Source organism: Micromonospora sp. HB375 (assembly GCF_017872985.1).
GTDB classification, from domain to species: domain Bacteria; phylum Actinomycetota; class Actinomycetes; order Mycobacteriales; family Micromonosporaceae; genus Micromonospora; species Micromonospora chalcea.
In genome coordinates this window covers 3,918,194-3,973,501 of sequence record NZ_JAGGJO010000001.1, presented here as the reverse complement: position 1 = coordinate 3,973,501, position 55,308 = coordinate 3,918,194, and the positions used below count along the sequence as shown (strand labels likewise).

Genomic DNA, 55,308 nt, shown 5'->3' with positions numbered 1-55,308 from the left:
CGGAACCGGCGCAGCACCTCGGGGGAGTCCAGGAACCACCAGGGCGCGCCGAGGCGCAGCGCCGCGTAGCCGCCGGCCAGGGGGGCGAGTTCCCTGGTGAACGTGTCCTCGTCGAGCGTGTAGAGCACCACTGTGAGCCGCGGGTCGTTGCCGTGCGCGTCCAGCAGCGGCGCGAGAGCGTGCACGTACTCGGTGGCCTGCGGCACGTCCCCGCCCACGTCGCGGCCGTGCCGGGCGTGCAGCCACCGGTTGTGGTTGCGCACCGCACCGGGGTGCAGCTGCATGACCAGGCCGTCGTCGAGCGACATCCGGGCGAACTCCAGCAGCATGTGCGCCCGGAACGCCTCCGCGTCGCCCGTGTCGGCCAGGCCGCGCCGGCCCCTGTCGAACAGGGCCGCGGCCTGCGCCGGACTGAGATCGAGGGTACGGGCGGTCGGGTGCCCGTGGTCGGTGGAGGTGGCCCCGGCGGCGGCGAACGCCTCCCGCCGGGCCCGCAGCGCGGCCAGGTATCCGGCGTACGTGCCGGTGTCCTCGCCGGAGACCTCGGCGAGCCGGTCCACGTTTGCCGCCCAGTTCCCGAACTCCATGTCCACCACGTCGTCGGGGCGGAACGTGGTGACCACCCGCCCGCCCGGCCCGCCCCAGCCGTCGGCGGCGAGCTTGGCGTGCCGGCCCAGGTCGTCCAGCGGCGACTCGGTGGTGGCGAGCACCTCGATGCCGAAGCGCTCGAACAGCGCCCGGGGCCGGAACCCCGGTTCGGCCAGGCGCGCCGCGAGCGCGTCGTAGACGGTGTCGGCGGTGGCCGGGCTCAGCGGCGTGTCGACGTCGAACACGTTGCGGAACGTCTGCTCCAGCCACAGGCGGGACGGGGTGCCGCGGAACAGGTGCCAGTGCGCGGCGAAGCGCCGCCAGATGGTCCGCCCGTCGGTCTCCACCGGGCTGCCGTCGACGCTGGGCACGCCCAGGTCGGCCGGGGGTACGCCCTGGCTGAGCAGCATCCGGGTCAGGTAGTGGTCGGGTACGACGAGCAGCCGGGCCGGGTCGGGGAACGGCTGGTCGTCGGCCAGCAGCCCGGGGTCGACGTGCCCGTGCGGGGAGATGATCGGTTGCTGCGCGGCGAGCGCGTACAGCTCGCGGGCCAGGGCACGCAGGCCGGGCTCGGCGGGCAGCAGCAGATCGCTGGGGGAGATGATCGGCACGGGGGCGGGCTCCTCGGTCAGGGCAGGGTGAGCAGGTCGGCGACGCGGGTGGGCGCGCCGGTCTCCAGCGAGCGGTTGGCGGCCAGGCCGGTGAGCAGCGCGAGCGCGCCGTCGCGGGCGGTGGCGGCCCGGCCGAGCGGGTCGGGTTCGCCGCCGAGCAGCACCCGGGTCATCCGGGTGTCCGCGCCGCCGTGCCCGCGCCGGGTCCAGCCCTCGACCGGGATCTGGACCGGTGGCGCCCAGAACGGGCGCAGCGTGAGCCGGGCCGCGCCCCGCTCGACGGCGGCCTCGTCGCCGTGCAGCGCCGCGCCTTTCAGTGCACCGGCGACGGACGGGCTGACGTGGTCGCTCTCGGTCACCTCCAGCTCCAGGCGGCCCCGGCTGCCGTTGACCATCACCCGGTAGCCCTCCCAGGGGGCGTACGCGGTCAGGTGGTAGGTCATGGTCGCGCCGGTGTCGTAGCGGGCGAGCACCGCGAGGTCGTCCTCGATGGTCACGCCGGGGGCGAAGACGTTGCGGTCGCGGTGGTAGCCGTCCTCGGCCTCGGCGTCGAGGTACAGCTCGCGCAGTCGCGGGTGGTCGGCCAGGCGCAGCGCGAACGGGTCGCCGTCGGCGGCGGGGGAGCCGTGCGCCCGGTCGTAGTCGCGGGCGTAGCCGTGCCGGCGGCCGTGGGCGCCGTAGAAGAACAACCTGCCGTACGCGTGCACCTCGACCGGGCGCGCGTCCAGCCACCAGTTGACCAGGTCGAAGTGGTGGCCGGACTTGTGCACCAGCAGCCCGCCGGAGACGGACTTGTCGCGGTGCCAGCGGCGGAAGTAGTCGGCGCCGTGGCGCACGTCGAGCAGCCACTCGAAGTGCACCGACCCGATCTCGCCCACCGCGCCGTCGGCGAGCAGCCGCCGGACCTGCTCGTGCAGCGGGTTGTAGCGGTAGTTGAACGCGACTGTGACGCGGCGGCCGGTCTCGGCGACCGCGTCCAGGATGCGCCGGCACCGTTCCGCGTCGACCGTCATGGGCTTCTCGACGATCACGTCGCAGCCGGCGCGCAGCGCCGCCGTCACGTACTCGTCGTGGGTGGCGTCCACGCTGGTCACCAGCGCCACGTCGACGCGCTCCTTGGCGAGCATCGCTGTGAAGTCGCCGGCCGTGTACGTGGGCACCGGCGACCGGCCCAGCTCGGCCAGCCAGCGGTTGTGCGCGTCCATCCTCGTCTGGTTGACGTCGGCGAACGCGACCAGCTCGGCGGTGTCGGCGTGGTCGAGCGCCAGGGCGCGGACGAACATCTCGGCGCGCGCCCCGGCGCCGACCAGGGCGTGGCGGACCCGTTCCCGGGCCGGTGGTGACATGACGTCGGCCTCCCCGGCAGTCGGCTGCAAAGGTTTGCAGCCGAAGAAACCACGACGATGGATACGTCGTCAACGGATGGCGGTCAAGCCGCCCTGTCCATCCGCATTGATGAGGTTTCGCGCGCCCACCGGCACCGTCGCCGCAATCGAGCCGCAACAATGGACCGTTGACACGGGCGCAACCGTTTGCATTAATGGGCGACACCCGTGACCCCCACCACATCGGACGAGGGAGCCCGCCGTGCCAGCCACCATCCGGGACGTCGCCCGCGCCTCCGGTGTGCACATCTCCACCGTGTCCCGGACGTTCTCGGCCCCGCACCTGGTCAACCCGGAGACCCGGGTCCGGGTGCTGGCCTGCGCGGAGGACCTCGGCTACCGGCCCAACCGGGCCGCCCGGGCCCTCATCACCGGCCGTACGCACAACATCGGCCTGATCGTGGCCGACATCGCCAACCCGTTCTTCCCGCCGCTGATCAAGGCGGCGGAGGGGCAGGCCCGGCACCGCGACTACCACGTGTTCGTCGCCGACACCAACGAGGACCCGGTCGCCGAGGAGGACCTGGTCCACGCGCTGGCCAAGCAGGTCGACGGCGTGCTGCTGTGCAGCCCCCGGATGAGCAACAGCCTGATCGAGCAGGTCAGCCGCGAGGTCCCGGTGGTGGTGATAAACCGCCAGGTCGCCGGCCTGCCCTGCGTGATGATGGACGTCGGGCAGGGCGCCCGGGCCGCGATCGAGCACCTGCTCGGGCTCGGCCACCGCCGGATCGCGCTGCTCGGCGGCCCACGCGGCTCGTGGACCGCCCGGGAGATGCGCCGCGCCGCTACCGCCGCCGCCCGCAGCGGCTCAGCGGAGCTGACCGTCCTCGGACCCAACCAGCCCACCGAGACCGGCGGCGGCGCCCTGGCCGAACAGGTACGCCGCAGCGGCGTCACCGCCGTGCTCGCCTACAACGACCTGATGGCGATCGGCCTGATCGAAGGGCTGGACGCGCTCGGGACGCGGGTGCCGCACGACGTGAGCGTGGTCGGCGTCGACGACATCGCGCTGAGCCGGCTCACCCGCCCCAAGTTGACGACGGTGGCCACGCCGACCGCGGCCGCCGGCCGGACGGCCGTCGACATGCTGCTGCAACTCGACTCCGACGCGCCACGCGGCGCCCGGGGCCGGGGCGCGGCGGCCGGCGACCGTCGCACCACCGCACAGGTAATGCTCCAGACCGAACTGGTCGTCCGCGACTCGACCGGGCCCGTCCCCGCGCCCGGCCGGGACGGCACCGGGGCCTGAGCAGGTGGCCCGGGCCCGCACAGCACTGCGGACCCGGGCGGCCCGTGGACGGCCGCCGGTGACGTCGTCGCCTCCCACAGCCGAGGAGTGAGCGCAGATGCACCCCGCAACGTCCCCCACCGCCGGCGCACCCGCCGGGCGGCATCACCGTACCCCTGTGACCCGACGCCGACTCGTGCGCGGCCTGGCCGCCGTCGCGCTCGCCGTGCCCCTCGCCCTGGGCGCGGCCGGCTGCGGCGACGACGACGCCGGCGGCGACGGCGGCCCGGTCAAACTCTCCGTCTTCTGGTGGGGCGGTGAGGCCCGGGCCAAGCTCACCGAGGACGCCCTGGCCCTCTACACCAAGAAGCACCCCGACGTGACGTTCGAGAAGACCTGGCAGGCCAACCAGGGCTACTTCGACAAGCTCGCCACGCTCACCGCCGGCGGCAACCCGCCGGACCTGTTCCAGATCGACGACAACTACCTGGCCGAGTACGCCGGCCGCAGCACCACGCTCGACCTGGGCAGCTACCAGGACTCCGGCAAGCTCGACGTGTCGAAGTTCCCCAAGAGCCTGCTGGAGTACGGCGTGGTCGACGGCAAGCTCGCCGGGGTGGCCGCCGGGGAGAACACCCAGGGCCTGGTCTACAACAAGACGCTGCTGCAAAAGAACGGGCTGCCCGAGCCGACCACCGGGATGAGCTGGGAGGAGCACATCGCCTGGGCCGAGCAGGTGGCGAAGAAGACGAAGGTGCCCGGCACTCAGGACCCGAGCGCCGACTACAAGGCGCTCTGGGTGTGGCTGCGCCAGCAGGGCAAGGACCTGTACAACGGCAAGGAGCTCGGCTTCACCGCCGAGGACGTGACGAAGTGGTTCGAGCTGTGGAAGGGCGCGCGGGACCGGGGCGCCACCCCGAAGCCTGACGTCATCCACGAGGGCAACTCCAGCGACATCACCAAGCAGCTGGTGGTCACCGGCAAGTCGGCCACCTCCTGGGTCTGGGTCAACCAGATGCCGGACCTGAAGAAGAACACCAAGGACGAGCTGGGCGTGGTCGCGTACCCGGGTGACCCGAGCGGGCAGTGGGCGCGCGCCTCGATGTACTGGTCGGTGTTCAAGGGCAGCAAGCACAAGGACGTCGCCGTCGACGTGATCAACTTCCTGAACAACGACCCGGAGGCGGTGGCGCTGCTCGGCACCGACCGCGGTCTGCCGTCGAACATGGATCTGCGCGCCAAGGTCAGCGAGACCGCCACCGACCCGGCCATGAAGCAGTCCATCCAGGTCGAGTCCGACCTGGCGCAGAAGTTCGGCGCCTCGCCCCAGGTGCCGATCAAGGGGCACAGCAAGGTCAAGTCCGAGCTGGTCAAGGCCGCCGAGAACGCCCAGTACGGCCGCGCCACCCCGGCTCAGGCGGCCGAGCAGTTCGTCACCGCCTGCAAGTCCGCGATCGCCTGACCCCACGAAAGGACCGGTCCCGTGGCTGTCACCACGGCGCCCGGCCGGACCCCGCGCACCGGACCGGCCGGCCCTCGCCCCACGCGGCGTCGGGCCGGCCGGGCCCGGCTCGGCGAGGGCCTGGCGGGGTACGTCTTCCTCTCGCCCTGGCTCATCGGACTGATGGGCGTCACGGCGATCCCCATGCTGCTGTCGCTCTGGCTGAGCTTCACCGACTACGACATCCTCACGCCGCTGTCCGAGGTGCGGTGGGTGGGGCTGGCCAACTACGAGCGGATGTTCACCGCCGACCCGTCGTACTGGCACGCGGTGCGGGTCACGCTGACGTTCGCGCTGATCGCGGTGCCGCTGAAGCTGGCCGCCGCGCTCGGCGTGGCGCTGCTGCTCAACCGGGCCTGGCGCGGCGTCGGGCTGTTCCGCAGCCTGTTCTACCTGCCGTCGCTGCTCGGCGGCAGCGTCGCGCTGGCCATCGTCTGGGTCAACATGTTCAACCGGGACGGCGCGTTCAACTCGTTCCTCGCCCTGTTCGGCGTCGAGGGGCTGCCCTGGGTCAGCGACCCGGACTGGGCGCTGGAGACGCTGATGGTGCTGGCGATCTGGCAGTTCGGCGCGCCCATGGTGATCTTCCTGGCCGGGCTCAAGCAGGTGCCCACCGAGCTGTACGAGGCGGCGGCGGTGGACGGCGCCGGGGCGTGGCGGCGCTTCCGCGCGGTCACCCTGCCCATGCTCTCCCCGGTGATCTTCTTCAACCTGGTGCTGGAGACCATCAACGGCTTCCAGGGCTTCACCGCCGCGTTCGTGCTCAGCAACGGCACCGGCGGCCCGGTCGACTCCACCCTGATGTACACGCTGAAGCTCTACATCTCCGGCTTCACCGACCTGGAGATGGGCTACGCGTCGGCGATGGCGTGGGTGTTCCTGGTGGCGATCGGCGTGGTCACCGCCGTCTTCTTCAGCACCGGCCGGTTCTGGGTGCACTACTCGGACGGAGACGACTCATGACGGCGCTTCCTGTCGCCCGCCGCCGGCCGGGCGGCGGCCGCAACGTCCTGCGGCTGGTCGTGCTCGTGGCGATCGTCGCGGTGGTGCTCTACCCGCTGTTCTGGATGCTCGGCACGTCGGTCAAGTCGCAGGCCGAGATCGTCAACAACGTCGGCCTGCTGCCGGAGGTGTTCACCCCCGGCAACTACGTCGACGGCTGGACCAACTTCGACATCAGCTTCGGCCGGTTCTTCCTCAACAGTGTGCTGGTCAGCGGCCTCACCGTCGTCGGCAACGCGCTGTCCTGCCTGCTCGCCGCGTACGCCCTGGGCCGGCTGCGGTTCCGGCTGCGCAAGCTGTGGTTCACCGTCATGATCGGAACGCTGCTGCTGCCCGGGCACGTGCTGATCGTGCCGCAGTACATCCTGTTCCGCAGCCTCGGCCTCGTCGGCGGCGACTGGCCGTACCTGCCGCTGCTGGTGCCGCAGTTCCTGGCCACCGAGGCGTTCTTCGTCTTCCTCATGGTGCAGTTCATGCGCGGCATCCCGCGCGAGCTGGACGAGGCGGCCACCATCGACGGCGCGTCCCCGTACGGCGTGTTCCGGCACGTCATCCTGCCGCTGAGCCGCCCGGCGCTGGTCACCACCGCGATCTTCTCGTTCATCTGGACCTGGAACGACTTCTTCCGGCAACTGGTGTTCCTGTCCAGCCTGGAGGACTACACCGTCCCGGTGGCGCTGACGCTGTTCATCGACTCGACGAGCCAGAGCGCCGTCGGCCCGATGTTCGCCATGTCGGTGCTGTCGCTGCTGCCGGTGTTCCTGTTCTTCCTGGCCTTCCAGCGGATGCTCGTCGAGGGCATCAACACCAGCGGGCTGAAGGGATGACCGCCGTGCCTGCCCGTGCCGCCTGGCGGGACACGCTGCGCGAGGCGACCGACCTGGCGCTGCTCGGCTTCGCCGTGGCGCTCGCCGCGCTGCCGGTGCTCACGCTCGCCCCGGCGCTCGCCACCGCCAGTGCCGCGCTGCACGACAGGTCGGTCACCGGTTCCTGGCCCGACGCGCGGACCGGCCTGGCCCGGTTCGGCCGCGCGCTGCCTGCCGGGCTGGCGGTCAGCGCCGTCGCCCTGGCCGCCGTCGCGCTGCTCGCCGCCGACCTGGTCGCGCTCGCCACCGGCCGGGTTCCCGGCGGCGGGCCCGCGCTCGCGCTCACCGCCGTCGTGGTCGCGGTCCTGCTCGGGTACGCGGGCCTGGTCACCGTCGCGGTCGGGCGCAGCGGCGGCCGGGGCTGGCGGTCCGCCGCCCGTAAGGTGGCCCGCACCTGCCCGCAGCGCCCCGGCGTGTGGGCCGCCGCCTCCGGCATCTGCGCCCTCGCGGTGCTGCTGGGCGTGCTGGTCACGCCGGTCGCGGTGCCGATCCTCGGCGGGTACGCCCTCGCGGCGCTGCACGCGCTCGACGCCCGCCGCCCGGTCCCCGCCCCGGACCCGACGTGACCGCCGAACCCCGGCTGGTGGTGGACGGCGCCGAGGTGGCCCGGTACCTGGTCCGGCCGGAGCTGGACCCGCGCCACGGGCCCCGGCCTTACCTGCATCCGGTGCGGACCCTTTCCGGCACGCCGGTCACCGACGCGCTTCCGGCCGACCACGTCTGGCACCTCGGCGCGTCACTGGCCGTGCAGGACGTGGACGGCGTCAACCTGTGGGGCGGCCGGACGTACGTGCGCGGCACCGGCTACGCCTGGCGCGACGACCACGGCGTCATCGCGCACACCGGCTGGCGGGAGCGGACCGCCGACCGGCTCGACCACGACCTGGAATGGCGGGACCGGCACGGCCGGGTGCTGCTGCACGAACACCGGCGGATCACCGCCACCCCGGCCGGGGAGGACGCCTGGTGGCTGGACCTGTCCGCCACGCTCACCTCCGCCACCGGCGCCGACGTGCGCCTGGGCAGCCCGGCCACGAACGGCCGCCCGGGCGGCGCCGGCTACGGCGGATTCTTCTGGCGTGCCGTGGCCGACGGGGAAGCGCGGGTGCGCACCGCCGAGGCGGCGGGCGAGGAGGCGGTGAACGGCTCGGCCGCGCCCTGGCTGGCGTTGTCCGCCTCCGCGCCCGGCGGTGGCGCGTACACGCTGGTGTTCACCGGTCTGGGGCCGGGTGACAGGTGGTTCGTGCGCACCGCCATGTACCCGGGCGTCTGCGTCGCGTACGCGTTCGACACCCCGGCGGTGGTCGCGGCCAGCCGGCCCCGGCACAACCGGCACCGGGTGCTGGTCGCCGACGGCCACCTCGACCCGGACGACGTGTCGGCCCGCCTGGGGGTGACGCCGTGAGCCCGGCGGGCGGGCCGGAGGTGGTCTGCGTGGGCGAGACGATGGTGGTGCTCGCCCCTGACGACGGCGGGTCGCTGGAGCGCGCGGCGCGGCTGACCGTCGGCGTGGGCGGCGCGGAGTCGAACGTGGCGGCCGGGCTGGCCCGGCTCGGGCACCGTGCGGCGTGGGTGAGCCGGGTCGGCGACGACCCGTTCGGGCGGCGGGTGGTGGCCGAGGTCGCCGCCGCGGGCGTGGACGTCAGCCTGGTCATCGTGGATCCGGACGCGCCGACCGGGCTCTACCTGAAGGATCCGACCCCGGTCGGCACCCGCGTGCACTACCACCGTGCCGGGTCGGCCGCGAGCCGCCTCGGTGCCGCCGACCTCACGCGTTCCGGGCTGGCCGGGGCACGCCTGCTGCACCTGTCCGGCATCACCGCGGCGCTCTCCGGCACCTGCCGTGACCTGCTCGTATCAGCGCTGGACGGGCGCGCGCTACCGGGTGCCCGGGTGAGCTTCGACGTGAACCACCGCCCGGCGCTCTGGCCCGCCGACCGGGCCGCCCCGGTCCTGCACGGCCTGGCCGACCGCGCCGACGTGGTGCTGGTCGGGCTGGACGAGGCGGCCGGACTGTGGGCTGCGGACGATCCGGCCGACGTTCGTGCCCTGCTGCCCGGCCCGGAACTGGTGGTGGTCAAGGACGGGCCGGTCGGCGCGACGGCGCTGCCGCGTACCGGGCCGGCGGTGTTCGTGCCGGCGCTGCCGGTGGACGTGGTGGAGCCGGTCGGCGCGGGTGACGCGTTCGCCGCCGGGTTCCTGTCCGGGCTGCTGCGCGGCCTGGACCTGCGCGCCTGTCTGCGGCTGGGGCACCTGACCGCCGCGCCGGTGCTGGTCGTGCCGGGCGACACCGCGCCGCCGCCTGATCCGGAGACGATCGCGCGGGCGCTGGCGCTGCCGGAGACGATGTGGACCGCGCAGGTCAAGGGAGGGAGTGGGAGATGAGCGGGCACGACTTCGAGGCACTGTTCGGCGACGCGCGGGTGATGGTGATCCTGCGCGACCTGCCTGTCGACGAGACGGTCCGGCTGGCGGAACTGGCCTGGGATCTCGGCATCGCCGTGGTGGAGGTGCCCATCCGTACCCCGGAAGCGGTGCCGGCGCTGCGCGCCGCGGTGACGGCCGGGCGGCGGCGGGACCGGATCGTCGGCGCGGGCACCGTGCGTACCCCGGCGCAGGTCCACGACGCGGTGGCCGCCGGGGCGGCGTTCACAGTGGCGCCCGGCCTGGACCTGGCGGTGGCCGACGCGGCGGCCGGTCTCGGCGTGCCGCACCTGCCCGGCGTGGCCACCCCGACCGAGGCGCAGCGGGCGCTCGACCACGGCCTGGTGTGGCTCAAGGCGTTCCCGGCGGTCAGCCTCGGCCCGGCCTGGTTCCGGGCGGTGGCCGGGCCGCTGCCGGAGGCCCGGTTCGTGGCCACCGGCGGTGTCGACGCCGGCAACGCGGGTGACTTCCTCGCCGCCGGGGCGCGCGTGGTGGCGGTCGGGTCGGCGCTCACCGACCCGCAGCAGCTGCCGCGCCTGGCCACGCTCGCGGCCGGCGGCGCGGTCAGGTGACGGTACGGCCGGACGTGGTGGCGGTGGTCCGGATCGCCTTCACGATCGCCGGGATCGACCCGATCAGCAGCACCAGCGCCCAGATCAGCGCCACCACCGCGAACACCACGGCGCCCAGGTCGTCCAGGATGCTGACCAGGATCACCGGCACCAGGCCGTGCAGGAACTGCAGCACCACTGTGCACAGCAGCGTGGTCAGCATCAGCGCGACGAGGCCCTTGTTGCGCAGGAACCGGGGCTGGGCGGCGAGCAGCAGCCCGGCCCAGACCAGTTTGAGCAGCAGCGCCAGCCCGAGCAGCACCGCCGCGTCGCCGACCGGGAAGAACCCCCACACCGCGAGGTACGCCAGCGTGCCGAACGGCGGCGCCAGGACCAGCGACACCATCACCGTCAGCTCGACGAACGCGACGATCAGCAGGACCAGCGACACCAGCAGCAGCACGATCGAGAAGACGAGCGTGGCCACGCCCTGCACCCGGCCCTGCACCCGGTCCGGCAGCACCAGGCTCAGGCAGAACAGCCCGGTCGTCCAGAGCGCCACCACGTCGATCAGCGCGAGGTAGCCGATGCCCCGCCCGGACGGCTCGGACACCGCGCCGACGTCGCCCAGCTCGACGCCGAGCTGCCCGGCGCGCTCCCGCAGCGCGCCGCTCGCGTCGCCGCCGCCGGTCAGCGCCGCCGCGCCCAGCTCCACGCCGACCACGAGCGCCACCGCGAGCAACGCCAGCAGCAGGAACGGCTTGCGCAACTCACCCATGCCGCGTCTCCGTCCCGGTCAGGACCGGGCCAGCGTGACCGAACATCCACCACCTCCCGGACACCGCAGGAGCACCTCGGTCTCCCGGTCAACAGCCACCTTCGCCACCGCCGGGCCGTCCGCGTCGGGCGCGACCTCGTCGGTGACCGTCACGTCCGCGTCGCCCGGCGCGCGGGCTGTCACCTCGAACGGCGTCGTGCCGCGCAGCACCAGCGTGCGCAGCGCGCCCGGGTCGGCCACCCGCAGCCGGCACACCGTGCCGAAGGTGAGCGTCACCCCGTCGGCGGTGGTGGCCGGTTCCGCGGCCGGCGGCAGGCAGCTCACCGCCACCGTCGCCGGGTCGACCGTCCCGGACCCGCGTCCCAGCCGGGCCAGCGCGCCCGGCCCGGCCGCCGGGTCGCCCCTGTCGTCGCGGCGTCCGGCCACCGCCACCACGTACAGCGCCACCAGCAGCACTGCCACCGCCACCAGCAGCACCTTCTGCCTGGTGGTCATGGCCGGACGACGGGCGTGAAGCGGATCTCGTCCACGCCCGCGAAGTACCTGTCGGTGCCCTGCGTCTTGCTCACCGCCACGAGCGTCAGCTTGTGCGGGCCGCGGGTCAGCTCCAGGGTCCCCACGTCCACCTCGTCGGTGCGGACCACCGTCGGGGTGAACCCGAAGAACGTGTCGCCGACCTGCCGGCCGTCGACCAGCCAGATCGTGTTCGCGTAGTCGAACGACGTGGTCCGCACGGTGGAGAACCGCCAGGTGCCGTCGGACGGCAGGTCCACCTGCACGGTGACCCGGTCGCCGACGCCCCGGCCCAGGAAGAACAGCTGGGCGTCGCCGGACCACACCACGTCGCAGCAGTTCTTTTGCGCCACCACGTCCGCCTTCGCGCCGGTGGTGGACTGCACCGTCGCGCCGGAGACCAGCGTCTCCGCCTCCACGGTCACCGCGTCGGCCTGCGGCGGCGCGGGGGTGTCCGGTCCGCGGGTCACCAGCCAGGCCACCACCCCGGCCACGACCAGCACCAGCGCCGCGGCGGCCGCGATCCACGGCCACGGCGCGCGCTTCGGGGGTACGACGGCCCGCACGTCGTACGTGACCCGGCCGCTGGAGCGGGAACTCTCCTCCGGCGCGGTGTTCGCCGAGTACGCGAACCCGGTCATGTCGTAGCGCCGGGGCGGCGTGCCGGGCGGCACGGCCAGGCGTACCAGGAACGACACCGAGCCCTGCCCGGGCACCACCCGCTGCGGCTCGGCCACGGTGAACCAGGCCCGCTGGCTGCCCTCGCCGGGCGCGACGTCGAAGACGACGGTGTCCGGCGCGGTGCCCGGGTTCGACACGGTGAACGTCAGCTCACCGCTGTTGCGGGCGTCCAGGGTGAACTGTTCGGCGGCGGCGACGACTGTCCATTCGGTGGTCATGACGGCTCCTCGGGCGGATCGTGGGGTGCGGGTACGTGCGCCCGGCCGACCGCGCGCACCGTCGCCACCCCGGCGGCGGGCTCGGCGTCGTCCGGCTCAGGCGTGGGCGGCGGGCCCGGGTCGGGCGGCGTCGGGTCGGAGGGCGGGTCGGGCGGGTCCCCGGTGACGACCTCGACGGTGACCGCCGCCGGTTTCTCCGCCTCGACGATGCGGGTGACCAGCGCGAGCCGGTCGGCGGCGGCCGGTGGCACCCGCACCACCAGGTGGAACGGCCGGTCCGGCGGTTCGTCCAGCACGAACCCGGTCACGCCGGTGGCCAGCTCCAGCGCGGTCCGCATGCCGTACGGGGTGCCGCGCCACCGGGCCAGCAGCGCGCCGTGCGCCACCAGGTCCCGCAGCCGGCCCGCCGGCAACGGCAGCGGCGCGTCGGCGCGGGGCGCGGCGACCACGTGGTCCATCGCCACCCAGCGGGTCAGGTACGCCACGAACCCGTCCGGCGTCCGGTACGCCCCGAACAGCGCGTCGACGTCGGCGAGCACCGCCTCGTCCGGGGCGTGCAGCGCCTCCATCACGTCCAGCAGCGCGCCCAGCACGCTGCCCGGGCCGGCGGCCCGCTGGTACGCGGCCGGCAGCAGCCGCTCAATCGCCGCTCGGCGCATCCTGCCGCACCACCTCGATGTCGTGCTCGCCGGAGCAGAGCAGCCAGGTGCCGGGGACGGTGACCACGTCGGCGGTGGCCTGGTTGGCGCTCGCCGTCCAGTCCTCGCCGTCGCCGCTGCGGAACACGCCGCGCTCGCCGCCGGCGAGCACCAGCCGCCCGGCGCCGGAGGTGCCGGTGGGCGCGGTGGCGGCGATGGCGTCGACCGGGACGAACCGGGTCCGGTCCCGCAGCGGCAGGCCGCAGTTGACCATCACGGGCGACCACTGCGGCTGCCCGGCGAGCGTGTCGAGGCGGACCACGCCGCCGCTCTGCGTCGCGGCGAGCGCGAGCGGGCCGCTGAACGCCAGGTCGCGGCAGGTGCCGCCGATCCAGCCGGACGCCATCGACTGCCACTTCACGTCCGACTCGAACAGCCGGGTGCGGTGGCAGCCCTGGCCGGGCTTCTTCGGGTCCGGCTCGCCCGCGCCGCACCACAGCAGCGTGGCCGGGCCGTCGTACTGGACGGCGAGGATCCGGTTGTCGACGTTGGCGAGGCCGACGTGGGCGAACGTGCCGGGCCGCCCGGCCGCGGTGGACAGGTAGACGCCGAATCCGGCCTGCGCGGCGACAGCCACCCCCGGCGCGCCGCGCTCGGAGACGAACGCGCGCACCGCGTAGAAGCCCCGGTCGGCGTCGGCCGGGTCGACCAGGATCTGCAACGGCACCGCGCCGGGTAGCAGCGGCACCTCGTACAGGCCCGCGTCGGTGGCCAGCAGCAGCGCGCCGGTGCCGTCCCGGTCGATCCAGGCCAGATCGCGGACGCCGGAGTCGAGGTCGGTCAGCAGCGTCCACGTCTCACCCAGGTCGGTGCTCAGCCGGACCCGGGAGCCGCCGGCGGCGCGGGTGGTCACCACCGCCACCGAACCGGCCCGGGGGACCACGCCGGGGCGTACCGGGGCGGGCGCGGGCACCACCCGCACCACTGTCTCGTCGTCGAACCGGCCGGCCGGTTCCCAGCCCGCCCCGGCGTTGGTGGAGCGGAACAGCACCGGGCCGCCGCCGGCGTACCAGGTGTCGGCCTGGTACTGGTCCACCGCCACGGTCCGTACCTGCGCGTCCGGCGCCTCGTCGACCACGAACCGCACCGACTCGACGTAGCGCACGCCCGGCTCGGCGTGCTCCAGCATCCGGTACACGTTGGAGGCGCGCAGCGGCTCGCCGAACGCCCAGCCGGCCGGGTTCAGCGGCGTGGGCAGCGGGCTGAGCGTCTGGTGCAGCCGCTCGTGGATGCGGCGGCGCACCGCGTCCACGTCCTCCTCGCGGCGCACCACCACCCGCGCCTGGATGGACACCGCCTTGTAGCGCGCCCAGCCGGCCCGCACCGCCGTACCCAGGGCACGGCGGCGTTCCAGGTCGGCCTCGACCCGGCGGCGGGCCTCCTCCACCTCGTGCTCGCGCAGCACTGCCACCGGCAGCCGGCCGCCGGGACGGGCCGCGTCCGGCACGTACGGCACCAGCACCACCTCGACCTCGCCGGGCCGGGCGAAGCTGTAGACGGCGGCCCGGGTGAACGCCCGCGCCCGCGCCACCGCCCCGGAGCCGGTGGCCAGGATCTCGAAGTCCCGGGCGGTCACCGCGCGCTGCTGGGCGAAGAACTCGTACGGCCCGCGCGCCAGCACCGACTCCAGCGACTCCAGTTCCCGCCCACCGGTGGCCGGCTCCGGGTTGTCCACCCGCACCCCCGGCAGCGGGTCGCGCAGGCTGGTCAGCACGCCCGCCGCGACGTTCCCGGCCGGTCCGCCGCCGCAGCGGTACCAGAGCCGCACCTGCCGTCCGGCCGGCGGCACCGCCGCCACAGTGGTCGCCCCGGCCGCCCCCTCGACGGCCGGGGCGCCACCGTCCGGGCGCAGGTCCAGCGCCGGGGCGAACGTGACCACCCCGGAGGCCCGGTCCACCAGGTAGACCTTCGCCTGCGGGCCGACACCGGCGAAGCTGTCCACCGGCCGCCAGATCTCGTACGTGCGCCCCTCGTGCTCGCGGGCGGCCGCGCCCAGCTCCACCGAACCGGCCGGCACCTCCACGCCGAGCAGCAGATCAAGCGCCTCGGTGGTACGGGTCAGCGGCGCACGGCCGGCCCGCAACACCTGACCGGGCTGCCCGGTGCCGGTGCCCAGCAGCTCCGCCTCGACCGGCTCGCAGTGGTGCACACGTACCGTCGTCGTGGTCTCCCCGGCGGGCAGCACCGCCGGTTCGGTGGTCACGAAGACGACCGGCCGGGGGTCCGCGCCGCGGGCCGCGGCGACCCGGGTGCCGGCCGGCACCCGCACCGGGCCGCGGTCCGGGCCGGTACGGGTCAGGCGCACGTCCGCCCAGGCCGCCGCCGGTGGATGCCGGGTGACGCCGAGCAGGTTCAGGAACGCCACGTACGCCTTCTCCGGCAACTGGTTCAGCCGGTAGATCATCACCTCGGTCAGGTACGCGAACGCCTCCACCAGCGCCATGCCCGGGTCGTGCGCGGACAGGTCCGTCCAGTCCGGGCAGGACCGGGCGATGCGTTCCCGCGCCTCGGTGACCAGGTCGAGGAAGGCGCGGTCGTCCAGGTGCGGCACCGGCAGCGTCATGACGTGCCCTCCTCGTCTCCGGTTTCCTCGTCGGCGGGCAGCAGGTCGACGGAGAACACCAGGTGGCCGGGGGAGAGGCTGGCCCGCACCCGGTAGTCGAGCCGGATCACCAGGCGCCACGGGTCGTCCGGGTCGGGGCCGGCGTCCACGTCGAGCACCTCGACCCGGGGCTCCCAGCGCCGGATCGCCTGCCGCACGTAGTGGATCGCCAGCCCGGCGGTGGTGTCGTCGTTCGGCGCGAAGACGAGCCGGTGCAGCCGCGACCCGTACCCGGGACGCATCAGCCGCTCCCCGGGCGTGGTGGACAGCAGCAGGTACAGCGCCTGGCGTACCGTCTCGTCGCCGTCGGTCATGGCGAGCGAGCCTGCGGCGGTGAGCGCGAGACCACCGGCGCGGCCGGCGTCGAAGCCGGCGCCGACGAAGCGGAAGGCCCTCATGCGTCCGCCCCCAGGAAGCTCTGCCGCACGTCGCGGACCTGGTGGTGCACGGTGCCCGGCGGGGTGCCGTCGGTCAGGCCGTCCAGGTGCGACAGCACCACCGGCTGCCGGTCCACCCGCACCCACGTGCTGTAACCCACTGTCACGGTCAGCGTGTGCAGGCACGGTTTGATCGTCGGGCCGTAGTTGGGGCAGGCGGTGATGTCGCGCCCCTCCGGGTCGGGGCGGATCAGCACCGGCACGGCCTGGACCGTCACCCACTGCTGGGACGGGCGGTTGCTCACCCGCCCGTCGTGTCCGCAGGTGATCAGCGAGTCGCGGTGGATCCAGCGCATCAGCCACCTCCGGCGGAACGGGCGAGCGTACGGGCCTGCGCGGCGGCGGTCTCGGCGTCCTCGGCCGCCGGGGCGTGCAGGAAGTCGACGGTGCGGCCGCGTACCACGACGGCCCGGCCGGGCGCGGAGAGCACCAAATCCCCGGCGGCGTGCACGGTGGTCAGCTCGGGACGCAGCTCGACGAAGCTGCCCGCGTCGGTGGCCAGCCGCAGCGTGCGCCCGTCGTCGTCGATCACGATGGACTGCCCGGTGCCGGTCCGCATCGACCAGCGCCGCGAGCGGCCGGACACGATCCCGGTGTCGTACGGCTCGACCGCGCCGAACAGCGAACCGAGCACCACGCCCGAGGCCGGCTCGCCGCCGGGCAGCGCCACCAGCACGGTGTCGTCGGGGTCGGGCAGCGCGACGATGCCCTTGCCCCGGCCCGCGCCCGGGCAGAGCACCGCGAGCCAGCCCGCGTCCAGATCGCCGTACGCGGGCAGCGTCACCCGGGCCCGGCCCAGCCCGTCCGGGTCGTCGACGTCGGTGACGGTGCCGAGCGTGACAGTCGCCGCCGGGGGCGCGGCCGACGGCGGCGGGCCGGGCGGCGCGGTGGAGAACCGGGTCAGGTGCCCGTCGGCGTCCACCGTGTGCACCACCTCGGTGAGCACGTACACCCCGGCCAGCGGCTCCGGGACGCCGGCCAGCGCGATCCGCCGGCCCGGCCGCAGCGCCGGGTCGCCCTCCGCGGTGCCCTCGGCGGTGACCAGCGCCGCCACCCGGGCGTCCAGCCCGGCCTGGGCCAGCGCGGCCAGCTCGTCGTCGCTGCGGCCCGGCTGGTCCACAGCGGTACGCACGCCGTCCGCGCCCACGTCGCCCGGGTCCGGGCGCAGCGGGATGCGCCGCCCGCTGCGCGCCTCGTCCGCGCGCTGGCTCAGCGGCTCGGCGCGCTGCGGGTGCCAGCCGAGCACTGCGCACTCCGCGCCCGCCCGGTCCAGGTTCTCGGTGATCCGCAGCGCGTGCACCGTCTCGCCGAGCCTCAACGGCAGCGGCTCCCCGTAGCCGTCCAGCGTGCACAGCCGCAACCGGTCACCGTCCACGCCCAGGTGCAGCCCGGCCCGGCCGGCCACCTCGCACAGCAGATCCAGGTCGGTGTGCCGGTGCTGGAGCAGCCGGTCCAGGCGCGGCCCGTCGTCCTCGGCCGCCACGCTCAACCCCAGCCCGGCGCACAGGTCGGCGGCCAGCTCGGCGGCGGTCACCGACTCGAACACGCGCAGCTCCTGCCGCTTGCGCAGCCGGTGCAGCGGGTCGTACGCCCGGATCCGGGCCAGCGCGGCGCCGTCACCGGCGTACTCCCGCTCGACTGCTGTCACCTCGCCGGTGAACAGCGCCTCCGCCTGCCCGTCGAGGCGGACGTCGAGGGCGGCGCCGGGGCGTACCGGAGGGTCGAGCGGACCCGCGCCGGGGGCGGCGGCGAGGGTCAGCTCGCACTGTGCCGGGCGGTCGAGGCGGGCGGCGACGCGGATGCCGCGCAGCCGGGCTGGATCGGCCAGCGGTCGCCCGTCGACTGTGACCAGGGCGGCCCGGCTCACGGCGCACCCCCGGCGGCCGCTCGCCGCGCCGGGCTGGCCGCGTGGCGGGTCACGGCGTGCCTCCCGCGGTGACGGCGTCCGGCGCGACGGTGGCGGCGCCGGCCGGCGGGACGGCGAGCGCGGTGCCAGCGGGCACGGTGAGCGGGTCGGTGATCCGGTTGTGCTCGGCGAGCAGACGCCAGCGCAGCGGCGAGCCCAGCGCGTCGTGGGCGAGCAGGTCGAAGCGCACCCCGGACCAGCCCGGCTCGGCCGCGCCGTCGGCGGCGGCGACCACCGCCGACCCGGGCGCGACAGCGGGTGTGCTCGCCGCGGCCAGTTCCTCCTCGAACCCGGCGCGCGCCGCCTCCGCGCCCTCCGCGACGCGGACCAGCTTCAGCCGCAGCCAGGAGCGCCGGGGCGTACCGGTGAGGGTGAACGCGTCGAAGCGTTCCGCGATCGCCGTGATCACGCCCGGGACGTTCCAGGTCTTGCCCCAGACCAGGCGGACCAGCGGCGGGCGCAGCCAGCCGTGCTCGACCGCCGAGTTCTCCGCCAGCATCCACAACGGCCGGGTCAGCGCGCGGACGTCCTCGGGCCGGGCCGGCGACTCCACGAAGTCGACGTCGAAGAGCAGGTCCAGGACCAGTTCGGTACGCCCGCCGCCGGTGAAGACCAGCGGGTCGTCGGCCAGCCCGGCGCCGGTCAGCGGCCCGTCCGGTCCGCCGCGCGGGCGTACCCCGGCCAGCCGGGTCACCTGCACGGTCTCCGGGTTGAGCAGGCAGTCGACCCGGGTGCCGGACTCGTCCACGAGGAAGGCCACGCGCTCCATCAGTCACCCGCCTGTTCCCGGTCCAGCCGGGCCGTGTCGCTCCACCGCGTGGGCTGCGGGGCGGGCCAGGCCGGTTCGGCCGGGAGCGCCGGCCACGGATCCGCGTGCGTCCCGCCGCCCTCGGCCATCCCGGTCGCCACGTGGCCCGTCGTGCGGGTCGGGTCGGAACCGTCCGGCAGGGCCGGCCACGGGTTGCTGTACGTGGGACGCGCGGGCCACCGCCCCTGCCTCTCCCCGGACGCCGGGTCGTGTCCGCCCGGATACGGCAGGCCGGCGGCGCGCCCCGGGTACTGGGCGACGGATCCGTCCCTTGTCCCGTCGCGACCGTTCGTTGATCCGGTTCGACCGCCCTTGATGCGTGCGGCCGGTCCGCGCGGCAACGACGGTGGCGCAGCCGCGAAGGTGAGCGGGGGCATGTCCCCTCGACCGGACGGCACGTCCGCTCCGGCGATGTCGTCCCTGCGCGTCGGCCGGCCCCGGTCGACCTGTGGGAGGTTCCGGAGCGGGTCCACCCGGTCGGGGCCGGGCCTGCGCTCGGACGGTGACGGCCGGTCCGATTCGCCGGATCCCACGCGACCCGGCGATCCGATCGTGTCCCGGCTGCCGGCGGGGTGTACGGGCCCGGCGGTGCCAGCGGGCACGCCCGGGTCGGTGGGCCGACCGGTGCCGTCGCCGCTCGCGCCCCTCGTGCCGGTGAGGGCCGGCCTGAGGGCGCGAGTCACCACCGGCCGGCGTGCCGGGGGCGCGCCACCGATGGCTTCCGTGGTGCTTGCGGTACCGGTCGGGCCGACGGCGCCCGGTGATCCGGTCCGGTCCGGCATACGCGCCGCTCTCGTCCTCTCCGGTGCCCCGGCCAAGCCGATCGGCTCCGTCACGAACCGGTTCGCGGGTTCACCCGCAGACGCCCCGTCCGAGCGGTACCGGGCGCCCGGCGTCGGCGTGGAGGGCGCCGCCCCGCTCACTTCCCACCCGGCACTCGTCGCTCCCGGCGACCGCGCACCGCGCCCCGGCTCCGAGTTCCCGCTTCCCGAGATCCCCGTCCCACTTCTCAGGAGCTCCGGGAGATCTTGGTAGGAAACGGCCCCTATAGGGGCCCTTTCGTACCAAGATCTCGGCGGGCTGTTGCGGAAAGCGGCGAGTCCGTTGATCAAACGTGCCATCCAGCGCCACCGGCCCCTCTGGCGCCGCTCGTCGGAGAGCGGGGGAGGAGCGGAAACCGGCGGAAGGTCGCGCAGCAGGCCGGGGGCGTGCGCCGCCACCAGCCGCCGCCAGTGCTCGGGCGGCTGACCGGGGGCGGGCTGCTGGCCGGGCAAGGACGGCGCGTCCTCGGCCGGGGCCGGACCGGACAGGCGATCCGCGGTGACCCGCAGCGCGCGGGCCAGCCGGTCACGCGCCCGCCGGGGCGGCGGCACCGCCGGCCTCCAGTTCCAGGCCCTCGTACGCCAGGGTCAGCGCCTCGATGGCGATCTCCTGCGACAGGGTGTTCAGGTGCGCGCCCCGCCACCGGGTCGGCCAGGCATTGATCATGTTCCAGCGCAGCACCTCGGCTGTGCCGGCCGGGTCGAGCAGCACCACCGACACGTTGCGCCGGTTGACGGTGCCCTTCGCCGCCGCGCTCACCCAGTCCCACAGCTCACGCGAGCTGGTCAGGCCGAAGTGGAGCGTGACCGGGGCGTACTCGACCTGTCCCGGCACGGCCCGGATGCGCTCGTTGCCCGCCTCCCGGTACGACAGCGCGGGAATCGCCACCTCGAAGCCGCTGACCTCGGTGAAGTGCCCGTTGGTGATGCCGTTGATCAGCAGCTTGAAGTGGTAGGCGCGGTACGGGTCGACGGGCGCCCCCGGCTGCGGCGTCGCGGTGGTGGGCATGTCAGCCTCCGATCGTCTCGGTCTCGGTGCCGCCGGCCCACTGGCTCAGCTTGAACACCACGAACTCCGCGGGCTTGACCACGGCGATGCCGATGTGCGCCACCACCATCCCGGCGTCGCGGACGTCGGCCGGGTTGGTCTCCTCGTCGCACTTGACGAAGAACGCCTCCTCGGGCGTACGGCCGAGCAGCGCGCCGTCGCGCCACACCCGGGTGAGGAACGCCCCGATGTCGCGGCGGATCGAGCGCCACAGCGTGAAGTCGTTCGGCTCGAACACCATCCAGCGGGTGCCGCCCGCGATGGCCTGCTCGATCGAGATGGACAGCCGCCGCACGTTCAGGTAGCGCCACTCGCTGGCCTCGGCGGCGAGCGTACGGGCGCCCCACAGCCGGATGCCCTCCCCGGCGAAGAAGCGGATCACGTTGACGCCCTTGGGGTTGAGCACGTCGTGCTCCGGCCGGGTCACCCGGTACGCGAGGTCGACGGCGCCGCGTACCGGCTCGTTGGCGGGCGCCTTGTGCACGCCGCGCAGCGCGTCGGTGCGGGCCCAGATGCCGGCGACGTGCCCGCTCGGCGGGGTGAGCACCAGGTCGCCGCTGAGCGGGTCGCGGACCCGGATCCACGGGAAGTAGAAGGTGGCGTAGTCCGACTGCCGGGGCCGGTCGCCGCCGGTGCCGGGCGGTTCGTCGTCGGCGTCGCCCGGCGTACCCTCGGCGGGTTTGTCGGCCGACGCGGGCTTGGGCGGCTTGCCCGGCGTGGCGACGCGGGTGAGCCGGGAGACGTCGGTGACCTCCGGCGGCGGGTCGCAGATCGCCACCATGGTGCGCAGCCGCTCGGCCATGCTGATCAGGGCCTCGTGCGAGACCGGGTCGTGGTAGCCGGGCGCGGCCACTATGGAGACCTCGTCGATCGCCTCCAGCAGTTCCAGGCCGCCGCGCCGCCCGCCGGTGCCGGTGAGGCGGCCGCCCTCGCCGACGTTCACCACCCAGCAGCGGGTGCCGCCGTTGTCCAGGAAGCCGAACACGGCGCGGGCCAGCGGGGTGCTCTCCAGGTGCTCGCCGTCGGCGTACAGCCGCAGGAACTCGGTCCAGCTGTTCACCGCCAGCGCCTCGCCGACGTGGGCGCCCCGGTCGGGCGCGACCCCGACGAAGGCGGCGGTGCTCATGCCGACCGGTCCGATCGGGCGGGCCCCGCTCGGTACCTCCTCGACGTAGATGCCGGGGGAGAAGTAGGTGGGCATCGGTCCTCCTCGGACGTCAGTCGGGCGCGCGGACGACGATCAGGTGGTCGCCGTCCGGATCGAGTTCGGCGGTGTGGACGCGTCCCGCGCCGACCAGCCGGATCCGCACCGGGGCGTCCGGCGCGTCGGGGTCGTGCGGCACGCCGGTCAGCCGGAACCGGCCGGCGGTGTCGGTCTCGGTGGCCTGGGCGGTGCCCACCAGCTCCACCCGGACGGCGGCGAGCGGCTGGTCCTGCGGGCCGACCACCCGGCCGTCGAGCGTGCGCATGCCGAGCTGCCGCAGTCGCAGCGGGTGCCGCACCGGCGGCGCGATCGGGACCGGCCGGTCGATGCGGGCCGGCACGTCCAGCAGCAGCGCCGGCCGGGGCGCCACGCCGAGCGCCCGCCACAACGCCGGGTCGCCGGTGGCGAGCACCAGTTCCGGCCGGCCCGCCGTGGTGGCGGCGGCGAGCACCCGGTCCAGCGCCGCGAGGGCGGCCGGCCCGCCGCCGGAGACCAGCAGGCGGACCACGAACCGGTACGGCTCGCGCGCCGCGCCGCCGGTGGCGGTCTGCCGGGCCGGCCGCAGCTCCAGCGGCCAGACCGTGAGGCCGCCGTCGGGGTCGTCGCGCGGCGGACCGACCGGTACGGGCTCACCCGCGGCTCCGGTGAGCCAGCTCGCGACGTCCGCGACGGCCGCCTCGATCGCGCCGGTCATCGCGGTGGCGTCCCCTGGATCCGGTACGCGATGGCCTCGTTCCACACGTGCGGGTAGACGCCGATCTCGAAGTAGCGGGTGAACCGGTTGATCGGCGCGTTGGTGTGGTCGTGCCAGAGCAGCCACACCGGGGCGATGGTGAACAGCACGTAGTTGAGAGCCACGAGCGGCAGGTAGAACGGGCCGAGCAGCCGGGCCTGGAACACGTGCACGTCCTCGTGGCGCTGGATGCCCGGGCTGGAGCCGGCGCACACGGTGCCGATCGTGGTCGCGTACCGGGGTGAGACGCCCTCGATCACGTTGACCCGGCCGCTGCCAGCCGAGACGATCCGGTCGAGCTGGTGGCCGAAGACCAGGTGCAGGGCCAGGAAGAGCGCCCCGGCGAACGTGTTGAGCAGGCTCCAGGTGTGGTCGACCACGAACAGGAAGATCCCCTTCGGGTCGGCGCCGTACGTGCCAGCGGACGCGGACGCCCAGCCGAACGGCGCGCCGACGAGTAGGCCGACGACCGCGCCGGCCAGCAGGCCGACGGTGCCGGCGGCGAGTTGCCCGAGTACGGCGCCGAAGACGACCTGGACGGCCGCGCTGAGGATGCCGAAGATCATGGGGTCACCTCTCTCAGACCCAGGAGCGGACGTAGCGGGGCTCGCGGCCCTGGGCGAGCTGGGTCGGCGACGCCTGCGTCGCCTGCCGGTTACCAGGGGGGAGCTGGTTGACGCCGAGCGCGGCGGAGAAGATCACCAGCCCGTTGAAGAACGCGATGATCCACTTCTCCGGGCCGGCGTCGGCGGCGAACGCGGCGGTCAGGTAGGACAGCAGGAGCGCGAAGCCCAGCGCGATCCACTTGCGCGCCTTGTCGCCGCTCGGGCCGATCAGCCCGCCGACGACGTTCGCGGCGAGCAGGGTGGCGGCGCTGGCGCCGGTCAGGCTGCCCAGGGCGGCCCAGGTGAAGAGATCGTTCACGGCGATCCCCCTCTTTTCGATGGTGCGGTGGTGCAGATCGGGGTGGGATGGTGCGGCGGCGTTCCGGGTCACGTGACCCAGCCTCCGCCCGGTGTGCTGGTGGGCCGCCGGCGCGGACGCCGTCGGTGGTCGGTGGGCTCAGGCCGGCGGACCGGCGGGTCGAGTCGGTGCGTCGGGCGCGGCCGGGGCGCCGGTGGAGGCCGGGGCGGGGCCGGCCGGCACGCCCGGGCCGGTGGTCGCCGTCGCGTCCGGGCCGCCGCGGGAGCGCCGCCGCCGCATCAGCAGCACGAGCACGACGGCGGCGACCAGCAGCAGGACGACCACGGCGGCCACCACCGGCAGCCACGGGAAGGAACCGTCACCGGTCACCACGGCGGCCGGGCTGGTGGCCGGCGGCGGGGGCGCCTGGGCGACGGCGCGCAGCTCGGACGGCTTGGGCTGGTTGGCGACCACCTTCCAGGTGACCGAGCGCCCGGTGACAGTGCCGTTGGTGTCGAGCACCCGGCCGGGGAACGTCACCGAGATCTCGAACGCCATCAGCGTCATGAACGCCTGCTGCTGGCGCGGATCCTGCTGCCCGAACTTGCCGCCGTATTTCTTCGGGTCCAGCGGGAGCGAGAAGCGATACAGATCATCGTCCCGGACAAGATTCACGCTTTCGCTCGTGAATTGTGCCAGCGGTGTTTTCCGGTACGTGATCTGAATGCCGTACGAGGTGGCGTCCTCGTACCGGGTCTCCGCTCCGGGCGGAAGTGAGGGAATGTTCGGCCGCAGTTCCGCGAAGGCCACCGCCGGGTCCGGGTTGCGCTGCTTGAGCACGGACTTCGGCGCGGTGAGCAGGAGCTGACCGGAGACCGTGTCGTCGTCGTTCACGGTCAGCCCGAGGTTGAGCTGCATGCAGCCGCTCAATATCGCCACGAGGGCGAGACACACCGCGAGGCGGAATGCCCGGCTGCGGCGGAGTCTCGTATTCATGCGCTCAGTGTGAGCCGGTGCAGCCCGCCGGGCAGTCCGTGATCGGTCGCCGTTCTGTCGCCGATCTTACCGGCGTCCTCTCCCATTCGGACGACGTCGAAAACGTGAGCGATCGATATTCTGAAGGATTGTCGTGTCGCCGTTCCGCCGGGGTTCCCGGTGACGACCCGGGCGGCGGGTCACCGCGCCGGGGACTCCGCCGCGACGATCCGCAAGACCGGGATGCCGGGGGCGACCCGGGCGAAGTCGGCGAGCGGGGCGTGCCGGTCCACCGGCGCGTGCGGGCGCGCGCCGGGAGCGAGCGCGAGATGCCGGCGCAGGATCGGTGGCCGCTGCGCCACCGGCACCTCGACCAGCCGGACCGGCTCGCGGCGGCGACGGCGCAGCACCACCCGGCCGCCCCGGTACATCCACGTCATGACACCGCCCACCGGAGGCCCTCCTTCGCCGTACCCGTCGACCGTCAGGCGCTCTCGCGGGCCACCAGCGTCGACGGGAACGCGGTGCTCGGGGCGACCGGCGCGCGCGTCAGCACGGCCGTGGCCGCGGCGGCGGCGATCCGGTCCACCGGGTGGGTCGCGGTGGTCAGCGGCGGGCTGCTGATCGCCGCGTACGGCAGGTCGTCGAACCCGGCCACCGCCACGTCGTGCGGCACCCGCACGCCGCGCCCGCGCAGCGCGGCGATCACGCCGAACGCGGTGGCGTCGCTGGCCGCGTAGACCGCGTCGGCGTCCGGCCACCGGCGCAGCGCCTCCAGTGCCGCCCGGCCGCCCCGCGCCGCGGTGAAGTCGCCGGTGACCAGCCGCTCCGGCGACCCGGACTCCCGCATCAGCTCCCGGTACGCGGTCACCGACCGTTCTGCGCAGCTCAACCAGCGCGGCCCGGTGACCATGACGACGCGGCGCCGGCCGGTGGCGTACAGGTGACGCAGCACCTCACCCGCGCCACCGGCGTTGTCGACGTCGAACGACGGCACCGCCGGAGAGCCCTGACCGATCGAGACGACCCGGCCGCGCAGCCTCGGCGGCACCGCGTCCAGCGCGGCCTGGGTCGTGTTGACCAGGATCACCCCGCACACGCCCCGGTCGGCGCCCAGCCGGGTCAGCCCGGACGGGTCGGCCAGCGGCAGCCACTCCAGCGCCACCCCGACGCCGTGCGGCGCGCCCACCCGCGACGCCGCGCCCACCACCCGGTGCACGTACGGGTCGTCCAGCACGGTGTCGTCGCGGCCCACCACGGCCACCACCAGGCGTACGCCCGCTCCGCGCACCAGCGACCGGGCCGCGAGGTCCGGCACGTAGCCGAGGCGCTCGGCGGCGGCGTGCACCCGGGCGCGGGCGTCCGCCGAGGCGAACCCGTAGCCGCCGAGCACCCGGGAGGCGGTGGCCCGGGACACCCCGGCGCCGCGGGCGACGTCGTCGAGCGTGGCGGGACGTGCGGTCGGCGTACCCATGTCCGCATCATGCCTGCTCCGGCGTGGATGGGCGAAGCCATAACGGCGCTTGTGGTGGAAGCGCTCTCAGGTGTGCGATTGTCGTCGGGAACCAGACGGGGGAAGGGACCACCGCACCGTGAGCAGCACCATCGACGCACCGGCCGGGAAGCGGCCACCGGCGCCCCGGGCGGTGCTGACCGCCCGCAACGGCGTCGCCGTCGTCTTCGCCCTCAACGGGCTCGCGGTGGCGAGCTGGTTCTCCCGGGTCCCGGCGGCCCAGGAGGCGCTCGACCTCAACCCGGGGCGGCTCGGCCTGCTGCTGCTCTGCGCGTCGGCGGGTTCGCTGCTGGCCATGCCGACGGCCGGCCTGGTCACCCAGCGGCTCGGGCCCGCGCGCACTGTCGCCGTGTCGGTGGTGCTGGTCTCGCTCGGCCTGACCGTGGCGGGTCTGTCCGCCAGCCTGGTCGGCTCGGTCGTCGGGGTGGGGTTCGGCCTCGCCGCGTTCGGCTTCGGCTCCGGCATGTGCGACGTGGCGATGAACGTCGAGGGCGCGGCCGTGGAGAAGCGCCTCGGCTACACCATCCTGCCCCGGTTCCACGCCGCCTGGAGTCTCGGCTCGGTGGCCGGGGCCGGGCTCGGCGCCGGCGCCGCGCACTTCGGCGTACCCGTGGGCGTGCACCTGCCGGTCCTGTCCGTGCTGATCCTGGCCGGCACGCTGGTCGGCGCCCGGGCATTCCTCGCGGCCACCGCCGAGGCGGCCGGGGCCGGGGAGCCGGCCGCCCGGCGGCAGGCGCTGCTGGCCGCCTGGCGCGAGCCCCGCACCCTGCTGGTCGGCCTGCTCGTGCTGGTCATGGCGTTCACCGAGGGCAGTGCCAACGACTGGCTCGCGGTGGCGTTCGTCGACGGGTACGGGGTCGACGAGGCGGTCGGTGCCGCGGTGTTCGGCGTGTTCGTGGTGGGCATGACGATCGGCCGCACCGTCGGCACCGTCGCCATCGACAGGTGGGGCCGGGTGCCGGTCCTGTTCACCACCATCGCGATGGCGTCCGCCGGCGCGGCGCTCGCCGTACTGGCCGGGAACGGCCCCCTCGCGGTGGTCGGCGTCGCGCTGTGGGGACTCGGCGCCTCGCTCGGCTTCCCGGTCGGGATGAGCGCCGTCGCCGACGACGAGGACAAGGCCCCGGCCCGGGTGAGCGTGGTCGCGGTGATCGGCTACACCGCCTTCCTGGCCGGGCCGCCGCTGCTCGGCTTCCTCGGCGACCACTTCGGCGTGCTGTCCGCGCTCGGCGTGGTGCCGCTGCTCCTGCTGCTCGCGCTCGCGCTGGTGCCGGTGCTGCGGGAGCGCCCCGCCGCGCCGGACACGCAGGCCGGCGCACCGGCGGCGAAGGTCGGCTGAGCCGGTCCAGCCGACTCCCACCGCGCTCCCAGCCGCCTGCCAGGCCGGCGTGCTGCACTGGAGCGAACGCCGAGGAGAGGAGGCGGGCATGGGCTGGTTCAGCCGCCGGGCCGCCGACCCGACGACGCCCACGAAGCTCGACCGCGAGGCGACCAAGGAGGACCTGGCGCAGCTGGAGGCGTTCGTCACCAGCCGGCGCGGGGTCGAGTTCTACCTGGAACCGGAGACCACCGCCACCGACACCACAGTCGTCGCCATCGCGCACGACGGTGAGTGGATCCGCCGCCGTACCGGCTCGCCCCGCGCCGCCGGCAAGATCGCCCAGAAGCACGCGGTGCCGCTGTACGAGGCGGCCCGCACCGGCTACCCGGAGCGGATGCGGGCGTGGAACCGGGCCCACCCGGAACGCCGGGCCCGCTGACCGGCGCGGTCAGCCGGTCAGCGCGGTGACGAGGGCGTAGCCCAGGAACGCCGCGCCCAGGCCCGCGGCCACGCTGAGCGCCGCATTCGCGTACGCGAGGCGGCGCTTCCCGGTGCGGGCCAGGCGCAGCGTCTCGTAGCTCAGCGTCGACCAGGTGGTCAGCGCGCCGCAGAAACCGGTGCCGACCAGCGCGGTCACCGCCGGGTCGACGGGCGCCGCGAGCAGGCCGCCGAGCAGCAGCGACCCGGCCACGTTCACGGTGAGCGTGCCCCACGGGAACGGTGAGCCGTGCCGGGCCTGCACCGCCCGGTCGGTCAGGTAGCGCAGCGGCGCGCCGAGCGCGGCGCCGAGCGCGATCAGCAGGACGGTCATCGGCCCGCCACCGTCTGGGCGGTCACGGGGCCCGCCCGTGCCGGGCGGCCAGCAGGCGCGCTGTCACCGCGTCCCCGGCCGCGACCGCGGCCAGCGCGCCGAGCACCGTGGCGGCCAGGTAGACGCCCGCCGTCGCCGCCGCGCCGTCGGTCAGCAGCCGCTGCGCGTCGACCGCGTACGCGGAGAACGTGGTGAACCCGCCGAGCACGCCGACGCCGAGGAACGGCCGGGTCAGCGGGTGGGCCGGGCGGGCGGCGAGCATCGCCGTCAGCGCACCGATCAGCAGGCAGCCGGTGACGTTGACGGCGAACGTGGCCCACGGAAACTCGCCGGCCCGGTGTGGCACCGCCGCCTGCGCGCCCGCCCGCGCGAGCGCGCCGAACACGCCACCGGCGGCGATCACGCCGAGCACGGCCGCCGGGTGCGCGGACAGTTCCGACCGGTCCGCCGGTACGCGCAGGTCGACGTCCGGATCAACGCGCGGATCCGACACCACACCTCCCACCGCCCCCGCGAGCATAACCCCGCTCCCGCCGTCCGCCCGCGCCCCCGCTCTCGGTGATCTTGCGGTTCCAGCCCCGGCATTGCGCGCGAAGCGGACACCCGAGGGGCGGCAAGTGCAAGATCACGGGGGCGGGGGGTGGGGGAGGGATGAGGGGCGTACGGTGGGCGGCAGCGCCCGGCGCGGCGGTGCCCGGGGCCCGTCGCGCCAGGAGGAAGCCGTGCAGGACCGCACCCCTCGTCCGGACGAGCTGGATCCCGTCGAGCGGATCGGCGTCGACGAGCTGCGCGCCCTGCAGCTGGACCGGCTGCGCCACTCGCTGCGGCACGCGTACGACAACGTGCCGCACTACCGCCGCGCGTTCGACGACGCCAGCGCGCACCCGGGCGACCTGCGCGAGTTGACCGACCTGGCCCGCTTCCCGTTCACCACGAAGGCGGAGCTGCGGGAGAACTACCCGTTCGGCATGTTCGCGGTGCCCCGCGAGCGGATCGCCCGCCTGCACGCGTCCTCCGGCACCACCGGACGCCCGACTGTGGTCGGCTACACCCGCGCCGACCTGGACACCTGGGCGAAGCTGATGGCCCGCTCGATCCGGGCCGCCGGTGGCCGCCGCGGTGACCGGGTGCACGTCGCGTACGGCTACGGGCTGTTCACCGGCGGCCTCGGCGCGCACTACGGCGCCGAGGAGCTGGGCTGCACCGTCGTCCCGGCCTCCGGCGGCATGACCGAGCGCCAGGTCATGCTGATCCGCGACCTGGAACCGGAGGTCATCATGGTGACCCCGAGCTACATGCTCGCCATCGTGGACGAGATGGAACGCCAGGGCGTCGACCCGCGCGCCACCTCGCTGCGGGTGGGCGTCTTCGGCGCCGAGCCGTGGACCGAGGACATGCGCCGTGAGCTGGAGCAGCGCCTAGACATGCACGCGCTGGACATCTACGGCCTGTCCGAGGTGATGGGCCCGGGGGTGGCGGTCGAGTGCGTGGAGACCAAGGACGGCCTGCACCTGTGGGAGGACCACTTCTACCCGGAGATCATCGACCCGGTGACCGGGGAGGTGCTGCCCGACGGACAGCGGGGCGAGCTGGTGCTGACCTCGCTGACCAAGGAGGCCATGCCGGTGGTCCGCTACCGCACCCGGGACCTGACCCGGCTGCTGCCCGGCACAGCCCGCCCGATGCGGCGGATCGAGAAGATCACCGGACGGACCGACGACATGATGATCGTCCGGGGGGTGAACGTCTTCCCGACGCAGATCGAAGAGCTGATCCTGCGTACCCCGGCCCTGTCGCCGCACTTCCAGTGCGTGCTCGACCGGCGGGGGCGGATGGACACGCTCGCCGTCCACGTGGAGCGGCGCGCGGACGCCGCCGCCGACGAGGCCGAACGGGCCGGCGCGGCCCTGGCCGAGCAGGTCAAGAACACCATCGGCGTCTCCGTCGCGGTGCGGGTGATCGAACCGGACGGGGTGGAACGGTCGATGGGCAAGATGCGCCGCATCGTCGACCAGCGGCGGGAGCGCTGACATGGCGGACGACGGCGGCCGCACCGCGGCGCACGACATGTTCGACGCCGACGTGGCGTCCAAGGGGCTCGGCATCGAACTCGTCTCGGCCGGTGACGGCGCGGCCGTGGCGCGGATGCGGGTCACCCCGGCGATGCTCAACGGGCACGCGATCGGGCACGGCGGCTTCGTGTTCCTGCTCGCCGACACCGCGTTCGCGCTCGCCTGCAACAGCCACGGCCCGGCCACCGTCGCGGCCGGCGGCGAGATCAGCTTTCTGCGACCGGTACGCGAGGGCGACGTGCTGGAGGCGTACGCCACCGAGCGGGTCCGGCAGGGCCGCAGCGGCATCTACGACGTCACGGTGCGGCGCGGCGACGAGGTGGTGGCGGAGTTCCGGGGACGAAGCCGCACCATCGCCCGCGGCTGACGGCCACCGCCCGACGAGCCGCCCGGGCCGGAGTGGCCCCGTGCCCGCTCCGACCCGGACGTCGCCGTCATGCGGCGAGCCCAGTCGCGTACCCGCCGGGCTCGGCTCTTCGCCGCGCGCGGCCTGCCCTCTCAGGCCGCGCCGCGGCTCCGGGTAACGGGACGGTCCGCCACCCGGGCCACGCCGCGAGATCGCCGGCCGTCGCCGGTCCGGCCCAGGACGGCCCGGGCACCGCCCGGAGCACGCCGCTCCGATCCGGCGGGCCGGGCGCCGGTCGGGCCCCTCCACCCGACCGGCGCGACCGTCCCGCCCCGAGCGGGCAGAGTTCCCGCTCGTCGGGGTCCCGTGCGGGGACACCGGCTCCCGCTCCCGGCGCGAAGCCGGCAGCGGTGTCCTCCGGGACGCGGGCCGGATGCCGACCCGCGCCCGCTCCGGCCGTCCGGGCGGCGGCGCGTCCGCCACCGGCCACGCCCGGCGGTACGGCCGCGCCGACGGTCCGGACACCGGCCCGGGCGGCGACGCGCTCGCCGTCCGCCATTGCGCCGATGTCGCCGACTCCGGACGCGGCGCGAAGACGGCGGGCGAAATCCGCTCGCACGGCCCGGGAGAGCCGGTGCGCGGCCACCCGCGCCACCAGCGGCTCGACCGTCCACCCGCCCGGCGCGACGGGCCGCAGCAGTCCGGCCGCGGCCAGGGCGCGCAGCGCCGGCGTGGCCCGGCCGGCGGGCCAGCCGAGCATCGCCTCCACCGTCGCGGCGGCGACCGGGCCGCCGCGGGCGGCGGCGGCCATCAGCACCGCCCGGTGCGTGCCGTCCAGCCGGTCCAGCCGGGCGTCCACCAGCCGCCGCGCGGCCGAGGGCACGCCGGCCGGCTCGTCCGCCGGGTCGGTCAGGGCGTACGCGGTCGCGACGGCCGGGTTGCCGCCGGCCAGGGGGAGCAGCCGCGCGGCGAGCGCGGCTGGCCGGCCGGTGTGGCCGAGCAGGTGCCGCAGCAGCCGTCCGGTCTCCAGCGGGCTCAGCGGGCGCAGCGGGATCCGCCGGGTCCCCGGGGCGGGCAGCGGGTCGGCCGACCCGGAGCCGTACGTGGTGACCACCGCGAGCGGCAGCCCGCGGTCGCTCGCCGCGACGTGGAGCTGGCGCAGGAACCGGCGCAGCGCCGGCGCGGCCCGGTCCAGGTCGTCGACGGCCACCACCACGGGCGCCTCGGCGGCCAGGCCGAGCAGCGCCTCCCGGCAGGCCACCACGGCCCGCGCCGCCGCGGTGTCGTCGTGCGGCGCGGCCAGGAACGCGGCCAGCGCCCCGCCGCCCGGACCGTCGACGGCCACGCCCGGCAGTGGGCGCGGCGCCTCGGCCCGGGTGCGGAGCAGGTCGGCCAGGGGCGCCAGCTCGCCGGCCGGGTACGGCGGGCAGTACGCCACCCGCCGGAGTACCGGGACACCGTCCACCTGGGACACCGCGCGGATCACCTCGTGCAGCAGCCGGCTGCGGCCGCTGCCGGGCGGCCCGACCAGCGAGATCCACCGGGGACGTCGCTGCCGGAGCGCGGCGGTCACCTCCTCGGCCGCGGTGGCCAGCTCACGCCGTCGCCCGACCAGCGGGGCGCGATGCCGCGCCGGCCGGCGCCCGGCGGTCCCGGTCACCCGCCACACGTCCAGCGGCAGCGACTTGCCGGCGAGCGTCATGGTGGCCAGTGGACGCTGCTCGACCAGGCCGGCCACCGCGTCGCGGGTGACCGGGCAGACCACCACGCCACCGGGCGGCGCGTGCTCCTGGAGCCGGGCCGCGGTGGTGATGACCGCGCCGCTCGCCGCGCCGTGGCCGCCGTCGCGGGCGCCGGCCAGGTCGAGCAGCACCTCGCCGGTCGCCACGCCGACCCGCACGCGCAGCCGGACGCCGCCCGGCCGCCGCCGGTCCAGCGCGGCCTGGATGTCCAGCCCGGCCCGCACCGCCCGGTACGCGTCGAAGCCGTCCGAGGCGGACGCGCCGAACAGCGCCATCACCGCGTCGCCGACGTACTTCTCCACCACGCCCCGCCAGCGGCGCAGCACCGACGCGACGGTGCCGAAGTAGGCGCGTTGCAAGGCCCGCAGGTCCTCCGGGTCGAGCCGCTCGACCAGGCGGGTCGAGCCGACGATGTCGACGAAGAGGACGGTCACCGTGCGGCGTTCCTCCGGCACCGGCGGGCAGGCCGCGACGACGGCTTCCCGACTTACCACGGGCGTGGTGATCAACATCGCACCCACCCTTTCCCTGGTCCGGTGCCTGACGACCTCCGAAGACTTTCACCACCGGGTTCTCGGGGGATCGGTAGGACGACGTATGTCGGCCACCCGCAACCATTAGTCGTGTAGTCGACGCGAGGAGTACGAGTCCGACCCCGAGGCCGTAGAACGGTGCGGGGCCCTGTGACTAGGCTGCGTCCCATGGCCAGCGAAGTGGACACCGCACCGCTCGTCGGCCGCACCGGCACCATGGCGACGCTGCGGTCGGCGCTCTACGACGACCTGCGGCCCGGGCAGACCGGGGCGGTGTTCCTCACCGGTGAGAGCGGAGTGGGCAAGACCCGCCTGCTGAGCGAGGTCGGTGACCAGCTGCGGCAGGCCGGAGCCCTGGTGCTGACCGGCGCCTGCCTGGACATCGGTGACGCCTCGCCGCTGCACCCGGTACGCCAGGCGTTGCGCCGGCTCGACGCCGAGCAGGGCGAGGCGCGTACCGCGTCGGCGATCCGCGGGCTGTTGCAGGTCTTCGACGAGGAGACGCCCGGCCCGGACGGCGCCGGGGCGCTGCTGGAGCGCGTCGCCCAGGGCCTGCACCTGGTGGCCGGCGGGCGGCCGCTGGTGCTCGTCCTCGACGATCTGCAGTGGGTCGACCGCAGCACCCGGCAGCTCCTGCTCTACCTGCTCGCCGGTCTGGGCGACCTGCAGCTCTCCGTGCTGGCCGCGATCCGGGCCGAGTCGCTGCGCGGCGCGCACCCGCTGCGCCGGGTCCTCACCGAACTGCGCCGGCTGCGCTCGGTGCAGGTGGTCGATCTGCTGCCGCTGGACCGGGCCGCCACCGACGAGCTGGCCGCCGCCGTGGTCGGGGCGCCGCTGCCGCCGGAGGCCGCCGACCAGCTCTGGCGGCGCAGCGGCGGCAACCCGTTCGTGGCCGAGGAGCTGGCCCGCGACCGGCGCGACGGCCGCGACGGCATCTCCGACACCGTGCGCGAGGTGTTCCTGGACCGGGTCGACGCGCTGCCGCAGCCCGCGCACGCCGTGGTGCACGCGGTGGCAGTGGGCGTCGAACCGGTCGAGCACTGGCTTCTGGCCCAGGTGGTCCGGCTGCCCGAGGAGGAGCTGCTCGACGCGGTCCGCGAGGCGGTGGCGCACCGCCTGCTGGTCGGCGCCGACGACGGCTACCGGCTGCGCCACCGGCTGGTCGCCGAGGTGCTGGCGAGCGAGCTGCTGCCGGCCGAGCGGGCCGCGCTGCACCGCCGCTTCGCCGAGGCGCTCACCGCCGCCCCGGGCGAGCTGCACCAGGCGCGGCTGGCCCACCACTGGCGGCACGCCGGTGAGCCGGCCCGGGCGCTGCCCGCCGCGATGGCCGCCGCCCGCGAGGCGGAGCGGCTGCACGGGTACGCCGAGGCGCACCGCCACTGGTCGGCCGCGCTGACGCTCGCCACCGAGCCGCCTGCGGTGCTGCCCGACGGCGGCCGGCCCGAGCCGGTCGAGGTGGACCGGGCCGAGCTGCTCAGCCACGCCGCCGAGGCCGCGCACCACAGCGGGGAACACGCCCGCGCCCTGACCCTGCTGGAGGAGCTGGCCGCCGAGGAGTCCGGGCCGCCGGTCTGCGCGCTGCACATCCGCCGCGCCCGCTACCTGGCCGCGGCGGGCCGGTCCGCGCCGGCCGAGGAGGAGTACCGGCGGGTGCTGGCCTCGCCCGACTGCACGCCGCACGAGCGCTGCACGGCCGCGGCCCGGCTGGCCGAGCTGCTGCTGCACCTGGGCCGCTACGCCGAGGCCGGTGAGCAGGCCCGGGAGGCGCTCGCGCTCGCCGCCGACGTGCCGGGCTCCACCTCCGAGGTGGTGATGGCCAGCGCCGCGCTCGGGTTCAGCGAGGCGTTCCTGGAGGATCCGGCCGCCGGGCTGGCGGTCATGCGCCGCGCTCTGGACACCGCCGAGCGCTCCGGCGGCCCGGAGGACGTGGCGTGCGCGTACCTGCACCTGGCCGACCTGATGACCGGGCCGCTGAACATCCTCGAGGAGGGTGTGGTGGTGGCCCGCCGTGGCGCCGAGCGGGTCGCCGAGCTGGGGCTGGGCCGCACCTGGGAGACCCGGCTGCTGGCGGTGGCGACGAACGGGCTGTTCCGGGTGGGGCAGTGGGCCGAGGCGGAGAAGGTCGTCGCCGCCGCGCTGCGGCACCGCCCCTCCGGCGCCGACGCGGTCGAGCTGCTGCTGGCCCGGTGCCGACTCTCCGTCGGGTACGGCGACGTCGAGGCGTCCGACCGTGACCTGGAGGCGGTCGCCACCATGCTGGCCGGCGGCGGCGCCCGGCACGTGCTGCCGATGCTCATCCTGCGCGCCGGCCTGTCCATGTGGCAGGGCCGGCACGACCTGGCCCGGCAGGCGGTGCAGCGGGGCCTGACCGAGAGCCGGTCCGACGACGTGATCGTGCTGGCCACGCTGGCCTGGCACGGGCTGCGCGCGGAGGCGGAGGCCGCGGCCGGCCGCACCATCGAGCCGGATCCGAACGCGGTACGCCGGCTGCGCGAGGCGGTCGACCGGGTGACCCGCAAGAGCGCCCGGGCGGGCGCGCCGGTGCGGTACGTCGCCGACGGGTTCCTGGCGCTCTGCGACGCCGAGCTGAGCCGGCTCGACGACGGCCGTGGCGACCCCGCGCTGTGGGAGCGTTCGGCGCTCGAGTGGGACCGGCGCAACCACCCCTATCCGGCGGCGTACTCCCGGTTGCGGCAGGCCGAGGCGCTGCTGGGACGGCGCAGCCGGGTGGCCACCGCGGGCAAGCTGCTGCGCCAGGCGTACGAGATGGCCCAGTCGCTCGGCGCGGCGCCGCTGACCGCGGAGATCCGTACCATCGCCTCGCGGGCCCGGGTGACCGTGGACGCCGCGCCCGGCCCCGCGCCGGTGCCCCGGCCACGGGCGGCGCCGGCCGGGCCCGCAGTGGACGAGCTGGCCACGCTCACCGCGCGGGAGCGGGAGGTGCTCGCGGCGGTCGCCGAGGGGCTGACCAACCGGGAGATCGGCCAGCGGCTGTTCATCAGTGAGCGGACCATCGGCGTCCACGTCTCGCACATCTTCGACAAGCTGCAGGTCCGTACGCGGGTGCAGGCCAGCGCGATCTTCCTGCGCAGCCGTCCGGGATAGACGTACGTCGGCAATACGTCGTTCTACCGATCCGGCGCGCGGGCGCCGGCTGGCACGCTGTGCGCCGGAGCGCCGGTGGCGTCGTGGGGGCGCCGACCATCGTGGAGGAGAAATGACCGAACCGGTCTGGGGTCCTGTGCACCAGGACATCGTCGGGTTGCTCGCCGATCACCCGGCCGACGTGCCGGCGGTCGTGGACCATCTCACCAAGCTGCAGGATCTGCTGGTCCGGCTCCCCCCGCTGGAGGAGAGCTGCCCGCTCGCCGACTTCAACAAGCTCTACCTGGTCATCACCAGCACCGTGCTCGACGGCCTGTACGACGACCGGTTCCGTGACCCGGCGTTCCTGGCCCGCCTGGACGTGGAGTTCGCGGCCCGGTACTTCGACGCGCTGCGGTTCTGGACCGACTCCAGCCCGAGCACGCCGAAGGCGTGGGCGTGCCTGTTCAAGCGGATGCGCGGCCCGGACGCCCGGCCGCTGCCCTCGGCCGCCGCGGGCGTCAACGCGCACATCAACTACGACCTGCCGTTCGCCCTGGTGACGACGTTCGACAGCCTGGACTCCGAGCCGATCGACGGCAGCGACCAGCACCGCGACTACCTGGAGATCAACAACATCTTCGCCGAGCGGATCCCGCAGCTGCGCCGGGGCTACCTGGACAGCTGGCAGCTCATGATCGACATGGTGAACGGTGACATCGACGACTGGTACCAGGGCGAACTGGTGGAGTACACCCGGAACGTGGCCTGGCGCAACGCGCAGAAGATCTGGCGCTGCCGCCACGACCCGGAGGCCCGCGAGTGTGAGCGGACGCGGCTGGACGACAACGCCGCGCTGCTCGGCCGGCTGCTGCTGTCACCCCTCGGGGCGTTCCTGCAGTAGCCGGGACGGGGGGTTCCCGCGTCCCGCCGTCCGGGCGCGGGACGCGGGAACGCCGCCGGCGGGTGTCGGCCCCGCCGGACCGGGTACGTCGCCGCCGTGCCGCGAGACGAACAGACCCGCCGTTTCCCGTTCCGCTTCGACCCGGTCTTCCGGCTGCCCCTGGCGCTGCTCGGGGTATGTCCCGCCACGGCCTGGGTCGACTGGGGCCCGGACGGTCTGCTCGTCCGGTTCGGCCCCTGGCTGCTGCGCACCACCAGGGACAACGTCACCGGCGCCGAGCTGAGCGGGCCGTACCGCTGGTGGCGGGCGATCGGCCCGCACCTGTCGCTGGCCGACGGCGGGGTGACCTTCGGCGCCGGCCTGGCCGCCGGGGTCTGCCTGCGGTTCGCCGAGCCGGTGCCGGCACTGGCGCCCGGTCCGCGGCTGCGGCACCCGGCGGTCACCGTCACCGTGGCCGACCCGGCCGCGCTGCGCGACGCGGTGACCGCCGCCGCAGCGGATCTTTGACCGGTTCGGCCGGGCCACGACCGGGACAACCCCTACCGTCTTTGCCAGGGGACGAAGGGGAACAGATGGGGCAGGCGGGGGACGCGGAACAGCCCAGGCGTACGCGGGAGCGGCGCCGGGAGGCGCACGCCGCCGCGGCCGCCCGGGCCGGCCGGCACGGCGACCACGCCGAGCGGTCCGGTCGTCCCGTGCCGGAGCTGCCGGAACGGGTGGCCGCCCCGGCCCGTCCGGCCCCGCCGCCCGGCCGGCTGCACCGGTGGCTGTTCGCCCACCGCGTCGAACCGGTCGGCCCGGAGGTACGGGAGCACCAGACCCGGTCGCACCCGTGGTGGCAGGTGATGTGCCTGACCGGCGTCGACTACTTCTCCACGCTGTCCTACCTGCCGGGCATCGCGGTCGTGGCGGCCGGCGCGCTCAGTCCGCTGGCCACCCTGCTGATCGTGGCGCTGACCCTGCTCGGGATGCTGCCGATGTACCGCCGCGTGGCCCGGGAGAGCCCGCACGGGCAGGGCTCGGTGGCGATGCTGGAGCGGCTGCTGCCGTTCTGGCGCGGCAAGGTCTTCGTGCTGGTGCTGCTGGGCTTCGTCGCCACCTCGTGGATCATCACGATCACGCTCTCCGCCGCCGACGCCAGCGTGCACCTGCTGGAGAACCCGGCCCTGCCCGCCGCGTTCCCGCACGGCCGGACAGCGGCGGTGCTGGTCACCGTGGCGCTGCTGCTCGTGCTCGGCGGCGTGTTCCTGCTCGGGTTCAGCGAGGCGGTGCAGGTGGCCATCCCGCTGGTGGCGGTGTTCCTGGCGCTGAACGCGGTGGTGGTGGTCGCCGGCGTGGCCGAGCTGGCCGCCGACCCGGCGCCGCTGGCCGACTGGACCGGCCGGCTGGCCGACGCCGGCGGACCCGGGGACGTCCTGGCCACCAGCGCGCTCGCGTTCCCGCTGCTGGTGCTCGGCCTGTCCGGCTTCGAGACCGGGGTGAGCATGATGCCGCTGGTGCGCGGCCGCGGCGCCGATCCGGAGCAGCGGCTGGCCGCCCGCATCCGCAACACCCGCCGGCTGCTCACCGCCGCCGCGCTGATCATGTCGGTCTACCTGATCGCCACCACGTTCGTGACCACCGTGCTGATCCCGCCCGAGGCGTTCGCGCCCGGCGGGCCGGCCAACGGCCGGGCGCTCGCGTTCCTCGCCCACGAGCGTCTCGGCCAGGCGTTCGGCACCGTCTACGACATCAGCAGCATCCTCATCCTCTGGTTCGCCGGCGCCTCGGCGATGGCCGGGCTGATCAACATCGTGCCGCGCTACCTGCCGTCGTACGGCATGGCGCCGGAGTGGGGCCGCGCGGTCCGCCCGGTGGTGCTGGTCTACACCGCGATCAGCGTCGCCATCACCATCGCGTTCGCCGCCGACGTCAACGCCCAGGCCGGCGCGTACGCCACCGGCATCCTGGCGATGATGGTCTCCGGCGCGATAGCGGTGACCATCGCGGCGCTGCGGGCCGGCAGCCGCGCGGCCGGCGCCGGGTTCGCGCTGCTCACCGCCGTGCTGCTGTACGCGCTGGCGGAGAACGTGGTGGCCAAGCCGGACGGCATCACCATCTCCGGGTTCTTCATCGCCGGGATCGTCGCGGTGTCGCTGATCTCCCGCGTCACCCGGACCACCGAGCTGCGCGCCGAGCGGATCGAGTTCGACGAGGCGGCCCGCCGGTTCGTCGACGAGTCGGTGGCCCGGGACGGGCGGCTGCACCTGATCGCCAACAAGCGGCAGCGCGGGTCGGTCAAGGAGTACCGGGTCAAGGAGCGGGCGCAACGGTCGATGAACCCGGTGCCCGGCGCCGCCGACGTGCTCTTCCTGGAGATCGACGTGAGCGACCCGTCGCAGTTCAGCCAGGTGCTGCGGGTGCACGGGGTGGAGGCCGGCGGCTACCGGATCCTGCGTGCCAGCAGCCCGGCCGCGCCGAACGCGATAGCCGCGATCCTGCTGGCGCTGCGCGACGCCACCGGGGTACGCCCGCACTGCCACTTCGAGTGGTCGGAGGGGAACCCGATCGCGCACCTGCTGCGCTACCTCATCCTCGGCCGGGGCGACACGCCGCCGGTGGTACGGGAGATCATCCGCAAGTCCGAGCCGGATCCCACCCGCCGTCCCGGCATCCACGTCGGCGGCTGACCCGCCGGCTACGACCCGAGGGCGCGTACCCGGGCCAGCAGGTCGCGGGCGCAGAAGTCGAGGAAGCCGTCCGGGTCCGGGCCGGCGTTCTGCAGCACGATGTGGTCGAAGCCGGCCTCGACGTACGCGCGCGCCTTCTCCACGTGCGGCCCGGCGTCCGGGCCGACGGAGAACTGGCTGCGGATGTGGTGGTCCTCGACCCAGGTGGTGGCGGCGTCGAAGTTCACCGGGTTCGGCAGCTCGCTCATCACCTTCCAGCCGGTGACCGCCCAGCGGCTGGTCTCCTTCGCCGCGCGTACCGCCGACTCCTCGTCGGCGGCCCAGGCCATCGGCACCTCGGCGTAGCGGGGGCCCCGGCCGCCGGCGTTGCGGTACTGGTCGACGATGGACGCCTTCGGCTCGGTGGCGAACAGGCCGGTGCCCAGCTCGGCGGCCAGCCCGGCGGACTCCCGGCCGCTGGCCGCCACGGCGATCACCGGTAGATCGTCGGGCAGGTCCCAGACCCGCGCGTCCTCCAGCTTCAGGTGCCGCCCCTCGTAGGACCGGTAGCCGCCCTGCCAGAGCAACCGGATGATCTCCAGCGCCTCGCGCAGCCGCTCGTGCCGCCCCCGTACGCTGGGGAACCCCTGCCCGACGACGTGCTCGTTGAGCCGCTCGCCGGCGCCCACGCCGAGCGTGAACCGCCCGTCGGAGATCAGCGCCATGGTCGCCGCGGCCTGCGCGACGATCGCCGGGTGGTAGCGGACGGTGGGGCAGGTGACGCCGGTGGCGAGGCCGAGCGTGCTGGTACGGGCGGCGATCGCGCCGAGCGCGCTCCACGTGAAGCAGGAATGCCCCTGCGACTCCAGCCAGGGGTGGTAGTGGTCGCTCATCTCGACGAAGTCGAAGCCGACCTCCTCGGCCCGGATCGCCTGCCGGATGAGTTCCCGGGGCCCGAACGCCTCCGAGGCGAGCTTGTAGCCGATCCGCATGCCCGGTTCTCCGTTTCCGTCGTCGGCGAACCGCTGCCGTTCCCGCCCCTCCGCCGGGCAAACCCCGACCAAACCCAGCCTCCTAGGACGCCTTAGGGGTGGTGGCGTGCCGCGCCCCGGGCACGGAACGGCCCGCGCTCGCCGGGCGGGCGCGGGCCGGGAGGTGATCTACTTCGAGGGCTCGGGCAGCTTGCAGTCCACCTTCGGGTTGGCGCCGATGTAGTTCAGCGGGCCGGCCACGATGGTGACCAGGATCGTGCCCGCCTCCGCGCAGTTCGTCTCGTCGTTGCCGTAGTAGCCGCGCTGACCGGCGGCGATGGCACCGATGATGAGCCAGATGACGACCAGGACGCCGAATATCGAGGTGCCGCGCATCAGTTGCCTCCACTGGGGTTGTGGTGGATTCGAGGTGGAGGCCATGTACCCCGGGCGGGTGATCCGCCAAACGGCGCGCTGGTGCCCGGCGCGGCCGATTCCGATTACCGGCGGCGCCCGCTCAGTGCGGCGGCATCGGCTCCTCCGGCGGGCGGCCCCGGCTGCGGTGGTAGTCGGCGGACGCCACCCCGGCCAGCACCAGCATCGCCCCGGCCGAGGCGTAGACCGGCGCGAGGAACAACCCGGCCGGCGCGATCGTGAGCAGCGCCAGCACCCCGCCCGGCCGGGACGACGACACCCGGCTGAACACCTCGTACTCGAAGGCGGCCCGCCCGGTCAGGAACAGCGCCGGCCCGCCGAGGATCACCGCCAGCCAGGCCGGTGGCGTGTGCCCGGTCGGCTCCAGCAGCACCAGGTCGAAGCCCGCCGCGGTGGTCACCACGCCCGCCACCATCATCAGATGGGTGTACGGCGCGGTGTTGAGGAACCGGCTCGGCTGGGCGGCCCGGGCGATGGCGTGCGGCAGCAGCTCACCGGACTTGTGCACGTAGATGCGCCAGAGCAGCAGCGTGGTGGCGAACGCAACGGTGAAGGCGGCCAGGTTCTCCACCTCGGAGTGGTGCAGGCTGAACACGGTGCCGGCGACCAGCACGGCGTCGCCGAGCGCGATGATGAAGAACTGTTGGTACCGCTCGGACAGGTGCTCGGCGGTCACGTTGCGCTGGGAGTCCGGCACCGCGCCCAGGACCGGCACCGGGTACGCCAGCCGGAATCCGAGGTAGTCGATGGCCAGGGCGCCGAACCAGAGCAAAAGCCGTGCGGTGCCGTGCGCGGCCAGCGCGCCGACCAGCCAGGGCACCGCCGACACGGCGAACCAGACGAAGATGCGCAGGGCCCGCTGGTTGCTCTGCGGGTGCCGCCGTACGGCGGGCATGAGGAACAGGCCGCGTCCGAGATGGATCGCCACGTACGTGCCGGCGAACACCAGCCCTCGGGAGCTGAACGCCTCCGGGATGGCGGTGGTCATCAGCAGCGCGCCGAACATCACCGCCACGATCAACAGCTTGATCTCGGTGCGCTGCGGATCGTAGATGTCGGTGACCAGCGTGGTGATCGCCCAGGTCCACCAGATCGCCATCAGCATGACCAGGGACTCGGCGGCCCGCTCCCAGGACACCGACCCGACCAGGTGCCGTGAGATCAACGCGAGCGCGGCCACGTAGACCAGGTCGAAGAAGAGTTCGAGCAGCGTCACCCGGCGCGGCGCCTCCGGATCGCGGACCGGCGGTCGCCGGCCGGGCTCCGGCGCTGCGGTGGGCACGACATGCTCCTGCGGGTGGCGGTTCGCGCGGCGGGCCGTGAGGGCCCCTCACCGACCGTAGCGATGCCTGTCCGCAAGCGGTCAGTTTTCCGACATACCGGTCCGGGTGGGGGTTGATGGTCGCGCGGTGATGTCACCACTTCGGGGTTCTGGTGGGGCGGGAAACGCGCCGGGCCGGTGGCGACGATCGTCACCACCGGCCCGGAACACGGAGGAGCGTCTACTCGGCACCGGCCGGGAGCACCCGATCGGCCTCAGCGCCGGCACCCGCCAGCACCTTCGCCTGCTGCGGCCAGGTGGCCAGACCCGGCGCGGAGCGCAGGCCGGCGGCCTTCACCGTCTGCCGCAGTGCAGCCTCGTCCAGCTCGGCGAGCTGCCGGTAGGTGCGGATCCCGGCGTCCTGCAGGGCGGCGGCCAGCTTCGGCCCGATGCCCTGGATTCGCCGGAAGTCGTCCGACGCGTCGGTGTCCGCCGCGGCCGGGACATTCTCGACCGAAGTACGCGGCGCGGGCACGGCGACCGGCTCGATGGCCTCGACCGGCGCGGCCTCGGTGGCCGGCGCGTCGACGGCCGTGCCGACCGCGGGCTGCTTCTCCGTGGCGGGCTCGTCCTCGGCGAGGGTTGCCGAAGCCGCCACCGGCTCGGCGTCAACGGTGGCCGGAACCGTCACCGAGTCGGAGTCAACGACGGCCGGAGCCGGCTCGGCGTCGGCCACGGGCGCGGCAACCGGCTCGGCGTCGGCCGAGGGCGACACCGGCTCGGCACCGACGGGCTCGGACTCGACCCGCTCGGAGGCAACGGGTGCGGAAGCGACGGGCTCGGAAGCGACGGGCTCGGCGGTGGCCGGCTCAGACCCGACCGGCTCGGCGGTAACGGGCTCGGTGGCTGGCTCAGACCCGACCGGGTCGGAGGCGGCGGGGGAGGACTCGGCCGGCTCGTCGGCGGTGGGGGCGGCGGTGGCTACGGCCGGTTCGGCGGTCGCGGACTCGGTGGGGGCGGGCTCGGTCACGGTGGCGGTCGCCGGCGGCTCGTCGACCACGGCGACCGGACGCGGCTCGTCGACGGTGGCGGTCACCGCGGGGGCGCCCTCCACCGTGGGCGTCGCCGGGGCGCCGGGCCGGCGGCCGAAGAGCACCCAGCCGGCGACCAGTCCGATGAGCAGGGCCAGGATCACGAACAGCCACTGCCCGAAGCTCGACGGCATGGCCAACCTCCTTCTATGTACGTGCACGACGGTGGCGAAAGACTCGGGGCAGCTTCGCACACGCGCGCCGACGACGACAGGCAGGCTGGTGCCGGGCCGCGACTGCGGGACGGGTGGTGTCCGCCGGTGGCCGGCGAGTGACCGAGCGTGCGTCGGGAATCGAATGGTGCACGGCCGGGAGGCGCCCCGGAACCTGGGTGCCGTGCGTGGTTCCGGGGCGCCCCGTCCGTCGCCCGTGTCCGGTCAGCGGATCCGGTCGGGCGCAGGGGTGCCGGCGGCGGTCCAGCTGTAGAAGCAGCCGGCCACCGCGTCCCGGGGCGAGTCCCAGGTCGGCAGGTACGGCGAGGTGTGCGCGGACAGCCGCTTGTTCACCTGCTCGTAGAGCGGGTGGTCGCGTAGTTCCGCGGTCAGGTCGGGCGCCACGTCGACGGTCTCCATCAGATGGACGCACAGGTCGTGCAGGTAGTACAGGGACCGGTGCCGCACGCCGGTGAGGTGGGGCAGTTCCGTCGCGTCGGACTCGGCGAAGATCTGCGCCACCCGTCCCTGTGCGCCCGGCACGATCCGGCTGACCACCAACAGTCGACTCATCGTGTGACCCCCTCTGCCGCGCGGTGCTGGGCTCACCGTGCCGGTCGCGCTGTCACCTCGCCGTCACCGCGTACCCCGGGGGATTGATGGCGGTGCCGCCTTGGCGGCCCGGTCCGTGCGGCGCGGCGGCGGCGGTTCCGGGCGGCTGGCCCGCCGGATCGGCGCGAGCGTGTCGTCCAGCAGCGCGGTCATGGCCGGGGACGGTTCCAGGCGCAGTTCGCGCAGGAGCAGGTCACGGTAGACGTAGAAGGAGTGGACCGCCTCGAACGCGTTGCCCTCGGCCAGGTGGATGCGGACCACCAGGCGGTGCGGGGTCTCCCGCAGCGGTTCGGCGGCCATCGCCTCCAGCGCGGCCTCGAGCGCCTCGCCGTGCCGGCCGGCGGTGAGGTGGTTGCCGGCGAGTTCCTCCAGCATGTGCAGGCGCAGCTGGCGCAGCCGTTCGCGTTCCAGCAGCACCCAGTCGTCGTACCAGCCGGGGAGCAGGTCGTGGCGTCCGGCGCCGGCCGCGCCGCGGGGGACTGCGCCTTCGCGTACCCGGGTGGCCGTCTCCACCAGGTCGTCCACGTCGAGGCGGACGGTCGGTCCGAGGCGGACGGTGTCGCCGTCGGTGCGCAGCGGGCAGCACGGGTCCTGCCGAAGCCGCCACAGCGCGGTCCGCAGCGACGACAGCGCGCGCTCCTCGGGGGTCTCGGGCCAGAGCAGACCGGCGAGGTGGCTGCGGGTGGCGGCCGGGCGCAGGCCGATCAGGGCGATGACGCGCTGCAGCCCCCGGGGTACGACCACCGGAGTGTCCTCGTGCAGCAACTGGAAACCGCCGAGCAGGTGCAGTGCCACCCGTGGGGCGGGTTCGCCCGCCGTCGGCATCCTCGATCCACCCGACACGGCGCACCCCCCAGCACCGGAACCCTCGTCCCGACCGTCGTCTCCCGGCCCGTCGCCCGCGACGCCGGTGTCGGAACGCCTCCACCACGGTCCGGAACCTCCACCGTGGCCGGGCTGACCGAGACGGAGAATATCAATGCCTGTTACTCTCAGTCAACGGTCGGTCGGCCACCTGACCGTCCGGCGCGGACCCGTAACACGCCTGTGATCTGCGAAAAAGTGTCGCCGCCCGGAATCCGGAAGGTGATCTTCCCATAGCTCACGCACAGCTCCCGTCAACGCAGCGTCACCATGTTTGTGGCGCGATGGGGTGCGGTTGACGCCCGGTAGACGGCCCTGGCGGCACCGTGTGGCAATCCGTGCGGCGCGACCGGTTCGCCGCGCACCGGGACGTACGCAGGGAGGCCGCGAATGGACCGTTCGCTCATCGTCGCCAAGGTGGTGCCCACGGCCGAGGACCGGGTGGCCGAGATCTTCGCCGAGTCCGACGCGACCGAGCTGCCCGGCCTGGTCGGTGTCCGGCACCGCTCGCTGTACCGGCTGCACGACCTCTACGTCCATCTGCTGGAGACGGAGACGCCGGCGCAGGGCGCGGTGGAGGACAACCGGGGGCATCCCGAGTTCGTCCGGATCAGCGAGCGGCTGCGGCCGTACATCTCGCCGTACCTGCCGACGTGGCGCTCACCCCGCGACGCGATGGCGCACTGCTTCTACCGGTACGACGCCCCGGCCCACCTGCACGACGCCGCCGGGCGGCCACTGTGACCACCACCGCGCCGCGCGACGAGCAGCTGTGGTCCCGGTGCGACGGCTGCGCGTCGCTGCTCTACCGCAAGCGGCTGCGCCGTAACCTCGACGTCTGCCCGGAGTGCGGCTCGCACGCCCGGCTCGACGCGCCGGACCGGGTGGCGCAGCTCGCCGACCCGGACTCGTTCACGCCGCTGCCGGACCGGGCGGTACGCGTCGACCCGATCGAGTTCGTCGACGCGCTGCCGTACCCGCATCGGCTCGGCGCGGCCCGCGCGGCGACCGGCCTGGACGAGGCGGTGCTCTGCGGCACCGCCCGGGTGGGCGGGCACCCGGTGGCGCTGGCGGTGATGGACTTCCGTTTCCTCGGCGGCAGCCTCGGCTGCGCGGTCGGTGAGCTGATCACCCGGACCGCCGAGCGGGCCCTGGCCGACGACGTCCCGCTGGTGCTGGTGACCGCGTCCGGCGGCGCGCGGATGCAGGAGGGCGCGCTGTCGCTGATGCAGATGGCCACCGTCAGCCAGGCCCTCGCGGGGATGCGCGAGGCGGGTCTGCTGACGGTCAGCGTGGTCACCGATCCCACGTACGGCGGGGTGGCCGCCTCCTTCGCCACAAACACCGACCTGGTGCTCGCCGAGAGCGGCGCCCGGCTGGGCTTCGCCGGCCCCCGGGTGATCCGCCAGGTCACCGGCGCCACGCTGCCGGAGGGCTTCCAGACCGCCGAGTACCTGCTGCGCCACGGCCAGGTGGACATGGTGGTGCCCCGGCACGCGCTGCGCGGCCGGCTCGCCGCGCTGCTCGCCGCCGCCCACTCCGGCCGCCGCGCGCCGGCAGGTGCGCCCGCGCCGCGCCCGGCGCCGGCCGTGAGCACCGTGGCCGCCGCGCCGGACCGCGACCCGTGGGAGACGGTACGCACGGCGCGGCACCCGGGCCGCCCGACCACACTGGACTATCTGGAGACCGCGTTCGACGGGTTCGTGGAGCTGCACGGGGACCGGCTCGGCGCGGACTGCCCGGCCGTCGTCGGCGGCATCGCCCGTCTCGACGGCCGGCCGGTGATGGTGATCGGCCACCAGAAGGGGCACACCACCGCCGAGCTGGTCACCCGCAACTTCGGCATGGCGAGCCCGGCCGGTCACCGCAAGGCGCTGCGGTTGATGCGTCTCGCGGCGCGGCTGCGGCTGCCGGTGGTGACGCTGGTGGACACGCCCGGCGCGGATCCGGGGGTGACCGCCGAGCAGCAGGGCCAGGCGGCGGCGATCGCGGAGAACATCCTCGCGCTCACCGTGCTGCCCACGCCGGTGGTGGCGGTGGTCACCGGCGAGGGCGGCAGCGGCGGCGCGCTCGCGCTCGCGGTCGCCGACCGGGTGCTCATGCTGGAACACGCGGTCTACTCGGTGATCAGCCCCGAGGGCTGCGCCGCGATCCTCTGGCCGGACAGCTCGGCGGCGCCGCAGGCGGCCCGCGCGTTACGGCTCACCGGCACCGACCTGTGTCACCTCGGCGTGGTCGACGAGCTGGTGCCGGAGCCGCGGCCGGCCGCGCACGCCGACCCGGCCGGCGCGGCCGAGCTGCTGCGCCGGGCGGTCGCGGCGAACCTCGCCCCGTTGCTCACCGTGCCTCCCGCCACGCTGGTCCGCCGACGGCGTCAGCGGTTCCGCCGCTTCGGGGCGGCCCGCTCGGCCACCGCCGGTCCTGCCGCGACGGCGCGCGCCGCCGAGCGGCCGGAGGTGGCGTGATGGCCGACGTGGAGTCCGAGCAGGTGCTCGACGGGCTGCGCCGGCAGGCCCGCAAGCTCGTCGCGGACCTGGCCGGGCCGGTACGCCGGGTGCGGCTGCGCAGCGGCGAGTCGGTGCTGGAGGTCGAGTGGCACGACCCGGCGGCGCCGGCGCCGCGCGCCGGGACCGAACCGGTGGGCGCGCGCATCGAGGAGCCCGCCCGGCAGACGGCGCCGCCGGTCGACCGGCCGGCCGTGCGCTCGCCGGTGGTGGGCACGTTCTACCGGGCTCCCGAGCCCGGGGCGATGCCGTTCGTCGCGGTCGGCGACGTGGTCCGCCCGGGCCAGGTGGTCGGCATCGTCGAGGCCATGAAGCTGATGAACGAGGTGACCGCCGGCCAGGCCGGACGGGTGGTCGAGGTGCTTGTCGACGACGGCAAGCCCGTCGAGTACGACCAGCCGCTGATCGCCCTGGAACCGGTCACCGGACAGGACGGCTGATGTTCGACAAGGTGCTGATCGCCAACCGGGGCGAGATCGCGCTGCGGGTGCTGCGCGCCTGCCGGGAGCTGGGTGTGCGCACCGTGGTGGTGCACTCCAGCGCCGACGCCGACTCGCTGCCGGTGCGGCTGGCCGACGAGGCGGTCCGGATCGGCCCGGCGGCCAGCCGGCGCAGCTACCTCAACGCGGCGGCGATCGTGGAGGCGGCCCGGCAGACCGGCGCGCAGGCGGTCCACCCAGGGTACGGCTTCCTGTCCGAGGACGCCGACTTCGCCGAGATCTGCGCGGAGAACGGGTTGGTCTTCGTCGGCCCGCCGCCGCAGGTGATGGCCGCGCTCGCGGACAAGTCGACGGCGCGGGCGCTGATGAGCGCCGCCGGGCTGCCGCTGCCGCCGGGCAGCGTCCGGACGCTGGCGACGGCCGCCGAGGCCCAGGAGGTGGCCGCCGACGTGGGCTACCCGGTGATCGTGAAGGCCGCTGCGGGCGGGGGCGGGCGCGGCATGACTGTGGTGCGCTCGGCCGCGGAGCTGCCCCGCGCGTACGCCCGCACCCGCGCCGCCGCGCAGGTCGCGTTCGGCGACGACCGGGTGTACGTCGAGCGGTACCTCGCCGACGCCCGCCACGTCGAGGTTCAGGTGCTCTGCGACGGCCAGGGCAACGGCGTGCACCTGGGCACCCGGGACTGCTCGGTGCAGCGCCGGCACCAGAAGCTGATCGAGGAGGCGCCCGCGCCCGCGCTGCGGCAGGCCACCCTGGACACCGTCGCCGAGGTGGCGCTGCGCGGCGCGCTGTCGGTCGGCTTCACCGGCGCCGGCACCGTGGAGTTCCTGGTGGACGAGGCGGAACGCTGCCACTTCCTGGAGATCAACTGCCGGATCCAGGTGGAACACCCGGTCACCGAGATGGTCACCGGCGTGGACCTGGTGCAGGAGCAGCTGCACATCGCGTACGGCACCCCGCTGCGCCTGCGTCAGTCCGACGTCCGGCTGACCGGCGTGGCGATCGAGTGCCGGGTCAACGTGGAGGACCCGGACCGCGACTTCGCGCCCGCGCCCGGCCGGCTGGACCGGTTCCGGCCGCCCGGCGGCCCGTTCACCCGGGTCGACACCCACGGGCACACCGGCTACCTGGTCAGCCCGCACTACGACTCGCTGCTGGCGAAGGTGGCGGTCTGGGCGCCGGACCGGGACGCCGCGCTGGACCGGCTCGACCGGGCGCTGGCCGAGTTCGACGTGGCCGGTCCGGGTGTGCGTACCACGATTCCGTTCGCCCGGCGGGTGCTGCGCGACCCGGCGTTCCGGGCCGCCCGGCACACCACCGCCCTGGTGGAACGCCTGCTCACCCCGCCCGCCGTGGCCACCGACGGGCCCGTCGGAAGCGCCGACAGCGCCCCGGCCGGCGAGCGGGCCGACGGCGCCCACGCCGTCGTACCGCGGCTGCGGTCGGCGGTGCCCGACCCGCGCGCCGAGGCCGACCCGGCCGGCCGTACCCCCGTTCGCGCCGTGCCCGCCGCCGGCCCGACCACCTGGAGGAACCGATGACAGTCGCCCCCGACCGCCCGCTCGCCCGCGAGATCACCGACATCCTGGTCACGCACTGCGGCCTGGACCCGGACGCCGCCGCCAGCACGCCCGCCGCGAGCCTGGAGGAGCTGGGCATGGACTCGCTGGCGCTGCTCGAACTGTCCGCGGTGGTGGCCGACCGGTGGCGGGTGAAGATCCCGGAACAGGCCGGGCAGCTCAGCATCGCCGGCGTCGCCGACCTGGTCGCCCGCAAGGCCGATCCGCCCGGGCACACCGAGAACGCGGTGGAGATCGACGCGCCGCTGCCGCTGGTCTGGGAGATCACCAACGACGTGGCCCGGTGGCCCGAGCTGTTCACCGAGTACGCGGTCGCCGAGATCCTGCACCGCGACGGCGACACCGTGCGCTTCCGGCTCACCATGCACCCCGACGAGAACGGCGTGGCGTGGAGCTGGGTCAGCGAACGTACCGCCGACCCGGCCACCCGCGAGGTGCACGCCCGGCGCGTCGAGACCGGGCCGTTCGAGTACATGCGCATCCACTGGCGGTACGAGGAGATCCCCGGCGGCACCCGGATGACGTGGACGCAGGACTTCGCGATGAAGCCGACCGCACCGGTCGACAACGCCGGCATGACCAACCGGATCAACACCAACAGCGCGATCCAGCTCGCCGTGATCAAGGAGAAGATCGAGCGGGCGTATGCGGGAGGCACCCGATGACCGACACCACCACCGCCCGGGTCTCCGTCCACGACGTGCCGGCCGACCGCCGCCGCGGCGGGGAGCTGCGGGTGCTGCTCGGCCCGAAGACGGTCGGCAGCACCTCCGGATTCATGGGCGTGGCCACGCTCGCGCCGGGGGAGCGGATCGCCGAGCACTACCACCCGTACAGCGAGGAGTTCCTCTACGTCGCCCGCGGCGCGATCACCGTGGACCTGGACGACGTGCCGGTGCCGGTCGCCGCCGGGGAGGCGCTCTACGTACCGAAGGACGTGCGGCACCGGCTGCGCAACACCGGCGACGAGCCCGCCGAGGTGGTGTTCCACCTCGGACCGCTCGCCCCGCGCCCGGAACTCGGCCACGTCGACACCGAGAGCGCGGCCCCGCCGCCACGGGAGCCGTCGTGACCGGCCGGCGCACCGTGGTCACCGGCGTCGGCGTCGTCGCGCCCGGCGGCGCCACCCGGGACCGGTTCTGGAAGACGATCACCGAGGGCCGCACCGCGACCCGGCGGATCAGCTTCTTCGACCCGTCGCCGTTCCGGTCGCAGATCGCCGCCGAGTGCGACTTCGACCCGGACGCCGCCGGGATCACGCTCGCCGAACGGCAGCGCGCCGACCGGTACGTGCAGTTCGCGCTCGCCTGCTCCGCCGAGGCGCTCGCGGACAGCGGACTCGTCCTCACCGACGCGGAGCGCGAACGCGCCGGGGTGGTGCTCGGCACCGCCGTCGGCGGGACCATGGCGCTGGAGCAGGAGTACGTGCGGGTCAGCGACTCCGGCCGGCATTGGCTGGTCGACCACGCGCTCGGCGGGCCGTACCTCTATCAGGCGCTGGTGCCCAGCAGCCTGGCCGCCGACGTGGCGTGCCGGCACGGCCTGCACGGCCCCGCGCAGGTCGTCTCCACCGGCTGCACCTCCGGCATCGACGCGATCGGGTACGCCCACCAGCTCGTCGCCGACGGCGAGGCCGACGTGGTGCTGGCCGGGGCGGCCGACTCGCCGATCTCCCCGGTCACCGTCGCCTCGTTCGACGCGATCGGCGCGACCAGCCCGGACAACGACGACCCGGAGCACGCCTCCCGGCCGTTCGACGCCGACCGGCACGGGTTCGTCCTCGCCGAGGGCGCCGCCGTGCTGGTGCTGGAGGAGGCCGAGCACGCCCGCCGCCGGGGCGCGCACGTGTACTGCGAGGTCGCCGGGTACGCCAGCCGCAGCAACGGCTTCCACATGACCGGGCTGCGCCCGGACGGCGCGGAGATGGCGGTGGCGATCAGCGACGCGCTGCGGCAGGCCCGGCTCGCCCCGTCGGCCGTGTCGTACGTCAGCGCGCACGGCTCCGGCACCCGGCAGAACGACAGGCACGAGACGGCGGCGTTCAAACGGGCGCTGGGGGAGACCGCGTACCGGGTGCCGATCAGCTCGATCAAGTCGATGGTCGGCCACTCGCTCGGCGCCATCGGCTCGATCGAGATGGCCGCCTGCGCGCTGGCCATCGAGTACGGCGTGGTCCCGCCCACGGCGAACTGGACCACCCGCGACCCGGAGTGCGACCTGGACTACGTGCCGAACGAGGCGCGGGAGGTGCCGGTGGACGTGGCGCTGTCGGTGGGCAGCGGGTTCGGCGGCTTCCAGTCCGCGATGGTGTTCCGCCGGCTGGCGGCGGTGCCGACATGACCGCGCGGGCCGTGGTGACGGGCATCGGTGTGGTCGCGCCCAGCGGGATCGGCGCCGAGGCGCACTGGAACACGGTGCTGGCCGGCACCCGGCGCATCGGGCCGATCACGCTGTTCGACCCGGAGCGCTACCCGACCCGGGTGGCCGGGGAGGTGTCCGACTTCGACCCGGCCGGGTTCAGCGACACCCGGCAGCGGGTGCAGACCGACAGGTGGACCCACCTCGGCTTCGCCGCCACCAAGCTGGCGCTGGCCGACGCCGGGCTGCCCGAGGTGTCGCCCGACCCGTACCAGTGGGCGGTCACGCTCGCCAGTTCCTCCGGCGGCAACCTGTTCGGCCAGCGGGAGCTGCAGCGGCTGTGGGGCGGGCCGACCCGCACCGTCGGGGCGTACCAGTCGATCGCCTGGTTCTACGCGGCCAGTGTGGGCCAGCTGTCGATCCGCCACCAGTTCAAGGGGCCGTCCGGGGTGACCGTGTCCGAGTCGGCCGGCGGGCTGGACAGCCTCGCGCACGCGGTGCGCACCGTCCGCCGGGGCACGCCGGTGGTGATCGCCGGGGCCACCGAGTGTCCGCTGAGCCCGTACGCGCTCGCCTGCCAGCTGCGCTCCGGCCTGCTCAGCGACGTGTCCGACCCGCAGGCCGCGTACCGGCCGTTCGACGTCGCGGCCAGCGGCTACGTGCCGGCCGAGGGCGGCGCGGTCTTCGTGGTCGAGGAGCTGGGACACGCGCTGGCGCGGGGCGCGCGCGTCTACGGGGAGATCACCGGCTGGGCCGCCACCCACGACGCCGCGCCCACCGACCCGGCCACCGGCCCCGACCCGGCGCACTACGCCCGGGCGCTGCGGCTGGCGCTGGAACGCGCCGGGGTACGCCCGCACGACGTGGACGTGGTCTGGCCGGACGCGCTCGGGGTGCCCGCGTACGACCGGGCCGAGGCGACCGCGTTGCGTGCCGTCTTCGGCGACCGGACCCCGCCGGTGACCACCCAGAAGCCGCTGACCGGCCGGGCGCACCAGGGTGGGTCCGCGCTGGACGCGGCCACCGCGCTGCTGGCGTTCCGCCGCGGGATGCTGCCCGCCTCGGCCGGCCCGGACGAGCCCGCGCCCGGCTGCGAGCTGACGTTCCTGCGGCAGCCCCGCCCGCCGCGCAGCCGGATCGCGCTGGTCGGCGCGCGCGGCTTCGACGGGTTCAACAGCGCGCTGGTGCTGCGCGGCGCCGCGCCCCCACCGGCGGGCGAGCGCTGAGCGGGGCCACCCGGGAGCGTCGTCGCCCGCCGTCCGCGCGGGAGCCCGCGCGCACAGCATCCGGCGGCCGGCGGACTACCTTGCCGGCGTGGCCCCGATCCTGCCTGTCCGATCGAGCCTGAGCAATCCACCCAGCCGCTGTTTTGGATCTAGCCATTTGCATCTGGCGATGCAGAAGAGGGTCGTCGTAGGGTTCCGCCATACCCCGAACGACGTACCCGCTGGGCGGATCCGCCCAGTTCCTCATTGGAACGGTGGCTGGTCGTGACTGCACATCCCGTGGCGGAAGATCCTGCCTCGACGACGGTGGACTGGGTGGACGACATCCTGTTCACCGGCCGCGACACCGACGTCTGCCTGCGCCTGCCCGAACCGGTGGACAAGGGCACGCTGCGCCGGCTCGTCGGCGAGGCGCAGGACCGCCTCGCCGAGGCCGGGCTGCGCGCCGGAGGCGCCGCCGCGCTGCGTCTGCCGCCCTCGCTGGCGTACGTGGCGCACCTGCTCGCCACCTGGCGTACCGGCGCCCAGGCGGTGCTGCTGGACCACCGGCTCACCGACCACGAGGTCGACCAGGCACTGCGCCGGCTCAGCCCGCAGGTGGTGGTCGCCCCGGTGCGCTCCGGCGGCGGCGCGCTGCGGATCTTCGTCGACGTCACCGCCGGGGTGAGCGCGTACTCCGACCGCCCGGCGGGCAGCCCGCACGCGGTGATCCAGCTCAGCTCCGGCTCCACCGGGCCGTCCAAGGTGATCGGCCGCACCGCCGCCGACCTGGTCGGCGAGGTGCGCCGCTACACCCGCATCGACGGCGTCGCGCTGCCCGGCGAGCGGATCATCCTGCTGCCCAGCATGGTGCACGTGCTCGGCCTGGTCGGCGGCCTGCTCTACGGGCTGCACGCGGGCGTCGAGCTGTGCCCGCCGGAGCGGCTCAGCGGCGACGCGATCCTCGCCGCCGTGGCCGCCCAGGACACCCCGGCCACTGTGCTCGGCGTGCCGTTCCACATCGGGCTGCTCGCCTCCACCACACCGGCCGGGCCGCTGCCGCAGCTCAAACGCATGACCACCGGCGGCGAGCTGGTGAGCGCCGCCGTGGCCAATGCCTTCACCGACCGCTACGGCGTGCCGCTGGGCAACATGTACGGGATGACCGAGGTCGGCGTCATCGGCACCGACCTGTACGGGCGGCACCGCCCCGCCATCGCGCCCGCCCCCGGCATCGAGGTGCGCGAGCGTGACGGCGAGCTGTGGGTCAGCTGCCCCGCCAACCCGTACGTCGGACTGGCCGACCCGACCCGGTGGGCCGACGGCTGGCTGCACACCCGCGACGCCGGGGTGGTCGACCCGGACACCGGCCTGGTCACCATCAAGGGCCGGCTGGACTCGCAGGTGTCGGTGGGCGGCCTGAAGGTCGACCTGACCGAGGTGGAGGCCACAGTGGCCGGGCTGCCCGGCGTCGTCGCCGCGGTGGTGGTCTGGGACGACGGCATCACCGCGTACGTCCAGGCCGACGGCTCGCTGACCGAGGAGACGCTGGACAAGCTCATCGCCGAGCGGCTGGCCGGCTTCAAGCGTCCCCGCACGCTGCGGCTGCTCGACCAGATGCCCCGCACCACCACCGGAAAGCTGGTCCGGTCGGTCCCGGCGCTGCGGGACGCGGCGTCGTGACCGGACCGCTGTACGAGCCGCGCAATCGCCGGACTCCCGCCGGACGTCCGATCCACCCCGATTCCCGACCCGCCCCGGCCGAGCGGCGCGCCACCCGCGCGTCCGAGCCGGCCGGTCCACACGCACACGGTGTCCCGACCGGGCACCGTCAGCCGGTACACGGAGAAGAGGTCTGAACCCATGCGAGACCAGGTCCGCACTTTCGTCGTCGAACAGCTCGCCGACATGAACTACGACGTGGACGAGCTCGACGACGACACCACGCTCGGCCCCTCCGGCGTCGACCTGGAGTCGCTGGCCCTGGCCGACCTCGCGGTCCGCGTCGAGGACCGGTACGGCGTGAAGTTCGCCGACGACGAGTCGGAGAAGCTGGCGCTGATGACGGTCGGCGAGTTCACCACGATGGTCGCCGACCGGGTGGCCGCGAACAGCGACAAGTCCTGATGTCCGGTCAGCCCGACCTGGGGCGAGCTGACCTGGTGAGCATGCTCGCCGAACTGACCGCGAAACCCGCCGACCAGGTGCCGGACCGGCTCGGCTCGATGGAGCTGGCCTGGCTGGTGCACATGGTCGAGCAGCGCCACGACCGCCGGCTGGACCTGAGCGACGACGAACTCGCCGGCATCCGCACCGTCGACGACGCGCTCGCGGTGTTCCGCGGCGCGCTGACCGCTCCCGCAGATGGCTGAGCGGGAAA

At 74.7% G+C, this 55,308-nt stretch carries 57 protein-coding genes (2 of these 57 only partly in view); 28 read left to right on the top strand and 29 right to left on the bottom strand.

What is annotated here, in order from left to right; all coding sequences use genetic code 11:
- Window positions 1-1,199, bottom strand: partial view of a glucuronate isomerase gene (gene uxaC / locus J3R08_RS18265; protein WP_209962183.1) — the 5' portion only. The gene continues 235 nt to the left of window position 1, outside the view; 1,199 of the gene's 1,434 nt are visible here — the first part of the coding sequence; the start codon lies at window positions 1,197-1,199; the stop codon falls past the left edge of the window.
- Between the two features lie 17 nt (window positions 1,200-1,216).
- Window positions 1,217-2,545 carry a Gfo/Idh/MocA family protein gene (locus J3R08_RS18260; protein WP_043323555.1) on the bottom strand — a complete coding sequence of 443 codons (1,329 nt, stop codon included), beginning with the start codon at window positions 2,543-2,545 and terminating at the stop codon, window positions 1,217-1,219.
- Window positions 2,546-2,786: 241 nt separating this feature from the next.
- Between J3R08_RS18260 and J3R08_RS18255 the strand changes: the two genes are divergently transcribed.
- The 8 genes from J3R08_RS18255 to J3R08_RS18220 all read left to right on the top strand — a co-directional run bounded on the left by J3R08_RS18255 (window position 2,787) and on the right by J3R08_RS18220 (window position 10,177).
- A complete protein-coding gene (locus tag J3R08_RS18255) occupies window positions 2,787-3,833 on the top strand; it encodes a LacI family DNA-binding transcriptional regulator (protein ID WP_043323558.1) in 1,047 nt (348 codons plus the stop codon).
- Between the two features lie 97 nt (window positions 3,834-3,930).
- The gene (locus tag J3R08_RS18250; protein WP_113972866.1) at window positions 3,931-5,274 is read left to right on the top strand and encodes an ABC transporter substrate-binding protein; all 1,344 of its coding nucleotides are present in this window, start codon (window positions 3,931-3,933) and stop codon (window positions 5,272-5,274) included.
- Window positions 5,275-5,295: 21 nt separating this feature from the next.
- A complete protein-coding gene (locus J3R08_RS18245; protein ID WP_064445732.1) occupies window positions 5,296-6,276 on the top strand; it encodes a carbohydrate ABC transporter permease in 981 nt (326 codons plus the stop codon).
- On the top strand, window positions 6,273-7,142 hold the full coding sequence (locus J3R08_RS18240; RefSeq protein WP_064445733.1) for a carbohydrate ABC transporter permease: 870 nt from the start codon (window positions 6,273-6,275) through the stop codon (window positions 7,140-7,142). The genes J3R08_RS18245 and J3R08_RS18240 overlap by 4 nt, the downstream gene beginning before the upstream one ends.
- Window positions 7,139-7,747 (top strand): hypothetical protein, encoded by a 609-nt coding sequence (locus J3R08_RS18235; protein ID WP_209962181.1) that lies wholly within the window; start codon window positions 7,139-7,141, stop codon window positions 7,745-7,747. The genes J3R08_RS18240 and J3R08_RS18235 overlap by 4 nt, the downstream gene beginning before the upstream one ends.
- Window positions 7,744-8,586: a PmoA family protein gene (locus J3R08_RS18230; protein WP_209962179.1), complete on the top strand. Its 843-nt coding sequence runs from the start codon at window positions 7,744-7,746 to the stop codon at window positions 8,584-8,586. Before J3R08_RS18235 ends, J3R08_RS18230 begins: the two co-directional genes overlap by 4 nt.
- A gap of 29 nt (window positions 8,587-8,615) precedes the next feature.
- The gene (locus tag J3R08_RS18225) at window positions 8,616-9,566 is read left to right on the top strand and encodes a sugar kinase (RefSeq protein WP_307849497.1); all 951 of its coding nucleotides are present in this window, start codon (window positions 8,616-8,618) and stop codon (window positions 9,564-9,566) included.
- Window positions 9,563-10,177, top strand: a complete 615-nt coding sequence (locus J3R08_RS18220) for a bifunctional 4-hydroxy-2-oxoglutarate aldolase/2-dehydro-3-deoxy-phosphogluconate aldolase (protein ID WP_209962175.1) — start codon at window positions 9,563-9,565, stop codon at window positions 10,175-10,177. Before J3R08_RS18225 ends, J3R08_RS18220 begins: the two co-directional genes overlap by 4 nt.
- On the opposite strand, the gene J3R08_RS18215 is transcribed toward J3R08_RS18220, so the two are convergent.
- The 18 genes from J3R08_RS18215 to J3R08_RS18130 form a co-directional block, all read right to left on the bottom strand.
- A complete protein-coding gene (locus tag J3R08_RS18215) occupies window positions 10,170-10,934 on the bottom strand; it encodes a hypothetical protein (RefSeq protein ID WP_069088528.1) in 765 nt (254 codons plus the stop codon). The two genes, J3R08_RS18220 and J3R08_RS18215, sit on opposite strands and share 8 nt — an antisense overlap.
- Window positions 10,935-10,952: 18 nt before the next feature.
- A complete protein-coding gene (locus J3R08_RS18210) occupies window positions 10,953-11,429 on the bottom strand; it encodes a hypothetical protein (RefSeq protein WP_069088529.1) in 477 nt (158 codons plus the stop codon).
- Complete coding sequence (locus J3R08_RS18205) at window positions 11,426-12,346, bottom strand: hypothetical protein (protein ID WP_069088530.1); 921 nt, start codon at window positions 12,344-12,346, stop codon at window positions 11,426-11,428. The genes J3R08_RS18210 and J3R08_RS18205 overlap by 4 nt, the downstream gene beginning before the upstream one ends.
- Window positions 12,343-13,005, bottom strand: a complete 663-nt coding sequence (locus tag J3R08_RS18200; RefSeq protein ID WP_209962173.1) for a phage tail protein — start codon at window positions 13,003-13,005, stop codon at window positions 12,343-12,345. Before J3R08_RS18200 ends, J3R08_RS18205 begins: the two co-directional genes overlap by 4 nt.
- On the bottom strand, window positions 12,986-15,607 hold the full coding sequence (locus J3R08_RS18195) for a putative baseplate assembly protein (RefSeq protein ID WP_209962170.1): 2,622 nt from the start codon (window positions 15,605-15,607) through the stop codon (window positions 12,986-12,988). The genes J3R08_RS18200 and J3R08_RS18195 overlap by 20 nt, the downstream gene beginning before the upstream one ends.
- Window positions 15,604-16,044: a GPW/gp25 family protein gene (locus J3R08_RS18190; RefSeq protein ID WP_064445742.1), complete on the bottom strand. Its 441-nt coding sequence runs from the start codon at window positions 16,042-16,044 to the stop codon at window positions 15,604-15,606. The genes J3R08_RS18195 and J3R08_RS18190 overlap by 4 nt, the downstream gene beginning before the upstream one ends.
- Window positions 16,041-16,379, bottom strand: coding sequence for a hypothetical protein (locus tag J3R08_RS18185; RefSeq protein ID WP_064445743.1), 339 nt, complete (start codon window positions 16,377-16,379; stop codon window positions 16,041-16,043). The genes J3R08_RS18190 and J3R08_RS18185 overlap by 4 nt, the downstream gene beginning before the upstream one ends.
- Window positions 16,379-17,950, bottom strand: coding sequence for a phage baseplate assembly protein V (locus tag J3R08_RS18180; protein WP_209962168.1), 1,572 nt, complete (start codon window positions 17,948-17,950; stop codon window positions 16,379-16,381). Before J3R08_RS18180 ends, J3R08_RS18185 begins: the two co-directional genes overlap by 1 nt.
- Before the next feature lie 49 nt (window positions 17,951-17,999).
- Window positions 18,000-18,758, bottom strand: a complete 759-nt coding sequence (locus tag J3R08_RS18175) for a hypothetical protein (protein ID WP_209962166.1) — start codon at window positions 18,756-18,758, stop codon at window positions 18,000-18,002.
- Window positions 18,758-18,898, bottom strand: a complete 141-nt coding sequence (locus tag J3R08_RS32100) for a hypothetical protein (protein WP_231915426.1) — start codon at window positions 18,896-18,898, stop codon at window positions 18,758-18,760. Before J3R08_RS32100 ends, J3R08_RS18175 begins: the two co-directional genes overlap by 1 nt.
- Before the next feature lie 1,246 nt (window positions 18,899-20,144).
- Entirely contained in the window at window positions 20,145-20,627 is a 483-nt protein-coding gene (locus tag J3R08_RS18165; RefSeq protein ID WP_209962162.1) for a phage tail protein, read from the bottom strand.
- A 1-nt stretch (window position 20,628) separates the two neighbouring features.
- Window positions 20,629-21,867: a phage tail sheath subtilisin-like domain-containing protein gene (locus J3R08_RS18160; protein ID WP_209962160.1), complete on the bottom strand. Its 1,239-nt coding sequence runs from the start codon at window positions 21,865-21,867 to the stop codon at window positions 20,629-20,631.
- Between the two features lie 16 nt (window positions 21,868-21,883).
- On the bottom strand, window positions 21,884-22,564 hold the full coding sequence (locus J3R08_RS18155; RefSeq protein WP_209962158.1) for a carboxypeptidase-like regulatory domain-containing protein: 681 nt from the start codon (window positions 22,562-22,564) through the stop codon (window positions 21,884-21,886).
- Window positions 22,561-23,169: a glycine zipper family protein gene (locus J3R08_RS18150; protein WP_043323578.1), complete on the bottom strand. Its 609-nt coding sequence runs from the start codon at window positions 23,167-23,169 to the stop codon at window positions 22,561-22,563. Before J3R08_RS18150 ends, J3R08_RS18155 begins: the two co-directional genes overlap by 4 nt.
- Window positions 23,170-23,182: 13 nt before the next feature.
- A complete protein-coding gene (locus J3R08_RS18145) occupies window positions 23,183-23,527 on the bottom strand; it encodes a hypothetical protein (protein WP_043330052.1) in 345 nt (114 codons plus the stop codon).
- Window positions 23,528-23,665: 138 nt separating this feature from the next.
- The gene (locus J3R08_RS18140; RefSeq protein ID WP_223201020.1) at window positions 23,666-24,502 is read right to left on the bottom strand and encodes a DUF3153 domain-containing protein; all 837 of its coding nucleotides are present in this window, start codon (window positions 24,500-24,502) and stop codon (window positions 23,666-23,668) included.
- 179 nt (window positions 24,503-24,681) lie between these two features.
- A complete protein-coding gene (locus tag J3R08_RS18135; protein ID WP_245254764.1) occupies window positions 24,682-24,933 on the bottom strand; it encodes a hypothetical protein in 252 nt (83 codons plus the stop codon).
- A gap of 32 nt (window positions 24,934-24,965) precedes the next feature.
- Window positions 24,966-25,955 (bottom strand): LacI family DNA-binding transcriptional regulator, encoded by a 990-nt coding sequence (locus J3R08_RS18130; RefSeq protein ID WP_209962156.1) that lies wholly within the window; start codon window positions 25,953-25,955, stop codon window positions 24,966-24,968.
- A 118-nt stretch (window positions 25,956-26,073) separates the two neighbouring features.
- Between J3R08_RS18130 and J3R08_RS18125 the strand changes: the two genes are divergently transcribed.
- A complete protein-coding gene (locus tag J3R08_RS18125; protein ID WP_209962154.1) occupies window positions 26,074-27,333 on the top strand; it encodes an MFS transporter in 1,260 nt (419 codons plus the stop codon).
- Window positions 27,334-27,421: 88 nt separating this feature from the next.
- A complete protein-coding gene (locus J3R08_RS18120) occupies window positions 27,422-27,754 on the top strand; it encodes a hypothetical protein (RefSeq protein ID WP_030499339.1) in 333 nt (110 codons plus the stop codon).
- Between the two features lie 9 nt (window positions 27,755-27,763).
- Here J3R08_RS18120 and J3R08_RS18115 read toward each other — a convergent pair whose 3' ends face one another.
- Both J3R08_RS18115 and J3R08_RS18110 read right to left on the bottom strand, forming a co-directional pair.
- Window positions 27,764-28,126 carry a CrcB family protein gene (locus J3R08_RS18115; RefSeq protein ID WP_043323585.1) on the bottom strand — a complete coding sequence of 121 codons (363 nt, stop codon included), beginning with the start codon at window positions 28,124-28,126 and terminating at the stop codon, window positions 27,764-27,766.
- A 22-nt stretch (window positions 28,127-28,148) separates the two neighbouring features.
- Window positions 28,149-28,619: a CrcB family protein gene (locus J3R08_RS18110; RefSeq protein ID WP_209962152.1), complete on the bottom strand. Its 471-nt coding sequence runs from the start codon at window positions 28,617-28,619 to the stop codon at window positions 28,149-28,151.
- Between the two features lie 229 nt (window positions 28,620-28,848).
- On the opposite strand from J3R08_RS18110, the gene paaK reads away from it, so the two are divergent.
- Entirely contained in the window at window positions 28,849-30,156 is a 1,308-nt protein-coding gene (paaK, locus tag J3R08_RS18105) for a phenylacetate--CoA ligase PaaK (RefSeq protein ID WP_209962149.1), read from the top strand.
- 1 nt (window position 30,157) lies between these two features.
- Window positions 30,158-30,565 carry a hydroxyphenylacetyl-CoA thioesterase PaaI gene (gene paaI / locus J3R08_RS18100; protein ID WP_043323587.1) on the top strand — a complete coding sequence of 136 codons (408 nt, stop codon included), beginning with the start codon at window positions 30,158-30,160 and terminating at the stop codon, window positions 30,563-30,565.
- A gap of 67 nt (window positions 30,566-30,632) precedes the next feature.
- On the opposite strand, the gene J3R08_RS18095 is transcribed toward paaI, so the two are convergent.
- Entirely contained in the window at window positions 30,633-32,780 is a 2,148-nt protein-coding gene (locus J3R08_RS18095) for an adenylate/guanylate cyclase domain-containing protein (RefSeq protein WP_280841826.1), read from the bottom strand.
- A 207-nt stretch (window positions 32,781-32,987) separates the two neighbouring features.
- Between J3R08_RS18095 and J3R08_RS18090 the strand changes: the two genes are divergently transcribed.
- The 4 genes from J3R08_RS18090 to J3R08_RS18075 all read left to right on the top strand — a co-directional run bounded on the left by J3R08_RS18090 (window position 32,988) and on the right by J3R08_RS18075 (window position 39,476).
- Window positions 32,988-35,924, top strand: a complete 2,937-nt coding sequence (locus J3R08_RS18090; protein ID WP_209962145.1) for a LuxR family transcriptional regulator — start codon at window positions 32,988-32,990, stop codon at window positions 35,922-35,924.
- Between the two features lie 112 nt (window positions 35,925-36,036).
- A complete protein-coding gene (locus J3R08_RS18085) occupies window positions 36,037-36,807 on the top strand; it encodes a DUF5995 family protein (RefSeq protein ID WP_209962143.1) in 771 nt (256 codons plus the stop codon).
- A 96-nt stretch (window positions 36,808-36,903) separates the two neighbouring features.
- Window positions 36,904-37,314, top strand: coding sequence for a hypothetical protein (locus J3R08_RS18080; RefSeq protein WP_209962142.1), 411 nt, complete (start codon window positions 36,904-36,906; stop codon window positions 37,312-37,314).
- 65 nt (window positions 37,315-37,379) lie between these two features.
- Window positions 37,380-39,476, top strand: a complete 2,097-nt coding sequence (locus J3R08_RS18075; RefSeq protein ID WP_209962140.1) for an amino acid transporter — start codon at window positions 37,380-37,382, stop codon at window positions 39,474-39,476.
- An 8-nt stretch (window positions 39,477-39,484) separates the two neighbouring features.
- Here the strand turns inward: J3R08_RS18075 and J3R08_RS18070 are convergent, their stop codons facing one another.
- The 6 genes from J3R08_RS18070 to J3R08_RS18045 form a co-directional block, all read right to left on the bottom strand.
- Window positions 39,485-40,447 carry a TIGR03557 family F420-dependent LLM class oxidoreductase gene (locus J3R08_RS18070; protein WP_209962137.1) on the bottom strand — a complete coding sequence of 321 codons (963 nt, stop codon included), beginning with the start codon at window positions 40,445-40,447 and terminating at the stop codon, window positions 39,485-39,487.
- 168 nt (window positions 40,448-40,615) lie between these two features.
- Window positions 40,616-40,822, bottom strand: coding sequence for a hypothetical protein (locus tag J3R08_RS18065; RefSeq protein ID WP_030504423.1), 207 nt, complete (start codon window positions 40,820-40,822; stop codon window positions 40,616-40,618).
- Between the two features lie 121 nt (window positions 40,823-40,943).
- Window positions 40,944-42,143 (bottom strand): low temperature requirement protein A, encoded by a 1,200-nt coding sequence (locus J3R08_RS18060; RefSeq protein WP_113972846.1) that lies wholly within the window; start codon window positions 42,141-42,143, stop codon window positions 40,944-40,946.
- Between the two features lie 220 nt (window positions 42,144-42,363).
- Window positions 42,364-43,347: a helix-hairpin-helix domain-containing protein gene (locus J3R08_RS18055; RefSeq protein ID WP_209962135.1), complete on the bottom strand. Its 984-nt coding sequence runs from the start codon at window positions 43,345-43,347 to the stop codon at window positions 42,364-42,366.
- A gap of 243 nt (window positions 43,348-43,590) precedes the next feature.
- On the bottom strand, window positions 43,591-43,938 hold the full coding sequence (locus J3R08_RS18050; protein WP_030504426.1) for a TcmI family type II polyketide cyclase: 348 nt from the start codon (window positions 43,936-43,938) through the stop codon (window positions 43,591-43,593).
- A gap of 63 nt (window positions 43,939-44,001) precedes the next feature.
- Window positions 44,002-44,802, bottom strand: coding sequence for a BTAD domain-containing putative transcriptional regulator (locus tag J3R08_RS18045; protein ID WP_104115211.1), 801 nt, complete (start codon window positions 44,800-44,802; stop codon window positions 44,002-44,004).
- A gap of 429 nt (window positions 44,803-45,231) precedes the next feature.
- Between J3R08_RS18045 and J3R08_RS18040 the strand changes: the two genes are divergently transcribed.
- The 12 genes from J3R08_RS18040 to J3R08_RS17985 form a co-directional block, all read left to right on the top strand.
- Complete coding sequence (locus tag J3R08_RS18040; protein WP_209962133.1) at window positions 45,232-45,585, top strand: TcmI family type II polyketide cyclase; 354 nt, start codon at window positions 45,232-45,234, stop codon at window positions 45,583-45,585.
- Window positions 45,582-47,306 (top strand): acetyl-CoA carboxylase carboxyltransferase subunit alpha, encoded by a 1,725-nt coding sequence (locus J3R08_RS18035; protein ID WP_140946471.1) that lies wholly within the window; start codon window positions 45,582-45,584, stop codon window positions 47,304-47,306. Before J3R08_RS18040 ends, J3R08_RS18035 begins: the two co-directional genes overlap by 4 nt.
- Window positions 47,306-47,785 (top strand): acetyl-CoA carboxylase biotin carboxyl carrier protein, encoded by a 480-nt coding sequence (gene accB, locus J3R08_RS18030; protein ID WP_043323610.1) that lies wholly within the window; start codon window positions 47,306-47,308, stop codon window positions 47,783-47,785. The genes J3R08_RS18035 and accB overlap by 1 nt, the downstream gene beginning before the upstream one ends.
- Complete coding sequence (locus tag J3R08_RS18025) at window positions 47,785-49,326, top strand: acetyl/propionyl/methylcrotonyl-CoA carboxylase subunit alpha (protein WP_209962131.1); 1,542 nt, start codon at window positions 47,785-47,787, stop codon at window positions 49,324-49,326. Before accB ends, J3R08_RS18025 begins: the two co-directional genes overlap by 1 nt.
- A complete protein-coding gene (locus J3R08_RS18020; protein ID WP_113972840.1) occupies window positions 49,323-50,030 on the top strand; it encodes an SRPBCC family protein in 708 nt (235 codons plus the stop codon). The genes J3R08_RS18025 and J3R08_RS18020 overlap by 4 nt, the downstream gene beginning before the upstream one ends.
- Entirely contained in the window at window positions 50,027-50,437 is a 411-nt protein-coding gene (locus J3R08_RS18015) for a cupin domain-containing protein (RefSeq protein ID WP_018784080.1), read from the top strand. The genes J3R08_RS18020 and J3R08_RS18015 overlap by 4 nt, the downstream gene beginning before the upstream one ends.
- Complete coding sequence (locus J3R08_RS18010) at window positions 50,434-51,705, top strand: beta-ketoacyl synthase (protein ID WP_064445763.1); 1,272 nt, start codon at window positions 50,434-50,436, stop codon at window positions 51,703-51,705. Before J3R08_RS18015 ends, J3R08_RS18010 begins: the two co-directional genes overlap by 4 nt.
- Window positions 51,702-52,949, top strand: coding sequence for a beta-ketoacyl synthase N-terminal-like domain-containing protein (locus J3R08_RS18005; RefSeq protein WP_209962129.1), 1,248 nt, complete (start codon window positions 51,702-51,704; stop codon window positions 52,947-52,949). The genes J3R08_RS18010 and J3R08_RS18005 overlap by 4 nt, the downstream gene beginning before the upstream one ends.
- Before the next feature lie 264 nt (window positions 52,950-53,213).
- Window positions 53,214-54,611 (top strand): class I adenylate-forming enzyme family protein, encoded by a 1,398-nt coding sequence (locus J3R08_RS18000; protein WP_064446474.1) that lies wholly within the window; start codon window positions 53,214-53,216, stop codon window positions 54,609-54,611.
- Window positions 54,612-54,791: 180 nt separating this feature from the next.
- Window positions 54,792-55,055 (top strand): acyl carrier protein, encoded by a 264-nt coding sequence (locus tag J3R08_RS17995; RefSeq protein WP_043323623.1) that lies wholly within the window; start codon window positions 54,792-54,794, stop codon window positions 55,053-55,055.
- On the top strand, window positions 55,055-55,300 hold the full coding sequence (locus J3R08_RS17990; protein WP_043323626.1) for a hypothetical protein: 246 nt from the start codon (window positions 55,055-55,057) through the stop codon (window positions 55,298-55,300). The genes J3R08_RS17995 and J3R08_RS17990 overlap by 1 nt, the downstream gene beginning before the upstream one ends.
- Window positions 55,293-55,308 carry the start of a beta-ketoacyl synthase gene (locus J3R08_RS17985; protein ID WP_209962127.1) on the top strand. 1,115 nt of this gene lie beyond the right edge of the window, so only the first 16 of its 1,131 coding nucleotides appear in the window; its start codon is at window positions 55,293-55,295; the stop codon falls past the right edge of the window. Before J3R08_RS17990 ends, J3R08_RS17985 begins: the two co-directional genes overlap by 8 nt.

What these genes read in the sequence shown, in the direction of transcription:
- J3R08_RS18260 (WP_043323555.1), bottom strand. Translation starts at nt 2,545, where the DNA reads ATGTCACCACCGGCCCGGGAACGGGTCCGCCACGCCCTGGTCGGCGCC.
- J3R08_RS18250 (WP_113972866.1), top strand. Translation starts at nt 3,931, where the DNA reads ATGCACCCCGCAACGTCCCCCACCGCCGGCGCACCCGCCGGGCGGCAT.
- J3R08_RS18240 (WP_064445733.1), top strand. Translation starts at nt 6,273, where the DNA reads ATGACGGCGCTTCCTGTCGCCCGCCGCCGGCCGGGCGGCGGCCGCAAC.
- J3R08_RS18235 (WP_209962181.1), top strand. Translation starts at nt 7,139, where the DNA reads ATGACCGCCGTGCCTGCCCGTGCCGCCTGGCGGGACACGCTGCGCGAG.
- J3R08_RS18220 (WP_209962175.1), top strand. Translation starts at nt 9,563, where the DNA reads ATGAGCGGGCACGACTTCGAGGCACTGTTCGGCGACGCGCGGGTGATG.
- J3R08_RS18215 (WP_069088528.1), bottom strand. Translation starts at nt 10,934, where the DNA reads ATGGGTGAGTTGCGCAAGCCGTTCCTGCTGCTGGCGTTGCTCGCGGTG.
- J3R08_RS18210 (WP_069088529.1), bottom strand. Translation starts at nt 11,429, where the DNA reads ATGACCACCAGGCAGAAGGTGCTGCTGGTGGCGGTGGCAGTGCTGCTG.
- J3R08_RS18205 (WP_069088530.1), bottom strand. Translation starts at nt 12,346, where the DNA reads ATGACCACCGAATGGACAGTCGTCGCCGCCGCCGAACAGTTCACCCTG.
- J3R08_RS18200 (WP_209962173.1), bottom strand. Translation starts at nt 13,005, where the DNA reads ATGCGCCGAGCGGCGATTGAGCGGCTGCTGCCGGCCGCGTACCAGCGG.
- J3R08_RS18195 (WP_209962170.1), bottom strand. Translation starts at nt 15,607, where the DNA reads ATGACGCTGCCGGTGCCGCACCTGGACGACCGCGCCTTCCTCGACCTG.
- J3R08_RS18190 (WP_064445742.1), bottom strand. Translation starts at nt 16,044, where the DNA reads ATGAGGGCCTTCCGCTTCGTCGGCGCCGGCTTCGACGCCGGCCGCGCC.
- J3R08_RS18185 (WP_064445743.1), bottom strand. Translation starts at nt 16,379, where the DNA reads ATGCGCTGGATCCACCGCGACTCGCTGATCACCTGCGGACACGACGGG.
- J3R08_RS18175 (WP_209962166.1), bottom strand. Translation starts at nt 18,758, where the DNA reads ATGGAGCGCGTGGCCTTCCTCGTGGACGAGTCCGGCACCCGGGTCGAC.
- J3R08_RS18165 (WP_209962162.1), bottom strand. Translation starts at nt 20,627, where the DNA reads ATGCCCACCACCGCGACGCCGCAGCCGGGGGCGCCCGTCGACCCGTAC.
- J3R08_RS18160 (WP_209962160.1), bottom strand. Translation starts at nt 21,867, where the DNA reads ATGCCCACCTACTTCTCCCCCGGCATCTACGTCGAGGAGGTACCGAGC.
- J3R08_RS18155 (WP_209962158.1), bottom strand. Translation starts at nt 22,564, where the DNA reads ATGACCGGCGCGATCGAGGCGGCCGTCGCGGACGTCGCGAGCTGGCTC.
- J3R08_RS18150 (WP_043323578.1), bottom strand. Translation starts at nt 23,169, where the DNA reads ATGATCTTCGGCATCCTCAGCGCGGCCGTCCAGGTCGTCTTCGGCGCC.
- J3R08_RS18140 (WP_223201020.1), bottom strand. Translation starts at nt 24,502, where the DNA reads ATGAATACGAGACTCCGCCGCAGCCGGGCATTCCGCCTCGCGGTGTGT.
- J3R08_RS18130 (WP_209962156.1), bottom strand. Translation starts at nt 25,955, where the DNA reads ATGGGTACGCCGACCGCACGTCCCGCCACGCTCGACGACGTCGCCCGC.
- J3R08_RS18120 (WP_030499339.1), top strand. Translation starts at nt 27,422, where the DNA reads ATGGGCTGGTTCAGCCGCCGGGCCGCCGACCCGACGACGCCCACGAAG.
- J3R08_RS18115 (WP_043323585.1), bottom strand. Translation starts at nt 28,126, where the DNA reads ATGACCGTCCTGCTGATCGCGCTCGGCGCCGCGCTCGGCGCGCCGCTG.
- paaI (WP_043323587.1), top strand. Translation starts at nt 30,158, where the DNA reads ATGGCGGACGACGGCGGCCGCACCGCGGCGCACGACATGTTCGACGCC.
- J3R08_RS18090 (WP_209962145.1), top strand. Translation starts at nt 32,988, where the DNA reads ATGGCCAGCGAAGTGGACACCGCACCGCTCGTCGGCCGCACCGGCACC.
- J3R08_RS18085 (WP_209962143.1), top strand. Translation starts at nt 36,037, where the DNA reads ATGACCGAACCGGTCTGGGGTCCTGTGCACCAGGACATCGTCGGGTTG.
- J3R08_RS18075 (WP_209962140.1), top strand. Translation starts at nt 37,380, where the DNA reads ATGGGGCAGGCGGGGGACGCGGAACAGCCCAGGCGTACGCGGGAGCGG.
- J3R08_RS18070 (WP_209962137.1), bottom strand. Translation starts at nt 40,447, where the DNA reads ATGCGGATCGGCTACAAGCTCGCCTCGGAGGCGTTCGGGCCCCGGGAA.
- J3R08_RS18065 (WP_030504423.1), bottom strand. Translation starts at nt 40,822, where the DNA reads ATGCGCGGCACCTCGATATTCGGCGTCCTGGTCGTCATCTGGCTCATC.
- J3R08_RS18055 (WP_209962135.1), bottom strand. Translation starts at nt 43,347, where the DNA reads ATGCCGTCGAGCTTCGGGCAGTGGCTGTTCGTGATCCTGGCCCTGCTC.
- J3R08_RS18050 (WP_030504426.1), bottom strand. Translation starts at nt 43,938, where the DNA reads ATGAGTCGACTGTTGGTGGTCAGCCGGATCGTGCCGGGCGCACAGGGA.
- J3R08_RS18045 (WP_104115211.1), bottom strand. Translation starts at nt 44,802, where the DNA reads ATGCCGACGGCGGGCGAACCCGCCCCACGGGTGGCACTGCACCTGCTC.
- J3R08_RS18040 (WP_209962133.1), top strand. Translation starts at nt 45,232, where the DNA reads ATGGACCGTTCGCTCATCGTCGCCAAGGTGGTGCCCACGGCCGAGGAC.
- accB (WP_043323610.1), top strand. Translation starts at nt 47,306, where the DNA reads ATGGCCGACGTGGAGTCCGAGCAGGTGCTCGACGGGCTGCGCCGGCAG.
- J3R08_RS18025 (WP_209962131.1), top strand. Translation starts at nt 47,785, where the DNA reads ATGTTCGACAAGGTGCTGATCGCCAACCGGGGCGAGATCGCGCTGCGG.
- J3R08_RS18020 (WP_113972840.1), top strand. Translation starts at nt 49,323, where the DNA reads ATGACAGTCGCCCCCGACCGCCCGCTCGCCCGCGAGATCACCGACATC.
- J3R08_RS18015 (WP_018784080.1), top strand. Translation starts at nt 50,027, where the DNA reads ATGACCGACACCACCACCGCCCGGGTCTCCGTCCACGACGTGCCGGCC.
- J3R08_RS18005 (WP_209962129.1), top strand. Translation starts at nt 51,702, where the DNA reads ATGACCGCGCGGGCCGTGGTGACGGGCATCGGTGTGGTCGCGCCCAGC.
- J3R08_RS17995 (WP_043323623.1), top strand. Translation starts at nt 54,792, where the DNA reads ATGCGAGACCAGGTCCGCACTTTCGTCGTCGAACAGCTCGCCGACATG.
- J3R08_RS17990 (WP_043323626.1), top strand. Translation starts at nt 55,055, where the DNA reads ATGTCCGGTCAGCCCGACCTGGGGCGAGCTGACCTGGTGAGCATGCTC.